The 55,307-nt window shown below is 68.3% G+C and carries 55 protein-coding genes and 3 tRNA genes (1 of these 58 running past the window's edge); 28 read left to right on the top strand and 30 right to left on the bottom strand.

What is annotated here, in order from left to right; translation table 11 throughout:
- The 3 genes from ST3T6A_RS21105 to ST3T6A_RS0108565 form a co-directional block, all read right to left on the bottom strand.
- Positions 1–459: the 5' portion of an SRPBCC family protein gene (locus tag ST3T6A_RS21105; RefSeq protein WP_083937418.1), read on the bottom strand. 33 nt of this gene lie to the left of the window's left edge; 459 of the gene's 492 nt are visible here — the first part of the coding sequence; its start codon is at positions 457–459; its stop codon lies beyond the left edge, outside the window.
- Positions 460–461: 2 nt separating this feature from the next.
- A complete protein-coding gene (locus ST3T6A_RS21100) occupies positions 462–797 on the bottom strand; it encodes an ArsR/SmtB family transcription factor (protein WP_083937416.1) in 336 nt (111 codons plus the stop codon).
- 161 nt (positions 798–958) lie between these two features.
- The gene (locus ST3T6A_RS0108565; protein ID WP_019832503.1) at positions 959–2,413 is read right to left on the bottom strand and encodes an AMP nucleosidase; all 1,455 of its coding nucleotides are present in this window, start codon (positions 2,411–2,413) and stop codon (positions 959–961) included.
- On the opposite strand from ST3T6A_RS0108565, the gene ST3T6A_RS0108560 reads away from it, so the two are divergent.
- Positions 2,391–3,491 carry a hypothetical protein gene (locus ST3T6A_RS0108560; protein WP_235785756.1) on the top strand — a complete coding sequence of 367 codons (1,101 nt, stop codon included), beginning with the start codon at positions 2,391–2,393 and terminating at the stop codon, positions 3,489–3,491. The two genes, ST3T6A_RS0108565 and ST3T6A_RS0108560, sit on opposite strands and share 23 nt — an antisense overlap.
- A gap of 34 nt (positions 3,492–3,525) precedes the next feature.
- Here ST3T6A_RS0108560 and ST3T6A_RS0108555 read toward each other — a convergent pair whose 3' ends face one another.
- Complete coding sequence (locus ST3T6A_RS0108555; protein WP_026359543.1) at positions 3,526–3,972, bottom strand: DUF6456 domain-containing protein; 447 nt, start codon at positions 3,970–3,972, stop codon at positions 3,526–3,528.
- Between the two features lie 337 nt (positions 3,973–4,309).
- On the opposite strand from ST3T6A_RS0108555, the gene ST3T6A_RS0108550 reads away from it, so the two are divergent.
- Entirely contained in the window at positions 4,310–4,876 is a 567-nt protein-coding gene (locus ST3T6A_RS0108550; RefSeq protein WP_019832500.1) for a helix-turn-helix domain-containing protein, read from the top strand.
- A 66-nt stretch (positions 4,877–4,942) separates the two neighbouring features.
- Here ST3T6A_RS0108550 and ST3T6A_RS0108545 read toward each other — a convergent pair.
- The 5 genes from ST3T6A_RS0108545 to ST3T6A_RS0108525 all read right to left on the bottom strand — a co-directional run bounded on the left by ST3T6A_RS0108545 (position 4,943) and on the right by ST3T6A_RS0108525 (position 7,657).
- Positions 4,943–5,019: transfer RNA gene (locus ST3T6A_RS0108545), tRNA-Asp, on the bottom strand.
- A gap of 116 nt (positions 5,020–5,135) precedes the next feature.
- A tRNA-Asp gene (locus ST3T6A_RS0108540) sits at positions 5,136–5,212 on the bottom strand.
- A gap of 34 nt (positions 5,213–5,246) precedes the next feature.
- Entirely contained in the window at positions 5,247–6,527 is a 1,281-nt protein-coding gene (locus ST3T6A_RS19700; RefSeq protein WP_019832499.1) for an AI-2E family transporter, read from the bottom strand.
- A gap of 85 nt (positions 6,528–6,612) precedes the next feature.
- Positions 6,613–7,128 carry a CAP domain-containing protein gene (locus ST3T6A_RS0108530; protein WP_019832498.1) on the bottom strand — a complete coding sequence of 172 codons (516 nt, stop codon included), beginning with the start codon at positions 7,126–7,128 and terminating at the stop codon, positions 6,613–6,615.
- A 444-nt stretch (positions 7,129–7,572) separates the two neighbouring features.
- A tRNA-Leu gene (locus ST3T6A_RS0108525) sits at positions 7,573–7,657 on the bottom strand.
- A gap of 157 nt (positions 7,658–7,814) precedes the next feature.
- Between ST3T6A_RS0108525 and ST3T6A_RS0108520 the strand changes: the two genes are divergently transcribed.
- From ST3T6A_RS0108520 to ST3T6A_RS0108510, 3 genes are all read left to right on the top strand, one after another.
- Positions 7,815–8,186, top strand: coding sequence for a BlaI/MecI/CopY family transcriptional regulator (locus ST3T6A_RS0108520; protein WP_019832497.1), 372 nt, complete (start codon positions 7,815–7,817; stop codon positions 8,184–8,186).
- The gene (locus ST3T6A_RS20810; protein WP_019832496.1) at positions 8,183–9,730 is read left to right on the top strand and encodes a M56 family metallopeptidase; all 1,548 of its coding nucleotides are present in this window, start codon (positions 8,183–8,185) and stop codon (positions 9,728–9,730) included. Before ST3T6A_RS0108520 ends, ST3T6A_RS20810 begins: the two co-directional genes overlap by 4 nt.
- Positions 9,731–9,857: 127 nt before the next feature.
- Complete coding sequence (locus ST3T6A_RS0108510) at positions 9,858–12,185, top strand: glycoside hydrolase family 31 protein (protein WP_019832495.1); 2,328 nt, start codon at positions 9,858–9,860, stop codon at positions 12,183–12,185.
- Between the two features lie 19 nt (positions 12,186–12,204).
- Here the strand turns inward: ST3T6A_RS0108510 and ST3T6A_RS0108505 are convergent, their stop codons facing one another.
- The 3 genes from ST3T6A_RS0108505 to ST3T6A_RS0108495 all read right to left on the bottom strand — a co-directional run bounded on the left by ST3T6A_RS0108505 (position 12,205) and on the right by ST3T6A_RS0108495 (position 16,711).
- Positions 12,205–14,433, bottom strand: a complete 2,229-nt coding sequence (locus ST3T6A_RS0108505; RefSeq protein WP_019832494.1) for a beta-glucosidase — start codon at positions 14,431–14,433, stop codon at positions 12,205–12,207.
- A gap of 229 nt (positions 14,434–14,662) precedes the next feature.
- Positions 14,663–15,187 carry a DUF805 domain-containing protein gene (locus tag ST3T6A_RS0108500; protein WP_019832493.1) on the bottom strand — a complete coding sequence of 175 codons (525 nt, stop codon included), beginning with the start codon at positions 15,185–15,187 and terminating at the stop codon, positions 14,663–14,665.
- 15 nt (positions 15,188–15,202) lie between these two features.
- Positions 15,203–16,711: a YifB family Mg chelatase-like AAA ATPase gene (locus ST3T6A_RS0108495; protein WP_019832492.1), complete on the bottom strand. Its 1,509-nt coding sequence runs from the start codon at positions 16,709–16,711 to the stop codon at positions 15,203–15,205.
- Positions 16,712–16,807: 96 nt separating this feature from the next.
- On the opposite strand from ST3T6A_RS0108495, the gene ST3T6A_RS0108490 reads away from it, so the two are divergent.
- Positions 16,808–17,122 (top strand): hypothetical protein, encoded by a 315-nt coding sequence (locus tag ST3T6A_RS0108490; RefSeq protein WP_193378622.1) that lies wholly within the window; start codon positions 16,808–16,810, stop codon positions 17,120–17,122.
- An 18-nt stretch (positions 17,123–17,140) separates the two neighbouring features.
- Here the strand turns inward: ST3T6A_RS0108490 and ST3T6A_RS0108485 are convergent, their stop codons facing one another.
- Positions 17,141–17,413: a hypothetical protein gene (locus tag ST3T6A_RS0108485; protein ID WP_235785755.1), complete on the bottom strand. Its 273-nt coding sequence runs from the start codon at positions 17,411–17,413 to the stop codon at positions 17,141–17,143.
- Between the two features lie 278 nt (positions 17,414–17,691).
- Here ST3T6A_RS0108485 and rpmH point away from each other — a divergent pair, with 278 nt between their 5' ends.
- The 6 genes from rpmH to ST3T6A_RS0108455 all read left to right on the top strand — a co-directional run bounded on the left by rpmH (position 17,692) and on the right by ST3T6A_RS0108455 (position 21,507).
- Positions 17,692–17,826: a 50S ribosomal protein L34 gene (rpmH, locus tag ST3T6A_RS0108480; RefSeq protein ID WP_019832489.1), complete on the top strand. Its 135-nt coding sequence runs from the start codon at positions 17,692–17,694 to the stop codon at positions 17,824–17,826.
- A gap of 71 nt (positions 17,827–17,897) precedes the next feature.
- Positions 17,898–18,164 carry a ribonuclease P protein component gene (rnpA, locus tag ST3T6A_RS0108475; protein ID WP_019832488.1) on the top strand — a complete coding sequence of 89 codons (267 nt, stop codon included), beginning with the start codon at positions 17,898–17,900 and terminating at the stop codon, positions 18,162–18,164.
- A complete protein-coding gene (gene yidD / locus ST3T6A_RS0108470; protein WP_019832487.1) occupies positions 18,161–18,388 on the top strand; it encodes a membrane protein insertion efficiency factor YidD in 228 nt (75 codons plus the stop codon). Before rnpA ends, yidD begins: the two co-directional genes overlap by 4 nt.
- A gap of 39 nt (positions 18,389–18,427) precedes the next feature.
- Positions 18,428–20,131, top strand: a complete 1,704-nt coding sequence (yidC, locus tag ST3T6A_RS0108465) for a membrane protein insertase YidC (protein WP_019832486.1) — start codon at positions 18,428–18,430, stop codon at positions 20,129–20,131.
- Positions 20,128–20,784, top strand: a complete 657-nt coding sequence (yihA, locus tag ST3T6A_RS0108460) for a ribosome biogenesis GTP-binding protein YihA/YsxC (RefSeq protein ID WP_019832485.1) — start codon at positions 20,128–20,130, stop codon at positions 20,782–20,784. Before yidC ends, yihA begins: the two co-directional genes overlap by 4 nt.
- 51 nt (positions 20,785–20,835) lie before the next feature.
- The gene (locus tag ST3T6A_RS0108455) at positions 20,836–21,507 is read left to right on the top strand and encodes a glutathione S-transferase family protein (protein ID WP_019832484.1); all 672 of its coding nucleotides are present in this window, start codon (positions 20,836–20,838) and stop codon (positions 21,505–21,507) included.
- Here ST3T6A_RS0108455 and ST3T6A_RS0108450 read toward each other — a convergent pair.
- Positions 21,498–21,947, bottom strand: coding sequence for a cupin domain-containing protein (locus ST3T6A_RS0108450; RefSeq protein ID WP_019832483.1), 450 nt, complete (start codon positions 21,945–21,947; stop codon positions 21,498–21,500). The genes ST3T6A_RS0108455 and ST3T6A_RS0108450 overlap by 10 nt on opposite strands.
- A 44-nt stretch (positions 21,948–21,991) precedes the next feature.
- Between ST3T6A_RS0108450 and dapE the strand changes: the two genes are divergently transcribed.
- Positions 21,992–23,122 (top strand): succinyl-diaminopimelate desuccinylase, encoded by a 1,131-nt coding sequence (dapE, locus tag ST3T6A_RS0108445; RefSeq protein WP_019832482.1) that lies wholly within the window; start codon positions 21,992–21,994, stop codon positions 23,120–23,122.
- A gap of 561 nt (positions 23,123–23,683) precedes the next feature.
- Here the strand turns inward: dapE and ST3T6A_RS0108435 are convergent.
- The 3 genes from ST3T6A_RS0108435 to ST3T6A_RS0108425 are packed head-to-tail and all read right to left on the bottom strand — an operon-like array spanning position 23,684 to position 26,095.
- Entirely contained in the window at positions 23,684–24,220 is a 537-nt protein-coding gene (locus tag ST3T6A_RS0108435) for a Smr/MutS family protein (protein ID WP_019832480.1), read from the bottom strand.
- Positions 24,195–25,439, bottom strand: a complete 1,245-nt coding sequence (mltA, locus tag ST3T6A_RS0108430) for a murein transglycosylase A (protein WP_019832479.1) — start codon at positions 25,437–25,439, stop codon at positions 24,195–24,197. Before mltA ends, ST3T6A_RS0108435 begins: the two co-directional genes overlap by 26 nt.
- Positions 25,436–26,095: a Tim44/TimA family putative adaptor protein gene (locus ST3T6A_RS0108425; protein WP_019832478.1), complete on the bottom strand. Its 660-nt coding sequence runs from the start codon at positions 26,093–26,095 to the stop codon at positions 25,436–25,438. The genes mltA and ST3T6A_RS0108425 overlap by 4 nt, the downstream gene beginning before the upstream one ends.
- A 205-nt stretch (positions 26,096–26,300) precedes the next feature.
- Here ST3T6A_RS0108425 and secB point away from each other — a divergent pair, with 205 nt between their 5' ends.
- The 4 genes from secB (at position 26,301) to ST3T6A_RS0108405 (ending at position 30,242) form a co-directional block, all read left to right on the top strand.
- On the top strand, positions 26,301–26,807 hold the full coding sequence (secB, locus tag ST3T6A_RS0108420) for a protein-export chaperone SecB (RefSeq protein WP_019832477.1): 507 nt from the start codon (positions 26,301–26,303) through the stop codon (positions 26,805–26,807).
- Positions 26,808–26,841: 34 nt separating this feature from the next.
- Positions 26,842–28,428 (top strand): murein biosynthesis integral membrane protein MurJ, encoded by a 1,587-nt coding sequence (gene murJ / locus ST3T6A_RS0108415; protein ID WP_019832476.1) that lies wholly within the window; start codon positions 26,842–26,844, stop codon positions 28,426–28,428.
- A 35-nt stretch (positions 28,429–28,463) separates the two neighbouring features.
- Positions 28,464–29,486 carry a tryptophan--tRNA ligase gene (gene trpS, locus ST3T6A_RS0108410; RefSeq protein WP_019832475.1) on the top strand — a complete coding sequence of 341 codons (1,023 nt, stop codon included), beginning with the start codon at positions 28,464–28,466 and terminating at the stop codon, positions 29,484–29,486.
- Between the two features lie 93 nt (positions 29,487–29,579).
- A complete protein-coding gene (locus ST3T6A_RS0108405; protein ID WP_019832474.1) occupies positions 29,580–30,242 on the top strand; it encodes a DUF4136 domain-containing protein in 663 nt (220 codons plus the stop codon).
- Positions 30,243–30,387: 145 nt separating this feature from the next.
- On the opposite strand, the gene dnaA is transcribed toward ST3T6A_RS0108405, so the two are convergent.
- From dnaA to mutM, 3 genes are all read right to left on the bottom strand, one after another.
- On the bottom strand, positions 30,388–31,788 hold the full coding sequence (dnaA, locus tag ST3T6A_RS0108400) for a chromosomal replication initiator protein DnaA (protein ID WP_051103427.1): 1,401 nt from the start codon (positions 31,786–31,788) through the stop codon (positions 30,388–30,390).
- 451 nt (positions 31,789–32,239) lie between these two features.
- Positions 32,240–32,503, bottom strand: a complete 264-nt coding sequence (rpsT, locus tag ST3T6A_RS0108395) for a 30S ribosomal protein S20 (protein WP_019832472.1) — start codon at positions 32,501–32,503, stop codon at positions 32,240–32,242.
- A gap of 126 nt (positions 32,504–32,629) precedes the next feature.
- Complete coding sequence (gene mutM, locus ST3T6A_RS0108390) at positions 32,630–33,442, bottom strand: bifunctional DNA-formamidopyrimidine glycosylase/DNA-(apurinic or apyrimidinic site) lyase (protein WP_019832471.1); 813 nt, start codon at positions 33,440–33,442, stop codon at positions 32,630–32,632.
- 63 nt (positions 33,443–33,505) lie between these two features.
- On the opposite strand from mutM, the gene ST3T6A_RS0108385 reads away from it, so the two are divergent.
- Both ST3T6A_RS0108385 and ubiB read left to right on the top strand, forming a co-directional pair.
- Positions 33,506–34,240, top strand: a complete 735-nt coding sequence (locus tag ST3T6A_RS0108385) for a class I SAM-dependent methyltransferase (protein WP_019832470.1) — start codon at positions 33,506–33,508, stop codon at positions 34,238–34,240.
- Between the two features lie 37 nt (positions 34,241–34,277).
- Positions 34,278–35,807 carry a 2-polyprenylphenol 6-hydroxylase gene (gene ubiB, locus ST3T6A_RS0108380; protein ID WP_019832469.1) on the top strand — a complete coding sequence of 510 codons (1,530 nt, stop codon included), beginning with the start codon at positions 34,278–34,280 and terminating at the stop codon, positions 35,805–35,807.
- 30 nt (positions 35,808–35,837) lie between these two features.
- On the opposite strand, the gene ST3T6A_RS0108375 is transcribed toward ubiB, so the two are convergent.
- Together ST3T6A_RS0108375 and ST3T6A_RS0108370 are read right to left on the bottom strand one after the other, a co-directional pair.
- The gene (locus ST3T6A_RS0108375) at positions 35,838–36,638 is read right to left on the bottom strand and encodes an arginyltransferase (RefSeq protein WP_019832468.1); all 801 of its coding nucleotides are present in this window, start codon (positions 36,636–36,638) and stop codon (positions 35,838–35,840) included.
- 142 nt (positions 36,639–36,780) lie between these two features.
- A complete protein-coding gene (locus tag ST3T6A_RS0108370; RefSeq protein ID WP_026359540.1) occupies positions 36,781–38,034 on the bottom strand; it encodes a threonine ammonia-lyase in 1,254 nt (417 codons plus the stop codon).
- 60 nt (positions 38,035–38,094) lie between these two features.
- On the opposite strand from ST3T6A_RS0108370, the gene ST3T6A_RS0108365 reads away from it, so the two are divergent.
- A complete protein-coding gene (locus ST3T6A_RS0108365) occupies positions 38,095–38,961 on the top strand; it encodes an NAD(P)-dependent oxidoreductase (protein WP_019832466.1) in 867 nt (288 codons plus the stop codon).
- A complete protein-coding gene (locus ST3T6A_RS0108360; RefSeq protein ID WP_019832465.1) occupies positions 38,958–40,652 on the top strand; it encodes an amidohydrolase family protein in 1,695 nt (564 codons plus the stop codon). Before ST3T6A_RS0108365 ends, ST3T6A_RS0108360 begins: the two co-directional genes overlap by 4 nt.
- A 10-nt stretch (positions 40,653–40,662) precedes the next feature.
- On the opposite strand, the gene phaR is transcribed toward ST3T6A_RS0108360, so the two are convergent.
- Positions 40,663–41,220: a polyhydroxyalkanoate synthesis repressor PhaR gene (gene phaR / locus ST3T6A_RS0108355; RefSeq protein WP_019832464.1), complete on the bottom strand. Its 558-nt coding sequence runs from the start codon at positions 41,218–41,220 to the stop codon at positions 40,663–40,665.
- A 103-nt stretch (positions 41,221–41,323) separates the two neighbouring features.
- On the opposite strand from phaR, the gene ST3T6A_RS0108350 reads away from it, so the two are divergent.
- Positions 41,324–42,316 carry an alpha/beta hydrolase gene (locus ST3T6A_RS0108350; RefSeq protein WP_019832463.1) on the top strand — a complete coding sequence of 331 codons (993 nt, stop codon included), beginning with the start codon at positions 41,324–41,326 and terminating at the stop codon, positions 42,314–42,316.
- Between the two features lie 36 nt (positions 42,317–42,352).
- Entirely contained in the window at positions 42,353–43,525 is a 1,173-nt protein-coding gene (locus ST3T6A_RS0108345; RefSeq protein WP_019832462.1) for an acetyl-CoA C-acetyltransferase, read from the top strand.
- Positions 43,526–43,593: 68 nt separating this feature from the next.
- On the opposite strand, the gene ST3T6A_RS0108340 is transcribed toward ST3T6A_RS0108345, so the two are convergent.
- The 6 genes from ST3T6A_RS0108340 to ST3T6A_RS0108315 form a co-directional block, all read right to left on the bottom strand.
- Entirely contained in the window at positions 43,594–43,959 is a 366-nt protein-coding gene (locus tag ST3T6A_RS0108340; protein ID WP_019832461.1) for a hypothetical protein, read from the bottom strand.
- A gap of 112 nt (positions 43,960–44,071) precedes the next feature.
- Entirely contained in the window at positions 44,072–44,452 is a 381-nt protein-coding gene (gene gloA2 / locus ST3T6A_RS0108335; RefSeq protein WP_019832460.1) for an SMU1112c/YaeR family gloxylase I-like metalloprotein, read from the bottom strand.
- A gap of 11 nt (positions 44,453–44,463) precedes the next feature.
- On the bottom strand, positions 44,464–45,228 hold the full coding sequence (locus ST3T6A_RS0108330; RefSeq protein WP_019832459.1) for an ABC transporter ATP-binding protein: 765 nt from the start codon (positions 45,226–45,228) through the stop codon (positions 44,464–44,466).
- Positions 45,228–46,025, bottom strand: a complete 798-nt coding sequence (locus tag ST3T6A_RS0108325; RefSeq protein ID WP_019832458.1) for an MlaE family ABC transporter permease — start codon at positions 46,023–46,025, stop codon at positions 45,228–45,230. Before ST3T6A_RS0108325 ends, ST3T6A_RS0108330 begins: the two co-directional genes overlap by 1 nt.
- The gene (gene alr / locus ST3T6A_RS0108320) at positions 46,022–47,062 is read right to left on the bottom strand and encodes an alanine racemase (protein ID WP_019832457.1); all 1,041 of its coding nucleotides are present in this window, start codon (positions 47,060–47,062) and stop codon (positions 46,022–46,024) included. Before alr ends, ST3T6A_RS0108325 begins: the two co-directional genes overlap by 4 nt.
- A gap of 28 nt (positions 47,063–47,090) precedes the next feature.
- Positions 47,091–48,698, bottom strand: a complete 1,608-nt coding sequence (locus tag ST3T6A_RS0108315; RefSeq protein WP_051103424.1) for an MFS transporter — start codon at positions 48,696–48,698, stop codon at positions 47,091–47,093.
- Between the two features lie 163 nt (positions 48,699–48,861).
- Between ST3T6A_RS0108315 and otsB the strand changes: the two genes are divergently transcribed.
- The 3 genes from otsB to ST3T6A_RS0108300 are packed head-to-tail and all read left to right on the top strand — an operon-like array spanning position 48,862 to position 52,867.
- Positions 48,862–49,665 (top strand): trehalose-phosphatase, encoded by an 804-nt coding sequence (gene otsB, locus ST3T6A_RS19690; protein WP_019832455.1) that lies wholly within the window; start codon positions 48,862–48,864, stop codon positions 49,663–49,665.
- Positions 49,662–51,458, top strand: coding sequence for a glycoside hydrolase family 15 protein (locus tag ST3T6A_RS0108305; RefSeq protein WP_019832454.1), 1,797 nt, complete (start codon positions 49,662–49,664; stop codon positions 51,456–51,458). The genes otsB and ST3T6A_RS0108305 overlap by 4 nt, the downstream gene beginning before the upstream one ends.
- A complete protein-coding gene (locus ST3T6A_RS0108300; protein WP_019832453.1) occupies positions 51,455–52,867 on the top strand; it encodes an alpha,alpha-trehalose-phosphate synthase (UDP-forming) in 1,413 nt (470 codons plus the stop codon). The genes ST3T6A_RS0108305 and ST3T6A_RS0108300 overlap by 4 nt, the downstream gene beginning before the upstream one ends.
- On the opposite strand, the gene ST3T6A_RS0108295 is transcribed toward ST3T6A_RS0108300, so the two are convergent.
- Positions 52,855–53,205: a GFA family protein gene (locus tag ST3T6A_RS0108295; RefSeq protein WP_019832452.1), complete on the bottom strand. Its 351-nt coding sequence runs from the start codon at positions 53,203–53,205 to the stop codon at positions 52,855–52,857. The two genes, ST3T6A_RS0108300 and ST3T6A_RS0108295, sit on opposite strands and share 13 nt — an antisense overlap.
- Positions 53,206–53,341: 136 nt before the next feature.
- On the opposite strand from ST3T6A_RS0108295, the gene ST3T6A_RS0108290 reads away from it, so the two are divergent.
- Both ST3T6A_RS0108290 and ST3T6A_RS0108285 read left to right on the top strand, forming a co-directional pair.
- Positions 53,342–54,886 carry a putative bifunctional diguanylate cyclase/phosphodiesterase gene (locus ST3T6A_RS0108290; protein ID WP_019832451.1) on the top strand — a complete coding sequence of 515 codons (1,545 nt, stop codon included), beginning with the start codon at positions 53,342–53,344 and terminating at the stop codon, positions 54,884–54,886.
- Positions 54,883–55,307: LysM peptidoglycan-binding domain-containing protein (locus ST3T6A_RS0108285; protein WP_019832450.1), on the top strand; the 425-nt coding region annotated here is incomplete at its 3' end. The genes ST3T6A_RS0108290 and ST3T6A_RS0108285, both read left to right, overlap by 4 nt.

The following is a 55,307-nucleotide window of genomic DNA, read 5'->3' as shown; positions in this document are numbered from 1 at the left end:
GTCGAAGGTGCCGGTCCAGCCGCCGGTCATCGAGGATATCGTCTCGGTGAAGGCACGGATCTCCTCCTCGCTGGCGTCGAGCGGCTTCCAGCGGAGCGTCAGCACCGTCTGCGCGCCCTTGTCCTCCAGCGTCACGACGGTGAGGAGCCGCAGCGGCCAGGGCAGCCCGAAGGGCGAGGGCGCAAACTCGGCCTGTTCGTTGGAGAAGCCATGCTCCCACACCAGCCGCTCGATCGGCACGATCTCGCGATAGATGTTGAGCGCCCACATATGGTTGCCGTCCGGCGAATCCATCCGCGCATGGAGCCGGCCGCCCTCGCGGAACTCGAAGATGTGCGGGGTGCTCTTCACGCCCTTGGGGCCGAACCACCGGGCGAACTGCTCCGGCCTGGTCCAGGCATCCCACACGCGCTGGCGGGGCGCATCGAAGGTGCGCGCGATCACGAATTCGGCGGCCATGGTCACTCCTCTCCCGGTGTCGTCCCCTCGGACCGCAGAAAGGCATCGAGCCGGTCGAAGCTGTCGGTCCAGAGATTGCGGAACTGGTCGATCCAGTCGGCCGCCTCGCGCAGCGCGCCGGGCTTGAGCCGGCGCGGGCGCGACTGGGCGGACTGGCCCGTCTCGATCAGCCCCGCCGCCTCCAGCACCTTCAAGTGCCGCGAGATGGCGGGCTGGCTGATGCCGAAGGGTTTCTGAAGCTCGGCGACGCTCGCCTCCCCCAGCGCTAGCCGCGCAAGGATCGCGCGGCGCGTGGGATCGGCGATCGCGGTGAGCTGTCGACTCAGACCATCTTCCATAACCGACTTGTTACATAACAATACGGTTATGGATAGTCCTTATCCTCCCCAGCCTGCTGGGACCGCCGTCAGGCGGTGGAGGGGCAAAGCGCAACGCCATTCCCCTCCACCATGCTTCGCATGGTCCCCCTCCCCGAGCATGCTCGGGGAGGATCAGGTTCTTACCGGAAGGGCGGCTCGTCGAAGCTGCGCAGCTTGCGCGAGTGGAGCTTCGCTCCCTCCGCCCGCAGGATGTCGATCGTCTCCAGCCCGATCCGCAGATGCTGCGAGATCGCCCGCTCGTAGAAGCGGTTGGCCTGCCCCGGCAGCTTGATCTCGCCGTGGATCGGCTTGTCCGACACGCAGAGCAGTGTCCCGTAGGGCACGCGGAAGCGATAGCCCTGCGCGGCGATGGTGGCCGACTCCATGTCGATCGCCACCGCGCGGCTCTGGTTGAAGCGCAGCGCGGAGAGCGTGTAGCGCAGCTCCCAGTTGCGATCGTCGGTGGTCACCACCGTGCCGGTGCGCAGCCGCCGCTTCAGCTCGTCGCCGCTCTCCCCCGAGACGACCTCGGCCGCCGCGAAGAGGGCCTGCTGCACCTCGGCGATCGGCGGGATCGGGATCTCCACCGGCAGCACGTCATCGAGCACATGATCGTCGCGCAGATAGGCGTGGGCCAGCACATAGTCACCGATCGTCTGCGAGGGGCGAAGCCCGCCGCAATGGCCGATCATCAGCCACGCCTCGGGGCGGAGCACGGCCAGATGGTCGCAGATCGTCTTGGCGTTCGACGGGCCGACGCCGATGTTGACCAGCGTCACGCCGCGGCCGTTCGGGCCGATCAGGTGGTAGGCCGGCATCTGCACCTTGCGCCACGGCCCCTCGGCGATGGCCCGCTCCGGGTTGGGCGTGTCGCGCGTCACCAGCACATGGCCGGCGACCGAGAGCGCCTCATAGGGGCTGTCGGGCTTCTTCAGCTCGGAAAGCGCCCAGGCGACGAACTCGTCCACATAGCGGATATAGTTGGTGAACAGGATGTACGGCCGGAAATCCTCGGCCGGCGTGCCGCTGTAATGCTTGAGGCGGGCCAGCGAGAAATCGACGCGCGGCCCCTCGAACAGTGAAAGCGGCCGGGTCGGATCGTTGGCGAGCGCGAACTGGCCGTCGGCGATCTCGTCGCCGATATCGGACAGGCGCACGCTCGGGAACCAGCGCGCCAGCTCCTGCGGCACCGCGCCGTCGAGCGACAGCTCGTCCGAGCCGTCCAGCACATAAGGATAGGGAATCTCCTGGTCCGACAGGCCCACCGAGACGCGCACCTTATAGTCGCGCACCAGCAGGGTGAGCTGATCCTCCAGATAGCGGCGGAACATGCGCGGGCGCGTGATGCTGGTCGCATAGCTGCCCGACTGGTTCAGGCGGCCGAAGGCGCGGGTGATGCGGGGATGCCCCTCCGCCTCGTAATCGACGCGCAGCTCCGGATAAGCGAACATGCCGCGGCCGCGTGCCTCGCTGTCGGGCAGCGTCCGGTCGGACAGATAGGCGGCGATGGCGCGACGCAGATTGGTGACGGAACGCTCATGGCGTTCGATCAGCTCGTCGAGGATCGCGGGAATGTCCTGGATCGTGGTGGTCAAGCGGAAGGTCTCCTTCTCTTTTGTTGTTGGCGGATGCTCTGCACCTCGCAGGCCGGCGGTTAGCCGTCCGTTCCCCGATCTACCCCATAATTGTGGCAAGGGGGAGACGGAACCCCCACCCTTTGTTACACAAGCGATAGCATCGTCTGCCGGAGTAGGGCTCATGTCGAAGCTGTTGACGGCCTTGGTATTGGTCTCCGCCCCCGTGGCGCCCGCAACAAATGCCCCCGACATTGCGGGCCGGAACGAAATCATCGTTCAAGGTCATGAACTGACACGGCCCCAGATCCGAAAGCTCGTCGGGTCGCTCGGCAAGCATGAGACGATCGGCGGGGTGGACTGGCAATATGCCCGATGGGACCAATCGGTCTGCATCTCCGTTGCCGGCTTTCCCAAGGAAAACGGGCAATATATCGCCAACGAAATCGGCCAGATCGCCCATAGCGTTCGTCTGAAGGCCGAAGGACCGGGCTGCCAGCCGAATATCGTCATCATCGCCTCTGACGATCCATCGGGGCTGGTCTCCGAAATGCGCCATCGCCGCCATGATCTGGTTTCCGGCCGGGAAGTGGCGGCCCTCGATCATTTCCAGAAGACCAGCGACACCGTCCGCTGGATCAGCGCCATCGGGTTCACGGGCTCGGACGGGGTGCCATTCAGTGTCGGCTCCCTGCCGACCAAGGAACATGCGGACGCGACGCTCTCCGGCGGTTACAATATGAGCTATGATGGCGGATCGCTCATCAAGGCCAACATCTCCACCTATCTTTCGCGCATGACCGTGGTGGTGGACAGCCGCCGGCTCCAGGGGGTCAGCTACAAACAGCTCGCGGATTACCTCGCTTTTATCACCCTCTCCCAGATCAGGCCGAGCGGATCGACGGCGGGGCTCGATTCCATCCTCTCGCTCTTCCCGCGTGGCGATCATGCACCCGCAGGTCTCACCACCTTCGACAAGGCCTATCTCACGGCGCTTTACCGGACCGACGCAAGGGACAAGGGGCCGATGCAGCGCGGACGGATCGCCAGCCAGGTAGGCCGGGCCCTGCGCGACCCGGGCAACGCCTCCGCGCCCTGAACCGAGCTTCGCCCCTCCCGACTGGCGCTGGCGCTCAGGCCATCCCGTAGAAATCCGCCAGCCGATCCAGCGCCAGCGTCAGCACCACGCGGCCGGCCCGCGCCGGCCAGCCCAGCGCGCGCTCCGCCGTCTCCATTCCCTCGCCCGCGCAGACGATCCGCCAGAGCACATCGCGAAGACCCGGCCCCACGGTGTCGAGCGCCCCTTCCATCCGCCGTTTCGCGGCGATCTGGGCAAGGGTCGGATCGAGCGCATCGGGTGCGCCGCGCGCCGTCGAGGATCGCGGCGCCGCGTCCCAGCGCATCGTCACGCGCGGGGCCATCCGGGCCATGGTCCAGTCGCCGCGCAGCCTCTCCCCTGCCTCGAACTGGCGATCGTCGACGAGCCCGCGCGCCTTCAGCCAGCCCAGCGGCGACTCGGCGAGGTTGACGGTGACGCTCCGCGCCCGGCGCGCGCCCTTGGCCTCCCCATCCTGCGGCAGCGCACGTTCGGCGAGCAGGCGGTTCGCGCCGCCGTCCTGCCGGCGGCACCAGGCGAGGCCGGCATCGCCCAGCACCAGCCTCTCGCCTGCGCGGCGGACCAGCCGCCTGCGCTCCAGTTCCGCGACCAGGCTGTCCGGCGCGACCAGAGGTCCCGCCGCCCATCCCCCCGGCCGCCGCTGGAGCCGCCTCCCCGCGCCGATCGCCTCGATTACCCGTTGGCCCTGCACGCTCAGCGGACGAATCATGGATTTGTTCTCCTTACGTTCCGGCTGGCATCGGATGCCACAAAGGATATGATGTAGGAAAGCGAATAACCGGTTCGGTTATGGAGGCAGAATGATCACTCGCATCCGCGATGTGCGCCGCGCCAAGGGCATGACCCTCGCCGAAGTGGCCGAACGCTGCGAGCCCCCCACCACCGCGCAGACCATCGGCCGACTCGAGACGGGCACGCGCACCGTGTCGGTCGGCTGGCTCAACCGCATCGCCAAGGCGCTGGGCGTCGAGGCGGCCGATCTGGTGCGCCTGCCCGACGTGGCGGACCTGCCGGTGGCCGCGATCCTCGGCGCAGGCGGGGCGGTCGCGCCGCGCCAGTCCTCGGTGGTGACCCCGCCCCGCCCCGAAGCGGGCGCGCTGGCGCTGATCGTCGAGGCCGGACAGGGCGACTATCGCGCGGGCGACATCCTCTGGCTCGACAGGCTGGCGCCGGATGCCTTCGGCCATGCGCTCAACCGCGACGTGCTGCTGCCGCGCCCGGCCGGGCGCTTCCTGTTCGGGCGACTGATCGGCCGCGATCCGGATCGGCTCCACGTCCTGCCGCTGGCGGGCGGCGGACGACAGCAGGTGATCGCCGACCCGCCGTGGATCGGAGTCGCGACGCGGCTGGTGCGCTCGCTCGGCTGAACGATTCAGTTCTTCGCGGGACAAGAAAAAAGGCGGCTCCCGACGGAGGCCGCCTGTTCTCGTGAATGGCGCGAGTGACGGGGCTCGAACCCGCGACCTCCGGCGTGACAGGCCGGCGCTCTAACCGACTGAGCTACACCCGCGCATCAGCGTCCCACGGCTGGGACGTTACACCTTCCAAGGCACCGGGGATACCCGGACCTGTTCCGGGAGGCGGGAGCCTGCCAGGCGGTTGCGGCGCCCAGGCTCCAGTTCCAAATGGCGCGAGTGACGGGGCTCGAACCCGCGACCTCCGGCGTGACAGGCCGGCGCTCTAACCGACTGAGCTACACCCGCGCTTTGGCACCCCATCGCTGGGGTGGAGGGGCCTCTAAGGGACGCTCCCCACCCTGTCAACGGGCGAGTTGCGCCCTTCCCAATCTTTCTTCGCTCGTCCCGCCAGCGTGCCGCGCTCGAACAGGAAACCCGCGATATCCGGCCTGCCCGCCGTATCGAGCACGGTGTGGATGATGATGAGCAGCGGCACCGCCAGCACCGCGCCCACCGTGCCCCACACCCAGCCCCAGAAGCTGAGCGCGACAAGGATCAGCAGCGGGCTGATGGTGAGCTTCCGGCCCACGATCATCGGGGTCACGATATTCGCCTCGATCAGGTGAAGCCCCACGAAGATCAGCGGCGGCATGGCGGCGGCCCAGGGATCGGCGAAGGTCATGAGCCCGCCCAGCCCGAGCAGCGCGGCCGCCGCGATCGGCCCGAGATAGGGGACATAGTTGAGCAGCGCGACCAGCCCGCCCCACATCAGCGGCGTCGGCAGCCCCAGCACATAGACCGCGCCCGCCACGATCAGCCCCAGCGTCACGTTGATGGTGGTGATGGTGGCGATGTAGCGGGATGTCGCGTCCACCACCTCCTGGATCACGCGCGCCAGCGTCATGGCGCTGTCGAAGGTGGCGCGGCTGGTGATGGTGTGGCGGCGCGCCCGCGTCCAGCCGGCGAGGAAGAAATAGATCACCAGCATCGCGAAGAAGATCTGGATGATCGCGAACGGCGCCGAGGTGGTCAGCAGGGAGAGCAGCGAGTTGGGCGTCTCGATCGTCACCGTGCGCGCGTGCGCCGCCTTGTGGAGGGCGATGGTGTTGGCCATCTCGTTGATCGAGCGGTTGAGGCTCGAATAGACGTCGACCAGCGGGCGCACCGTGGTGCGGATGCGGCCCAGCCGCTCGGGCAGCAGCGACACCCAATTGCTCGCCGGCACCACGATCGCCGCGATCGCGACATTGGCGATGCCGAGGAAGAAGACGAGGCAGAAGAAGGCTGCCAGCCCCGACGGCACGCCGCGCCGCTCCAGCCATTCGAGCAGCGGCACCAGCGCGATCGCGATCACCAGCGCGGCGGTGACGGGCAGGAAGAACTCCGCCCCCGCCCGGAGCGCGAAGGGCAGCGCCAGCGCAAGGCCCAGCCCCATCGCGAGCGCGATCGAGGCGAGCAGACGGTCGCGATGATAGCCGCCCTCGGCCGCCGCGGCGGTGGCCTTCGATTCGGCGGCGGAGGGTGCGGGCTCCGGCTCAGGCGCGGACGCCGTGAGGTCGGGCAGCTCGTCCCCGTCCCCATTGTCGTTCGTCACGCCGTCCGCCTTGGACTGCCCCATCATCGCCAGCCTTGCTCCACCATCGACCGCCCGGCCGCCTGTCCGCGCTTAGCACGACCGGCCGGGCTTCGCGATGTCGGCGCGAGACTTAAAAGGGGCGACTCCCCAGCACGTTGCCGGGCCGGGCATAGCGGCAGACGAGGAAATCATATTGGGAGTTGCTGGCGATCGCGCAGCCCACCTCGCGCGTGTCGCGCCAGACCATCTGGGTGTAGTGGCCGACAGCCTCGAACGTCCGGCCGTTCTGATCCCAGCGGCGGACGCGGCGGAAGACACGCTTTTCGTCGGACCAGTATCCGATCATCTGATCCACCCGATAGGCGCGGGCGGTGCCCATGAAGAGGTTTTCCCCCTCCCCATTGTCGGGCTCGCCCATCGAACCATAGTGGATCATGGTGTTGATCCGCGCGAGGTGCACGGCCCAGCGCTCCGCATCGGCGGCGAGCTTCGGGCTCCACAGGATCGGCCCCACGCCGACGGCGGCGCGTTCGCTGTTGTGCGCGGCGAGCACGGTCGCCCGCTCGCCGAGCGTCATTCCCATCGAAAAGGCCGGCGCCGAAGGGAGCACAGCCGCCAACACCGCCAGCACGAAGCCAGAGCGCATCGTCCCGATCCTCGATTCCGTTGAAATCCGCAGCAACGATCAGGACCATCGGCCCAGAGAGGGCCGCCGCCGCCGCACCCCGCGACTCGTTCGCGCGAAGGCAGGGATCGCCTAAGCCCTGCGTTGCAGATTGCAACCCTTCCGCCGCACGACAGGGCCAAGCAGAACACGCCCCGTCGCGCGGTTCGGTCATGTCATCGCCATGATCCCATTCCGCCGCCGTTCCGCAAACGACACATACGCAACGAACCGATACACAAGCCGACTTGGCGGCTTGTTCGAACGGACAGAGGCAGCTCTTCGAAAGCCGCCACCCTTTTCGGCAGGGGATTGTGGCCCCATGATCTTAACAGACCATTTACTGCGACCGTCAGGACGGACCGCGTTCGACCATTGGCGTAGGGCGACAGGAATAAAGAAAGGTGCCGACTCCCGGTCGGCCGATGGTGCGGGCGGTCGGGCTCGAACCGACACTCCTTGCGGAACCGGATTTTGAGTCCGGCGCGTCTACCAATTTCACCACGCCCGCGCAGCCGCTCGGCTGGAAGGACATGGACGCCCTTCGCGCGCTCCTATGCAACAGGTGAGAGGCGAACGCCAGATGGAACGGCACCTGCCCGGCCGGGCTTGACGACTACATTCGTAGTCATATACGACTACACCTGTAATCGATGGAGTCGTGCCCGGTGTCCGAACGGATCAGCGAAGCGGAGCTTGTCGTGATGGAGGCGCTGTGGTCGGCGGACGAACCGCTCACCGCCGCCGAAGTCACGGAACGCATCGATGCGTCGCGCGAGTGGAGCGACCGGACGGTGAAGACCATGCTCGGCCGGCTGCTCGCCAAGGGCGTTCTGGCCCATGAGGAAGACGGCCGCCGCTATCTCTATCGCCCGGCGGTGGCGCGCGAGCGCTATGTGGCGGGCGAATCCCGCCGGCTGGTGGACCGCCTCTTCGGCGGCCGCGCGGCGCCGCTGGTCGCGCACCTTGCCGAGGGCGACGGCCTCACCCCCGACGACATCGCCGAACTGGAGGCCCTCCTCAAGGAGTTGCGGCCGTGACCGAGTGGACCCTTCAGACCCTGATCGCCACCACCCTGCTGGCGCTGCTCGTGCTGGCCCTGCGTAAGCCGGCGGCCGTCGCCTTCGGCCCGCGCGTCGCTTACTGGCTGTGGGCGCTGCCGGCGCTGCGCTTCCTGATGCCGTCGCTGCCGGGCTGGCGGACGCTCTATGTGCCGGTGTGGCATGTCGCTCCCGGCCATTCGGTCGTCGGCCTCGTCGATCCGGCCAGTGCCGTCCGGCTGGCAACCCCGCCGTCCGTGCCGCTGCCGCCATCGGCTCCCCTGCCGCCCCTGCCGCCTGCCGTCGTACCGCATCACATCCCCTTCACCGAGATGCTGATGGTCCTGTGGCTGGGCGGCGCGGCGCTCTGGTTCGGCTGGCAGATGCTGCGCTATCTGGGCTTCCTGCGCCATGCGATGCGCTCGGCGGTGCTGCTGACCCGCGAGTGCGGCGTCGACATCCTCATCACCGAGCAGGTGGACGGCCCCGTCGCCGCCGGCGTGTTCAAGCGCCGCATCTTCCTGCCCGCCGATTTCATGCAGCGCTATGGCCCGGCGGAGCGCCGGCTCGCTTTGCTGCACGAGGGCGCGCATCATGACCGCAACGACATCCTCGCCAATCTGGTCGCGCTCTTCGTGCTGGCGCTCCATTGGTGGAATCCGCTGGCGCACAAGGCCTATCGCCTGTTCCGCGCCGATCAGGAGCTGGCCTGCGACGCCACCGTGCTGGCGGGCGTCAGCGCGGCCGAGCGTCACGCCTATGGCAGCGCCGTCCTCAAGTCGGTGTCCGCCCGGATGCCGGGCGTCGCCTGCGCGCTCAGCCACAAGGCCGAACTGAAGCGCCGCCTCCAGACGATGGCGCGCCGGCCGGTCGGCTCGGCCCGCCTGTGGCTGGGTGGCATGCTGGCGCTGGGCGCGATCGGCACGGGCCTGCTGGTCACCGCCTCGGGCGAGGCGAACACGGCCGAGCCCGTCATCCTCTCGCAGGCGGACATCGCCCAGATCCGTGCCGATGCCGAACAGGCGCGGCAGGAAGCGCGCCGCGCCGCCGAGGAAGGCCGCCGCGAGGCCGCCGAAGCGCGCCGCGAAGCCGCGGAAGGCCGTCGCGAAGCCGCCGAGGCCCACCGCGCCGCCGCCCTTGCCCGCGTGGCGCATCCCGGGCACCCGGTCGAATCCATGATGGCGCGGGATCAGATCGCCTCCACCCGCCACGCGATGGCCGCCACCTGCGGCGCGCAGGGGACGCCCGTCTCCGAAACGGCCGACTGGCAGACGCTCGCGCTGTGCGGACGGGACATCGACAAGATCGTCAGCGACGCGATGGGCGAGCGGGATCGAGCCCTCTCCGCCGCCGAGCGCGCGCGGGCGCACGCCGAGATGCAGCGCGAACAGGCCCTCGCTCTGGCCGACGCGCAGCGGGACCGTGCCCTTGCCCAGGCCGAGGCCCAGCGCGAGCGCGCACTGGCCGCCGCCGAGCAGGTGCGCGAGCGCGCCTTCGCCGCCCGTGATCGCGCTCTCGCAGCCTTCCAGAACGACAGCCACTGAGCGTTCCCGGATGGGTGCGCCGGCCCTGTCCGGTGCAACCCATCCGAAGGTCGCGGCCCTTCTGCCTCGCATTCTCTGATAAATGCGATATTTGGTAGATTGAGCCTCCACGATCTCAAGGACGATCATGACCGAGAAGACGCGCCGCCTTCGCTGGCTGAGTTTGACGACGGCTGTTACCGCTATCACCCTCTCCTCGGCCGCTGCGGCCGCTCCGATGGCGACCGTCGATCGTTATGGCGCCTTCGTCTCGATCGAACCTTATGCCGCCAATATCGTCCGCGTGACGATCGCCACCGACGAGGCGCTCTCCGCCGACAAGCCGGGCTACGGCCTCTCGGCCCATGCCGACGCGACGGGCTGGACGCACTCGACCGACGCGAGCGGCGACGTCTTCGCCTCGTCGAAGCTGAACGTCACCGTCGCCACCGGCCCGCAGCCGACGCCGCCGACCCAGATGCAGCGTTATTTCGCGCCTGCCCTCCCCGGCGCGACCGTCATCATCAAGGGCGCGGACGGCAAGCCGATCGTCACCATGAACGGCTGGGACATGGCGCCCCACACCGTGAACGGCGAAAAGACCTTCCGCGTCGGCGCCAGCTTCTCGACGACGCCGGACGAGCATTTCTACGGCCTCGGCCAGAATCAGGAGGGCATCCTCGATCTGCGCGGCCGCACCATCGATTGCCGCCACAATTACGACGCGCCGGCCGGCGAGACGGTCTGCGTGCCGTACCTCATCTCCAGCCACGGCTACGGCATCCTCTGGGACAACCCGGCCGCAACCACCGTGTCGGCGGGCCTCAACGGCCGCACCCACATCACTTCCGAAGTCGGCGAGCGCGTCTCCTTCTTTGTCGTCACTGGTCCCACCAGCGACGACCTCGCCGCCGGCTACGCCAAGCTGACCGGCCCGACCCCGCTGCCGCCCAAGGCTGCCTTCGGCCTCATCCAGAGCAAGGCGCGCTATGAGAGCCAGGCCGAGCTGATGTCGGTCGCCGAGGGCTATCGCCAGCGCAAGCTGCCGCTCGACGTGATGGTGCTCGACTGGTTCTACTGGACGCGGATGGGCCAGCTCGACATCGATCCCACCGCCTTCCCCGATCCCTCGGCCATGAACGCCAAGCTGCACGCGATGGGGATGCACTCGATCATATCGGTGTGGCCGCGCTTCGAGAAGGAATCACGCTACTTCAACTTCCTCGCCTCGAAGGAATGGCTGCTCCACGACAAGGACGGCAATCCCATCGACGGCCTCGCCATCCGCTCGGACCGCGCGGGGGCACTGCTCGATGCGACCAACCCGGATGCGCGCCAGTGGTTCTGGGGCAAGATCCGCGACAATATCGCGTCCAAGGGCTTCGACTGGTTCTGGCTCGATGAGACCGAGCCCGATCTGGTGCCGGACGGCGCCTTCTATTCGATCGGCTCGGGCGACCGGTATCACAACGTCTTCCCGCTGCTCCACACGGCGAGCGTGGCGGAGGGCTCGGCCAAGGATCGCCCCGGTTTCCGTAACCTGATCCTGTGCCGCGCCGCTTATCTGGGGGCGCAGCGCAACGGCTGCCTGTTCTGGTCGTCGGACGTGGATTCGAGCTGGGAAGCCCTGAAGCGTCAGGTGCCGACGGGCCTCAACTTCACCGCCACGGGCCTCGCTTATTGGAGCAGCGATACCGGCGGCTGGCAGACCCCCGGCGCGCATACGCCGGAGCGCCCGCTGCTGCTCGACCCGGCCGGATCGGATGCCGCCCCCCCGAGCTACCCGGATTATCCGGAGCTGTTCACCCGCTGGTTCGAGTACAACACCTTCACGCCGACGCTGCGCATCCACGGCCAGCGCCCGGCGACGGCGCTCTGGTCCTATGGCAAGGCGGCGGAGCCTGTGCTGGAGCAGTTCCTGCGCCTGCGCTACGCGCTCATCCCCTATCTCTACAGCCTCGGCCATCACACGAGCGAGACGGGCACGCCCTTCATGCGCGCGCTGTTCATGGACTTCCCGAACGACCCGGCCGTCGCCAACATCGGTGACGAATATATGCTGGGGCAGGCCTTCCTCGTGGCGCCCGTCACCGATCAGGGCGTGACAGCTCGCCAAGTCTACCTGCCGACCGGCAGCGACTGGTATGACTGGTGGACCAACAAGCGCATCGCCGGCGGCCAGTGGATCGAGGCGGCGGCGCCGATCGACAAGATCCCGCTCTATGTCCGCGCGGGCTCGATCGTGCCGATGGGCGCGCAGGTGTCGAGCACGATGACCAGGCAGCCGCTGGAGGAAATCCGCGTCTATCCGGGTCGCGACGCCCAGTTCACGCTGTTCGACGACGATGGCGTGACGACGAAGGCGGGCCGCACCACCACGCTCAACTGGGACGACAAGGCCCGCCGCCTCACGGCGACGGGCACTTTGCCGACGGGTCAGGCCCCCGCGTCGCTCGTCCGCATCATCGGCGAGTGACGCGGGAGGGCGGCGCCGTTCAGGCGCCGCCCTTCACGCCCTGCCCTGCGGGGAGCCAGCGCTCGGGCAACGTCACTTCCACGCTCTCCCCCTGATCGGCCGCAGACGTGGCCAGCGTCACGCGATAGCGGCCGGCAGCGACGTGCCAGCCATGACGGCCCTCATCCCAGACGGCGAGCAGGCGCGGATCGACCGTGACAGTCGCCTCCCCCACTTGCCCCGGATTGAGCATGAGCTTGCGGAAGCCGCCGAGCCGCTTGGCTGACTCCCAGCCGCCCGCCACCGGCGACACATAGATCTGGCCGACATCGGCGCCCGCCACCTTGCCTATATTTCGCAGGCGGAAGCTCACCCGAAGGTCCGCGCCGACCAGCTTCGCCGAGACACCGTCGCCCGCGAAGCTCGTATAGCTGAGGCCGTGGCCGAACGGGAACAACGGGGTCGCGCCCTGCTTGTCCAGCCACTTGTAGCCGACCGCCGCGCCTTCGCTGTAGGTGACGTCGAACACCTGTGTTTCGGGCAGGCCCTTGCCCGCGATCGTCGCGCGGGGGAACTGCTCGGCCGAGCGCGGGAAGCTGATCGGCAGATGGCCCGAGGGGTTGACCGCGCCGGTCAGCACCCGCGCGATGGCGGGACCGCCGCGCGTGCCGGGATACCAGGCCTCGACCACGCCCTTCACGCTGCCGATCCACGGCATGGTGACGGCGCCGCCCGTCTCCAGCACGACGATGGTGTTGGGATTGGCCGCTGCCACCGCCGCGACCAGCGCATCCTGATTGTCCGGCAGCGTCAGCGGGAAATCGAGCGACTCCGCCGTCCACTGCGTCACGAAGACGATGGCGACATCCGCCCCCTTCGCCGCCGCCGCGGCCGCCGCCGGATCAGTGCCGGCGTTGTAGGAGATCGCCGCGCCCGGCCGCTCGGCCTTGAGCGCCTCGACCGGCGAGGACTTGTCATAGACGATCGGCCCCGGCCACGCCTTCGGGCCCAGCCCGCGCACGGCATTGCCGCCCGGCGAATAGACCTGCGCCGAGCCGCCGCCCGACAGCACGCCGACATCGGCATGACCGCCGATCATCGCGATCGTCTTCGCCGAGCCGGCGAGCGGCAGGATACCACCCTCATTCTTCAGCAGCACGATGCCGGCCTCGGCGTCGGCCTGCGACACCTTGGCATGGGCGGCGAAATCGATCGGGCCGGGCGCGACCGGATCGTCGATCGCGCCGCTCGCGATCAGCGCGCGGGCAATGCGGCGCACCTTGTCGTCGAGTACCGCCATCGGAACCTTGCCGCTCGCGATCGCGGCCTTGAGCTTGTCGCGCCAGACATAATTGTCGGCCTTGGAGACGCCCGTCTCCTGATCCAGCCCACCCAGCGCATCCTTCACCGTGTCGTGCTGGGCGCCCCAGTCCGACATGACGAAGCCCTTATAGCCCCAGTCGCCCTTCAACACCTTGTTGAGCAGCCAGTCGTTCTGGCAGGCGTGTGCGCCGTTCACGAGGTTGTAGGAACACATCACCGAGCCCGGATCGCCCTTCTCGATGGCGATCTGGAAGGCGAGCAGATCGGACATCCGCGCCGCCGTCGGGTCGATATGGACGTTGACCGTGCTGCGGCCCGTCTCCTGATCGTTGAAAGCGTAATGCTTGATCGTGGTGACGATCCTGTTGGACTGGATGCCCTTGATGAAGGCGCCGACCATCGTGCCGGCGAGCAGCGGATCTTCGCCGCCATATTCGAAGTTGCGGCCGTTGCCCGGCTCGCGATCGAGATCGATGCCACCGGCGAGCTGCTCGTTGAAGCCCGACGCGCGCGCCTCCGCGCCGACCATGCGGCCGCCGGCTTCCGCCATCGCCGGGTCCCAGGTGGACGCACTGAGGATGCCCGACGGCAGCGCGGTGCGCTCCAGCGCCGGGGTCGCCTCGCCCTGCGTCGCAACGCCGCTGCCGGCGTCGCTCTGCCATTGCGGGGTGAAGCCGACGCGCGGCACGCCCGGCACGAAGCCCGCCGACTGGAGCCGCGCCTCGGGGAACTGGAACTTGTTCCAATCCTGCTGCACGCCGAAATAGCCGGTGACGACCAGCAGCTTCTCGTCCTCGGTCATCGCCTTCACCAGCAGGTCGGCGCGCTGATCGGCCGAGAGCGCGGTGTTCTTCCAGGCGGTGGGGCTCACGGCCGGGATGGCGGCGGTGGCCGCGCTCGCCAGCGCGCAGGCGACGGCGGTGGTCAGGAACAACGAAGCGCGCATGGGCATCCTCTCAGGTGGGCCGGACGGTCGGCGATGATGGCGGGGCAGGCCGGAACGGTCCGCCCCGGAGCATCGGCCAGGCGATATCCGGAAGGCGCCCGTGCGCCCCGATCGCTGAACTGGCCATGCCCCTCCTCGCGCCGCCTGTCTGTGTCGCGGCGCGGCCCTATCGTCGGACGACAACGCTGTCCGGGTCAAGCCTCTAATGGTAGCGCTCGCACGTCCCCGCTTAGCGGAACGTCTCGTTGAGGTCCGACATGTCAGCCAGCGGATCGGGGCCGAAGCGGTTAGGACCGGGCGTGCCGCGCAGGCAGTACCACACCAGCAGCACGATCGCGCCGACGAAGCCCAGAAACACCGCCAGTCCCGCCACGATGAAAGCGTGCGCGCCCGCCATCAGGATCGCGCCCAGCGCATAGGGCGCCAGCGGCATCAGGATCCACCAGCCGCTGCGGTCGATGTCGTGCAGCCGGCGGACGCTGACCGCGATGTTGGGCACCAGCACGGCCAGACTGAACAGGCCGGTGAGCCAGCCCCCGTGGGTCGTCGCGCCATAGCTGAAGCCGGTCGCGTCCGGCCCGGCGAGGCTCGTGTGCGTAACGCTGTTGGAACCGCCGAGCCCCAGCACCCCGTCGAGGACGCTGAGCACGATCGAGACGATGATGAGGAACACCACCCACATCCAGAACTCCCGGCGCGTCGAACGGCCGGTGAACTGCGCGTAGCGCTTGAGCGGCAGGATCATCCATTCCATCGTCTTTCCTCCCTGTCAGTTGACCGGCGCCCTCCGCCGATAGCTCAGCGCCTCCGCGACGTGGAGGCGTTGAACGGTCTCCGCGCCCGCCAGATCCGCGATGGTCCGCGCCACGCGCAGGACGCGATGATAACCGCGCGCGGAGAGGCGCATCGCCTCTGCCGCCTGCGCGAGGAGCGCGCGTCCCGCCTCGTCGGGCGTGGCGACGCGGTCGAGCAGGTCGCCGTCCGCCTCGGCGTTGGTGCGGGCGGCATGCCCCCGGTAGCGCGCCGTCTGCACGCCCCGCGCCCCGGCCACACGCCCGGCGACCTCGGCCGAGCCTTCGGCGGGCGGCGGCAGGACGAGATCGGCGGCAGACACCGCCTGCACCTCGACATGAAGATCGATGCGATCGAGCAGCGGCCCCGACACCTTCGCCTGATAATCGGCCGCACAGCGGGGTGCGCGAGCGCAGGCGAGCGAGGCGTCGCCGAGATGTCCGCACCGGCACGGATTCATCGCCGCCACGAGCTGCACCCGCGCCGGAAAGGTGACATGCGCGTTCGCCCGCGCGACCGACACCCTGCCCGTCTCGATCGGCTGGCGCAGCGAGTCGAGCACCGGGCGCTGGAACTCCGCCAGCTCGTCGAGGAAGAGCACGCCGAGATGGGCGAGGCTCACCTCCCCCGGCTTCGCACGCAGGCCGCCTCCGGTCAGCGCCGCCATCGAGGCGGAGTGATGCGGGCTGCGGAACGGCCGGGCACGGAGCAGCCGGCCGCCGGGAAGCTCTCCCGCGACGCTCGCCACCATCGACACCTCCAGCGCCTCAGCAGGGGCCAGATCGGGGAGGATGCCCGGCAAACAGGACGCCAGCAGCGACTTGCCCGCCCCCGGCGGCCCGACCATCAGCATGTTGTGTCCACCCGCCGCCGCGATCTCCAGCGCGCGCTTGGCGGTTTCCTGCCCCTTCACCTGCTTGAGGTCCGGCCCCATCACCGGCGGCTCGACCTGCCCGGCGCCCGGCGGCGCGATCTGGCCGCTGCCCTTCAGATGGTTGATGAGCGCCAGCAGATCGGGCGCGGCGACCACCTCGATGCGCCCCGCCCACGCCGCCTCCGGCCCCTGTGCGGCGGGGCAGATCAGGCCCTTCTCCTGCTCGGACGCGTGGAGCGCCGCCAGCAGCACGCCCGGCGCGGGCGCAACCCGCCCGTCCAGCCCCAGCTCGCCCACCGCGACGAAGCCGCTCAGCGTCTCATGGTCCACCACGCCCATCGCGGCGAGCAGGCCGAGCGCGATCGGCAGGTCGAAATGCGAGCCCTCCTTGGGCAGGTCGGCCGGCGACAGATTGACGGTGATCCGCTTGGGCGGCAGCGCCAGCCCGATCGCGGCGAGCGCGGCGCGCACCCGCTCGCGGCTTTCGCCCACCGCCTTGTCGGGCAGGCCGACCATGACGAACGCCGGCAACCCCGCCGCGAGCTGCACCTGCACCTCGACGGCCCTCGCCTCCAGCCCCAGAAACGCCACGGTCGAGACAATCGCGACCACGCCACCCCCCGATATGCCCCGATCCGCACCCTAACCGCGCCGAAGCGCCTGTCCAGCGATTGCGATTGTCACACGCCTGCCCCACATTCATCCGTGATGACATGGCGCGCACGATGGCAGGCTTGGCGACGCACCCACGCGATGCAGCATGTGCTGTTCGCGCTGGGCTGGGTGTTGATTCTGGCGGCACCGATCGTGGGCCTGCTGCCGGGGCCGGGCGGCATCTTCGTGCTGGCGGCGGGATTCGCGCTGCTGCTGGAGACCTCGCCCTGGGCGCGCCGCTTCTATGTCCGCGCCAAGCGCCGCTGGCCCAGGCTCGGCGAATGGGTGGACTGGGGAATGCGCCGGGCAAGCGCACGACGCCGGCGGGAACGGGAAAAGCTGTCGCCCTCCCAGAATCTTGCCGCCTGACAGAGATTCCGGCCGCTTCTAGAAATCCCCGGTCAGGGCCGCCTTCAGAACCCCCAGCGCGAAGCCTGCCCCCAACAGCACCGCCGGCGCCGCGGCCACGCGCAGGAGGGTCTCGCGCTTCCGGTGCGCATAAAGCGCCGTCGCGATCACTCCCGCGATCGAGAGGCTCACAAAAGCGAGGAAGAAGGCCACGACGCTCCAAGACAGGCTGTGGCTGGCGTAACGCGCGGGCCAATCCCGGAAGGCGAAATAGATGATCGCCACGGAGACAGCCGCACTGACCGCGTTCATGCCGGCCAGTGACATCACGGGCATTCGCCTGAACATGACACATTCTCCGCGCCCTGAAACCGGCGGCATCATATCGGATCGCCGGGAGCGCCGCCATGCCCGCCGGTGGCCCGAAACCATCTCCGGCATCCTGTCCCGGAGCGGCCGGTCAAACCATATCGCGGCCAACTGCCGGTTTGGATTGACTCTTCGGCCCCCTTTCCCTATCGGACCCGGCAACCGTGGCCGCCACCTTCCGGCGGCCCTTTTTCGTTCGCAGACGTTCAAGGGATTGACCGATGAAGCGCACTTTCCAGCCCAGCAACCTCGTGCGCAAGCGTCGCCATGGTTTCCGCAACCGCTCGGCCACCGCGTCGGGCCGCAAGGTTCTGGCCGCTCGCCGCGCGCGTGGCCGCAAGTCGCTCTCGGCCTGAGCGACCTCGTCCTCACGAAACTCCGGCGCCGCGCGGATTTCCTCGCGGCGAACGGAGGCTTGCGCCGGGCCATGCCCGGCTTCGTGCTGTTGGTGAGGAAGCGCGAGGATGATGATCCGACCATGCGCGTCGGCATCACCATCACCAAGAAGGTCGGCAATGCGGTGGTCCGCAACCGCATGAAGCGCCGTTTCCGCGCGCTCGCCGCCGAACTGCTCCCCTCTCACGGATTCGCGGGCGCCGATCATATCCTGATCGGCCGCAATGGCGGGATCGAGCGCGATTTCGCCCTGCTGCGCGACGAGCTCGGCGCGGCCCTCCGAAAGCTCGCCCGATGACGACCGGAGGCCTCGCCACGCGCGGCCTCGTCGCCGTCGCGCGCGCTTGGCAGGCGGGCCCTTCCGCGATGATGGGGCCGACCTGTCGTTTCATTCCTTCCTGTTCGGCCTATGCGATCGAGGCCTGGACGCGCTATGGCGCTGCGCGCGGCTCCTGGCTGGCGGCGCGGCGCATCTGCCGCTGCCACCCGCTAGGCGGCCATGGATATGACCCGGTGCCCTGACGGGGCCCCGCATCTGCTTTTCCTCTTGGGGGTGTTTCGGTGAACGAACAGCGCAACCTGATCCTCGCGCTCGTATTGTCCGCACTCGTGCTTCTGGGCTGGGCGCTGATCTCTGACCGCGTCTTCCCGACCGCCAACAAGCCGAGCACCCAGATCGTGCATGGCAAGACGGTCCCGCTGCCGAGCGCCACGCCCGTGCCGAACGGCCCCGCCGCCGTGCGCGATCGCAATGTCGTGCTCGCCGAATCGCCCCGCGTGAAGATCGAGACGCCGCTGCTCGCCGGCTCGATCGACCTCAAGGGCGCGCGCCTCGACGACCTCGTGCTCACCACCCAGCGCGAGACGATCGCCAAAGATTCGCCGCCCGTCCGCATTTTCTCGCCGGAAGGTTCGTCGGACGCCTATTTCGCCGGCTTCGGCTGGACGGGTCAGGGCGTGGCGCTGCCCAACGCCAACACCCTCTGGACGGCGACCGGCGACATGCTCGCGCCGAACAAGCCGGTGACGCTGACGTGGAACAACGGCCAGGGCCAGGCCTTCGCCATCAAGCTCTCGGTCGACGACGGCTATCTCTTCACGGTCCAGCAGAGCGTCACCAACGGCGCGCAGACCGCGATCATCACCCGCCCCTACAGCTTCGTGAACCGCACCGGCCAGTCCAAGGACCCGACCAGCCACGCGCAGCATGTCGGCCCGATCGGCGTGTTCAACAACGCCGCCGACTATTCGGTCGACTGGAAGGATCTCGACGAGGCCGGCGCCGCCGGCAAGAGCTTCCAGACCACCGGCGGCTGGCTGGGCTTCGGCGACAAATATTGGCTGACCGCGGTCGCGCCCGACCAGTCGCAGCCGGTCGACGCCGAGTTCCGCGGCCTGAACGGCCAGTATCAGGCCGAGTTCAGCGTCGCCCCCAAGACGGTGTCGCCCACCCAGTCGGCCACCGTGCAGTCCTATCTGTTCGCGGGCGGCAAGGATGCCGCGCTGCTCGACCGCTATGTCGGCAAGCCCGGCATCGCCAAGCTCGACCGCGCGATCGACTGGGGCTGGTTCATCTGGTTCGAGAAGCCGATCTTCAAGATCCTCGACTGGCTGTTCAAGCAGGTCGGCAATTTCGGCGTGGCGATCATCCTGCTGACGATCCTCGTCCGCGCGGTGATGTTCCCGATCGCCCACAAGCAGTTCAAGTCGGCCCACCAGATGAAGCTGGTGCAGCCGAAGATGAAGGCCCTCCAGGAGCGCCACAAGGACGACAAGCCGCGTCTCCAGGAGGAGATGATGAAGCTGTACCGGGAGGAGAAGATCAATCCCCTCGCCGGCTGCCTTCCGGTCTTCCTCCAGATTCCGATCTTCTACGCGCTCTACAAGGTGCTGACGCTGACGCTGGAGATGCGCCACCAGCCCTTCATGCTGTGGATCAAGGATCTCTCGGCGCCCGATCCGCTGACGCCCGTCAACCTGTTCGGCTTCCTGCCGTTCGAGCCGACCGGCTTCATGCATCTGTCGGTGCTGGCGATCCTGCTCGGCATCACCATGTGGCTCCAGTTCAAGCTCAACCCGCAGATGTCGATGGACCCGAGCCAGAAGCAGATTTTCGCGCTGATGCCGTGGTTCATGATGTTCATCATGTCGCCCTTCGCGGCGGGCCTCCAAATCTACTACATCGCGTCCAACCTCATCACGGTCGCGCAGATGCAGTGGCTCAACCGGCGCAATCCGGCGCCGGCACCGGCGGAGGCCAAGTGAACGACACGCTCACCCCGGAAGAGGCGGCGGAGCGGATCGAGGCGGCGCGCAAGCTGTTCGCCGGCCACGTCGCCTTCCTCAAGTCCGCGCCGGACCTGAAGTTCCTGCCCGATCCGAACGCCCCGGAAGTGGCGTTCGCCGGGCGGTCGAACGTCGGCAAGTCGACGCTGATCAACGCGCTCGTCAACCGCAGCGCGCTGGCCCGCACGTCGAACACGCCGGGGCGGACGCAGGAGCTGAACCTGTTCGACGTGGGCGAACCGCTGGCCTTCCGGCTGGTGGACATGCCGGGATACGGCTTCGCCAAGGCGCCGAAGGACATGGTGAAGCGCTGGAAATTCCTCGTGAACGACTATCTGCGCGGCCGCGCCGTCCTGTCGCGCGTGCTGGTGCTGGTGGACAGCCGCCACGGCCTCAAGGACGTGGATCGCGAGCTGATGACGATGCTCGACAAGGCGGCGGTGAGCTACCAGCTCGTCCTCACCAAGGCGGACAAGATCAAGCCGACCGAACTCGCCAGGGTGATGGCCGAGACGGAGGCCGAAGCCCGCAAGCATGTCGCCGCGCATCCCGTGATCCTGCCGACGTCCAGCGAGACGGGCGCGGGCATCCCGGAGCTGCGCGCCGCCGTTCTGGACGCGATCTCAGCCTGAGGTTCCCGCACCGGGTTGACGCTGGGCCGAAGCCCCGCGACAACCCGGCCCATGCTCAAGCTCATCATCGGCAACAAGGCCTATTCCTCCTGGTCGCTGCGCGGCTGGCTCGCGGTCCGGCAATCGGGGCTCCCCTTCGAGGAGATCGTCGTCCCGCTGTACGACGAGAGCTGGGACAAGATCCGCGAGGGCGACGAGTTCGCTCCCTCCTCCGGCAAGGTGCCGATCCTGTGGGACGGCGACACGGTCGTGTGGGATTCGCTCGCCATCGTCGACTGGCTGGCCGATCGCGTCGGCCGCGAGAAGTTCTGGCCGGAGGATGACGCCGCCCGCGCCATGGCCCGCTCCATGGCCGCCGAGATGCATGCGAGCTTCGCGGCGCTGCGCCGCGAATGCAGCATGAACATCCGCCGCCGCTTCCCGGACTATAAGCCCTCCGAAGCGGTGGAGGCCGATCTGGCGCGCATCTACCAGCTCTGGGCGCAGGCCCGCGCGCGCTTCGGCAGCAGCGGGGAGTTCCTGTTCGGCCAGTTCAGCGCGGCGGACATCATGTTCGCGCCCGTCTGCACGCGGATCGTCACCTACGCCCTGCCGGTGCCGCGCTTCGCGCTGCCCTATATGCAGGCGATCTTCTCGCACCCCTTCATGCAGGACTGGATCGCCGGCGCGCAGGCCGAGGACTGGGTGATCGAGAAGTTCGAGACGCTGCCGGATCAGGCGTAAGGCGTCCCGTCCCTGTGCAGATAGCGGTCGGCGGCCGCGTCGTAGAGCAGGTCGGCATCGGGATAGTGGCAGAGGCTCGTCTCGGCGACCCCGATCACCACGAAGGTGCAGCCCTGCTCACCCGCGACGATGTGGTGACCGTTGCCGTCCATCTTGGGGAAGGCCGCGCAATCGCCGGGCGAGAGTGGCGTCCCGCCCGCATCGTCGACCAGCATCGCGCTGCCGGCGACCATCACGAGGAACTCATCCTCGCCCTCGTGCCAGTGCCGCTGGCTGGACCAGGCGCCCGGCGGCAGGATGACATGATTGGCCTCGAAGTCGGTCAGCCCCACCGGGCGTGAGAGCGGACGAACCTGCCGCTTCTGCGCCGCGAGGTTGTAGGGCTCGGGATAGCCGCTGCCGGTCTTCGGTTCGATCGTATTGAGGTCAATCCGGGGCATAGGGCACCTGTTCAAGTCGCGCCCATAAGGTTAACCGCTGTCGCATGACCGGTCCAATCGATCCCGTGGCGCTCACCGCCGATCTCATCCGCTGCGCCAGCGTCACCCCCGCCGATGCCGGCGCGCAGGACGTGCTGACGCAGGCGCTGGAGGCGCAGGGCTTCACCGTCCACCGCTTCACCTCGGGCGAGGCGCCGCACGGACCGGTCGAGAACCTAGTTGCGATTCGGGGCCATGGCACGCCGCACTTCGCCTTCGCCGGCCATAGCGACGTGGTGCCGGCGGGCAGCGGCTGGACCTCGGGCGCGTTCGAGCCCGCGATCCGGGGCGACCTGCTCTACGGGCGTGGCGCGGTCGACATGAAGGGCGCGATCGGCGCCTTCATCGCGGCGGCCGAGCGGGTGCAGGATCACAAGGGCACGATCAGCCTCCTCATCACCGGCGACGAGGAAGGCCCCGCCATCCACGGCACCCGCGCGATCATCGCATGGATGGCCGAGCGCGGCATCCGCCCGGACATGATCCTCGTCGGCGAGCCCACCTCCGACGCGCGGCTGGGCGACACGATCAAGATCGGCCGGCGCGGATCGATCAACGCGTGGATCGAGGTGCCGGGCACGCAGGGCCATGTCGCCTACCCACACCTCGCCGACAATCCGGTGACGCGTCTGGTGCGCATCCTGGAGCGGCTCCAGAGCTGGCGGCTCGATCATGGCAATGCCTGGTTCCAGCCCTCCAATCTCGAAGTGACCGACGTCGAGGTCGGCAATACCGCCACCAACGTCATCCCCGGCAGCGCGCGGGCGCGGCTCAACATCCGCTTCAACGACGAGCAGAAGGGCCATGCGCTGGAGGCCGAGATCCGCCGCATCGTCGCCGAGGAGGCCCCGCGCGCGACGGTGGAAGCGATGATCTCGGGCGAGGCGTTCCTGACGGAGCCGGGCGCCTTGTCGACGCTGGTGTCGGACGCGATCCATGAGGTGGTGGAAATCACAGCACAACTCTCGACCACGGGCGGCACGTCGGACGCCCGCTTCCTCTCCCAGATCGCGCCGACGGTGGAGTTCGGGTTGCCGAACGCGACGATGCACAAGCTGGACGAGGCCGCGGCGGTGGATGACCTGCGGCAGCTCGCGGATATCTACGAGGCGGTGCTGCGGAAGGTGGTGGGGTAAGGGCGGAACGGGTGAAAGCCCGCGCCCATCGTACGCCTCCCCGCCTACTCCCTGATCGTCACCCCGGCCTCGAGCCGGGGTCCAGAGCCGGATGAGAAGACGCTTATGGCTCTGGATGCCGGATCAAGTCCGGCATGACGGGGATTGGTGGAGAACGGTCGGGCAGGTTTCGGCGCGACGACCGCGAGAAGCGGATCTTACCTCGCGTAAATCTGCATGAGGCAATAACCCACGCCACAGATGGTCCCGAGTGCGCCCAAGATACGAATAGCCCTCGCACTTCGTAGGTGCGAGTAGCTCTGGTAGGTGCGCTGTTCTTCGAAAAATCTGTCTTCACCGTGTGCTATGCGATCTTCCACACGTTGAACTCGCCGGCTCGGGAACAGGAGCATCGCGACGCAAGGGAGTGTGAGGATGATGCCGTAGAGCAACATTTTATTCTTCCTCGTCTCACCAACGCATCGGTCACTTATGCGGAAGCAAGGCTTGGCTGTCCACGACTGCAATTGGGCAAAACCCGACAAAGAAGCTTCCTTCCGTAAAGAGAAGGAAGATACTCCCCTACCCCCGCGTTCGCCGCAGCACCACATAGAGCGCCCCCGCCCCGCCATGGCGCGGGTGCGCGCTGCGCACCGCCGCGATGTGGCTCGCGTGGCGCGAGTGGTGCAGCCAGTCCCCGATCGACGCCCGGATCGCGCCCCGCACCGGGCGGCCGTCGATCCGTTCGGTCGAGTCGCGCGGCGGGCGGCCCGTCACCAGCAGCACCAGCCGCGCATGGCGCTGGATCGCGCGGCCCAGTTCCGCCTCCAGCACCTCATGCGCCGCCGTCAATGTATAGCCGTGGAGATCGATTGTTAGGTCCGGCCCCACCACGCCGCGCCGCAGCCGCCGGTCCCAGCCGGCATCGAGCGTGTCGCCGGGCGTGGTCGCCTTCGCGATCGGCTTGGGCGTGGGCGCGCGGACCGGAATCGGCTTCTCGACCGACACCGCCGGCAGCGCCGCCTTCCTGAGCAGGCGACGCCCCTTCAGAGGCCGGACGGTCTCGGCGACACGCTGCCAGAGCGCGCGCGCTTCAGGGTCGAGCGGCTTGTCCGGCATCGCCGTTCAGCCGTGCGACCGTGCCGACCGGCAGCAGCAGATAGGCGGTCCCCCGCGCCGACATGCCGCCCGCGATTCGCGCCGCGTCGTCGCCCGCGCCCCAGAAGGTGTCGAAGCGGTTGGCGCCCTTGATCGCGCCACCGGTGTCCTGCGCCACCCAGAGGCCTGCCGCATCGGTGCGGTCCGCCGAGAGCCAGACCGGCGCGCCGAGCGGCGTGAAGGCCGGGTCCGCCGCCACAGTGGCGCGCGGCGTCACCGGAGCGCCCATGGCGCCGAGCGGGCCGGGGCCGGTCAGCGGCTTGAAGAAGATGAAGCTGCGGTTCTGCCGCATCACGCCGTCCGCCTGATCGGGGTGCGCGCGCAGCCAGCCGACGATGCCCTGCATCGATCCCTGGTCGGGCGTGATGAGCCCCTGCGCGATCATCGCCTTGCCGATGCCGGTGTAGGAAAGGCCGTTCTGCCCGGCATAGCCGATCCGCATCACGCTGCCGTCGGGCAGGCGCAGGCGGCCCGAGCCCTGGATCTGGAGGAAGAAGAACTCGATCTTGTCCGCCGCATAGGCGAGCACCGGCGCATGGCTCTGCATTGCGCCGGTCTCGATCTGGGTACGGTCGAAGTAAGGGACGAACTTGCCGTTCACCGCATGGCCGCGGATCTTGCGGCCCTTGAGGTCGGCCGCCCACAGGCCGAGGTCCGCCTCGGCCAGATCGTCCGGCATACCGTAGATCGGCACGCCATAGCCCGGCGCGGGCTGGAGCGAGGCGGCGATCTCGGGCTCGAAATAGCCGGTGGCATAGAGCCGCCCCTCGCCCACCTGCGCCGTCTCGAAATAACGCTGGAAGAAGCCCACGGCCTGCGCATCGGGCCAGGTGGGCGCCGCCGTGCAGGCTCCCTGCCAGTCGGTGGCGCGGGTGAGGCCGCTCTTGTCCGTCCGCTTGAGCAGCGCCGGGCAGGACAGACGGAACGCCGCCAGCGCCCCTCGCGCCCGCACCGGATCGATCGGCAGCGAGGTGATCGACGGCCCCGGCCGCACGCCGGCGGTCAGCGCCGTGCCGGTGGTGACGGTGGGGACCGGCCCCTTGCCGCCCGTGGAAGGCGGCGGCGCCGGATGGACGGGCGGCGGCGACACCGGCCGCACCGGCGCCTCGCCGTGCGGCGCGACGCAGGCCGATACGCTGAGCGCGAGCGCGGCGACGGCCGCGAGCCGAAGACGGCTCATGCCGCCTCGTCGGTCTCGATCAGGGTCCAGTTGGGATCGTCGATCCGCACGTTGCGGCTGAACGTCCAGAGGTCGTGGGTCTGCACGGCGTCGGTCAGCGAGCCGGCGACGACATTGCCCTCGGCGTCGCGGGTGACGGCGGCGATGTCGGCATCGAATCGGACGGCGACCACCGCCATCTGCCCGGCCATGCCGGCGCTGTGGATCTGCGCGCGCTCGATCGCGACGAGGCGGTTCTCCACCGTCTCGCCCGCCTCGCGGCGCGCCTCGATGGATTCGCGGAAGGCGTCGTACACCTCGTCGTCGACGAGGCGGCGAAGCTCCTCCTCGTCGCCGCGCCAGAACGCCTCCAGCACCATGCGATAGGCCGAGCGAGCGCCCTCGAGGAAACCCGCCACATCGAAATGCGGATCGGCCGAGACGAGCGAGCGGACGCCGTCCAGCGCATGCGGATCGATCATCGCGGAAGCCGCTCCCACGGCTTCGGCCTTGCGCTCCACCACGGGTTCGGCGGCCGGGCGGACGACCAGCGACGAAGGCTGAACGTCCGCGGGCTTGACGATCGACTGCTCATGGCCGGTGCGGCGGCCGAGCACGGCATAGAGCCGCAGGCCGACAAACAGGGCGACGCAAGCCAGGATGATGATCTCGGGCACCGAACCTCCACAGCCGGGCACACCGCGCCCGCAGGTCATAACTCGCCCCCTACATAGGGGAGCCGGGCTCCGGTTTCAAATCTCGCACGGTCGGCCCGTCTCGCGGGCGGGTGGCATTGCCCTTGCCGGGCACGGCTGCTACGCGCCCCTCATGCCTTCGCGCGCTGCGCGGGCAGCCAGATCAAGCCAACAAGGATGACGCCAGATGGCCGAGAACGAGGCCCCCGATTTCCTGACCGTGCCGCAGCCCGACGGCGAGGAGGGCGCGCCGCAGGTCGGCATGATGGCGCAGTATGTGAAGGATTTCTCCTTCGAGAATCCGAACGCTCCGGCCGTCTACAACTGGCCGAACCAGCCGCAGATCGACGTGCAGTTCAACATCGGCACCCAGCAGGTGGCCGACGAGCTGCATGAGTCCGCGCTGCGCATCGAGATCACGGCGACCGCTCCGGAAGGCGTCGCCTTCAAGCTGGAGCTGCTCTATGGCGGCCTCTTCGCGCTGCGCAACGTGCCGGCCGAGGCGCTCCAGCCCTTCCTGCTCGGCGAAGCGCCGCGCCTGCTCTTCCCGTTCGCCCGCCGCGTGGTGGCCGATGCGGTGCGCGACGGCGGCTTCCCGCCGCTGATGCTCGATCCGATCGACTTCAACGCGCTCTATTTCTCGCAGCTCGCCCAGCAGGGCGGGATCATGGGCGAGCCGGCCGGTCAGGCCTGATCACCGACATCGCAAGCCGGGGACGCGGCACCGGATGAGTCTCGTCAAGAACACCGCCACGATCGGCGGATTGACCCTCGCCAGCCGTGTCCTCGGCTTCGTCCGCGACCAGTTGATGGCGCATTTCGTCGGCGCGGGTTTCGCCAACGACGCCTTCCTGGTCGCGTGGCGCCTGCCCAACCTGTTCCGCGCCCTCTTCGCCGAGGGCGCCTTCTCCGCCGCCTTCGTGCCGATGTTCAACCGCGTGGTCGGACAGGCGGAGACGGAAGGGCGCGAGGGCCTGCCCGAAGGCCTGCGCTTCGCCGAGAATGTCCTCTCGGTGCTGCTGCCCTTCCTGGCGGTGTTCACCACGCTCATCATGGCCTTCCCGCGGCCGATCGTGTGGCTCATCACCTTCGGCTTCAAGGAAGGCGGCGGACCGGCCAAGTTCGATCTGGCCGTCCACCTGACCCAGCTCACCTTTCCCTATCTGGCGCTGATCTCGCTGGTGTCGCTGCTCGGCGGCATCATGAACTCGCTCAACCGCTTCTGGGTGAACGCGGCGGCGCCGGTGCTGCTCAACATCTGCATGATCGTCGCGCTGCTCTTCTTCCGGGGCAACAACGCGATCGACATCGCGCACACGCAGGCGCTGGCCGTCACCATCTCGGGCGTCGCGCAGTTGCTGTGGCTGATCCTCGCCGCGCGCTCGGCGGGGGTGAGGCTGAGGTTGAAGCGCCCGACCCTCAACCCCGAGGTGAAGAAGCTGCTCTCGGTGATCTGGCCCGCCGCGATCGGCGCTGGGGCGGTGCAGTTCAACCTGCTCGTCATCACCATGCTGGCGGCGGGCTTCCTCGGCCAGGGGGCCGTCTCCTACATCTATTATGCGGACCGGCTGAACCAGTTGCCGCTCGCGCTGGTCGGCATCGGCGTCGGCACCGCGATCCTCCCCGTCATCTCGCGCCAGATCGGTCAGGGCGACGAGAAAGCCGCGATCGTCACCCAGAACCGCGCGATTGAACTGTCGCTGCTCCTCACCCTCCCCGCGACCGCCGGGCTGATGATCGGCTCGACCACGCTGATCCGCGCGCTGTTCCAGACCGGCGCCTTCACCGCGCACGACACGCAGGCGTCGGCGGCGGTGCTGACCGCCTTCTCGTGCGGCCTGCCTGCCTACATCCTCATCAAGGTGTTCACGCCCGGCTTCTACGCCCGCGCCGACACCAGGACGCCCGTGCGCATCGCGATGACCGAGATGGCGTGCAACATGGCGCTCAACCTCTTCTTCGTGTTCGGCACCAACCTGTCCTATGTCGGCCTCGCCATTTCGGGCGCGAGCTGCGCGTGGATCAATGTCGGGCTGCTCTACTGGGTGCTGCACCGGCGCGGGCATTTCTCGATCGACGCGCAGCTCAAGCGCCGCGCCATCCGGCTCGCGCTGGCGGCGCTGGCGATGGCGGCGTTGCTGCTGTGGCTCGACCCGCTGTGCGCGGCGCGGGCGGGCGGTTCGCTCGGCGCGCGGATCGTGGCGCTGCTGCTGCTGATCGTACCGGCAGGAGTCTGCTATTTCGGCTGCGCCTTCCTGTTCGGCGCGTTCGACTGGCGCGAGACGAAAGCGCTGCTCCGCCGCCGCCGCGCTTGACCTGAGCGTCTGCGCGGGCGACACGCGTCGCCACTATGGCAAAACGCGTCGTCTCGGGCATCCAGCCCACCGGAAACCTTCATCTCGGCAATTATCTGGGTGCGATCCGCAACTGGGTCCGCATGCAGGACGAAGTGGCCCGCGACGGCGGCGAGTGCTTCTTCTTCCTCGCCGATCTCCACGCCATCACCGTGCACAACGACCCCAAGGAGCTGGCGCGCAACGTCCGCTCGATGGCGGCGGCGCTGATCGCGGCGGGGATCGACCCGACCAGGTCCGTGCTGTTCAACCAGGCCGCCGTTTCGGCCCATGCCGAGCTCGCCTGGATCCTCTCCGGCACCGCGCGGATCGGCTGGCTGAACCGCATGACCCAGTTCAAGGACAAGGCCGGCAAGAATCGCGAGGGCGTCTCGGTCGGGCTGTTCACCTATCCGGTGCTGATGGCCGCCGACGTGCTGATCTACGGCGCGACCCATGTGCCGGTCGGCGACGACCAGAAGCAGCATCTCGAGCTCGCGCGCGACATCGCGATCAAGTTCAACACCGATTTCGAGACCGAGCTGTTCATCCAGCCCGAGCCGATGATCCCGCCGACCGCGGCGCGCATCATGTCGCTGCGCGATGGCGGTGCGAAGATGTCCAAGTCCGATCCGTCGGACATGAGCCGCATCAACCTGACCGACGATGCCGACACGATCGCGTCGAAGATTCGCAAGGCCAAGACCGACCCGGAACCCATCCCCGCCGACCCGGCCGATCTCGACGCCCGCCCCGAGGCGAAGAACCTCATTGGCATCTACGCCGCGCTCAGCGACGAGTCGGTGGCGGACGTGCTGGCGCGCTTCTCGGGCCAGGGCTTCGGCGCGTTCAAGCCGGCGCTGGCCGAGCTGCTCGTCGAGACTCTTCGGCCCATTTCGGGACGTCTCGCCGAGCTGGAGAAAGATCCGGCGGAGCTGGACCGCATCCTCGCCCACGGCGCAGCCAAGGCGCGCGCGGCGGCCGAGCCGATCGTCGCGGGAGCCTATTCGGCACTTGGGCTCACGCGCGAAACCCGGTGACAGATCAATACGTTCAACGCATATTCAGCACGCTTGGCGGAGGAGTGGCCGTCACGCCCCGGTAATGCGGTTTTCTCCGCCAAGAGGTCGACCATGAACATCAAACGCGCGCTGCTCGGTTTCGCCGCTCCCCTTGCCCTGCTCACCATGAGCGGCTGCGCGAGCAACTTCACTGCCAACGTCTCGCGCTTCCAGCGCCTGCCGGCGCCGCAGGGGCAGACCTTCCGCGTCGAGCCCACCGAGGCACGGAATCGCGGCGGGCTGGAATTCGCCACCTATGCCGACAAGGTCGCGGCGCATCTGACTCAGCTCGGCTATCGCCCGGCCGTATCGGATTCGCCGGCCGATCTGATCGTGCAGGTCGGTTACGGCGTCGACCATGGCCAGCAGAAGGTCACCACCACCCCCAGCTTCAACTGCGGCTGGGGCGGTTATGGCGGCTGGGGTGGCTGGGGCCGTGGTTGGGGCGGCTGGGGCTGGGGTGGCCGCGGCTGGGGCTATGGCTGGGGCGATCCCTTCTGGGGTAGCTGCCCGGACGTCGAGAGCTACACCATCTATTCGAGCTTCCTCGGCATGACGATCACGGGCGCCGACGGCAAGCGCCTGTTCGAGGGTCGCGCCCGCGCCCACTCGGCGACGGACGACCTGACGCAGATCGTGCCCAACCTGATCGACGCGATGTTCACCGGCTTCCCCGGCAATTCGGGGCAGGACATCCGCATCACGATCCCGAACAAGCCCAAGCAGAAGGGCTGAGTTCGCGACGGAACAAGGGCGTCGGAGGGCTCCTCCGGCGCCCTTTTCTTTATGCGCGGGCCACCGGCCCAACAAAAAACCCTCTCCCCGAAGGGAGAGGGTTCAGAGCTGGGAGAGGTTGCCCTCCCCCACCGGGAAACTTAGCTCAGGCCTCCAGTTGGCGAAGCAGCAGGCGCACGTCGGCGTCGAGTTCGGCATCCGCCTTGCGGAGCTTCTCGATCTGGCGGACGGCATGGATGACCGTGGTGTGATCGCGCCCGCCGAAGCGACGGCCGATCTCGGGCAGCGAACGCGGGGTGAGCTGCTTGGCGAGATACATCGCGATCTGGCGCGGACGGGCGACCTCGCGCGCGCGGCGCGCGGATGTCATCTCCGACTGGCGAATGCGGTAATGGTCCGACACCTTGCGCTGGATCTCGTCGATCGTGATGCGGCGCTGGTGGGCGCGCAGCACGTCCGTCAACGTCTCCTCGACGAAGGCGATGTCGATGGGACGGTTCGACAGCATCGCATACGCCACGACGCGGTTCAGCGCGCCTTCCAGTTCGCGGACGTTGGACGCGATCCGCTTGGCGAGGAAGAGCTGCACCTCCTGCGGCACGTTGACGTGCGGCATCGTCTCCAGCTTGCGCGCGATGATGTTGAGGCGCAACTCGAAGTCGGCCGGATTGACGTCCGCCACAAGGCCCCAGGAGAGGCGCGAGAGAATACGGCTCTCGATGCCTTCCAAGTCCTGGGGGCTGCGGTCGGCGGTGATCACCAGCCGTTTACCGGCCGAGATGATCTCGTTCATCGTGTGGAAGAATTCCTCCTGGGTGGAATCCTTGCCCGCGATGAACTGGACGTCGTCGATCATCAGGAGGTCGGCGGAACGCAGACGCTGCTTGAACCCGTGGGTGTTCTTGGCACGCAACGCACTGACGAACTCGAACATGAACTTTTCAGCCGACATGTAGACGATCTTCGATCGCGGATGCCGGCGGCGATATTCATGGCCCATGGCGTGCATCAGGTGGGTCTTGCCCAGCCCGGTGCTGCCGTGGAGGAACAGCGGATTGAAGGTGAGCGCCCCGCCCTCGGCGACCGTGCGGGCGGCGTTGTAGGCCACCTCGTTGGGCTTGCCGATCACGAAGCTGTCGAAGGTGTAGCGCGCCTCGAGCTGGATGCCCTCGATGCCGCCGGCTTCCGCCTCGTCGGCCTCGGCCGGGGCACCCTCGACGATCGCCGCCTCGGCGGGCTCCGCCGGGTCGATCGCGAACAGCACCGGCTTGGGCGCCTCGCTGCCGGCCAGCACCACCACGCGGCGAACCTGGGGCAGATGCGCGCGCCAGGCATGGAGCAGGCGCTCGGAATAATGGGTGTCGACCCAGTTCGCCATGAACTCGGACGGGAGCGCGACGCGGACGGTGCCGTCCTCGTCATCGAAGCCCGCGAGGCGAGCCGGCTTCAGCCAGTTGTCGAACGTGCGCGCTCCGCAATCGCGGCGCAGGCCGGCACGGATCGATTCCCAGGCCAGCTCGATCGGATCGTCGTGCTGGCCAGTCATCATCCCGATCGTGCCGATAGCCTGATTCACGCAACCTCCCCCGTCCCCCGCTGGTACAAGCGGTTCGCCGCAGACAAAGCTATACCGTCACCGGAGGCGCCCCCGCCCGCCGGCCTCGAATGGCTCGATTACAAAATTGTCCCCCTTCACGCCGACCGAACTGATTCGACGCTGCCGGGAAGATCGTTTTAGGGAGGCGGCGCCCTCCCAATCAAGGCCCACAAACGTCACGAGGGTGAAATATACCGCCTTGACACGCAAACCCGCCCATTTCGGGGAAACGGCGTAGTTAATGCCGCATAATCAATATGTTACATTTTCGCGTCGAGAGGCATGCCTCGCGAATCGTGCATTGAGGCCGACTTCTGCTTGTCACATGAACGTCATGCAAAAAGCCCGCCGATCGGATGATCGACGGGCCTTTAAAGACGAAGGTGTAATATTACAGCGATCAGCCGAGCGCGGCGACCGCCTTCGTCAGGCGCGAAAACTTCCGCGCGACGGTGTTCTTGTGGAGAACGCCCTTGGACACGCCACGCTGCATCTCGGGCTGGGCGAGCTTCAGCGCGGCCGCGGCCACATCCTTGTCGCCCGCGACGATCGCCGCTTCGACCTTCTTGATGAAGGTGCGGATGCGGCTGACGCGCGCGCCGTTGATCTCGTTACGGCGCTCGTTACGACGGATGCGCTTTTTGGCCTGCGGCGTGTTCGCCATGTGTGTCCTCGAACCTGCTCAAATGGATTGGCGGCGCGGGCACAGCCGAGCCGGGAAGGCGTGCCCTCTACGCAAGAAGCGTCGTTTCGTCAACGCCTTTGGGCAAATGCCCGTCCTGAGCCCTTCCTAGCGCTGACAGCGGGGGCAATGGAAGGTCGAGCGGCCGCTGTCGACCCGCCGGACGACCGTCCCGCCGCAGGGGCAGGATTCCCCTTCCCGCCCGTAGACGCGGAACTGGTGCGAGAAATAGCCAAGCTCGCCGTCCGGCCGGGCATAGTCGCGCAGCGTCGATCCCCCTGCCTCGATCGCGGCGGCGAGCACCTCCCGAATCGCGTCGACCAGACGCTCCAGTCGGGGCTTCGTGATCCGCCCGGCCTCTCGCGTGGGCGCGATGCCGGACATATGGAGCGCCTCGCACACATAGATATTGCCGAGTCCCGCCACGATCCGCTGATCGAGCAGCATTGCCTTGATCGGCGCCACGCGGCCCTCCAGCGCCCGCGCCAACGCGGCGGCGTGGAAGTCCGGGCCGAGCGGCTCCGGCCCCATCGCGGCGAAGGCGGGCCATTGCTCCAGAGCATCGGTGGGCACCAGATCGACCGAGCCGAACCGGCGCGGGTCAGCGAGCGACAGGCGCCGCGCCTCGTCCGTCTCCAGCACGAGATGGTCGTGCGTGCCCAGCGCCTCAGGGTCGATCCGCCATTTTCCTGACATCCCGAGATGGAACACCATCGTGTCACCCCGGTCCGTATCGATCAGGCCATATTTGGCGCGCCGCCCCAGCCCCGTGACCCGCGCGCCGGTCAGGCGCTGGCGCAGATCGGGCGGAAAGGCCCGGCGCAAATCCGCACGGCGCGGCTCGACGAGGGTGAGGCGGCGGCCGTCCAGCACGGTCGCGAGGCCTCGCACGGTGGTTTCGACTTCGGGAAGCTCAGGCATATTGTGACAGGAGAGCTAGGATCGAATTGCTTGGGCGGCAAGGCTTGGGCTAAGCGCGAGCCCATGAGCAGCGACACCGTATCGTTCGGCTACACGGAGGTAGCCCCCGAAGAGAAGACGCGCATGGTCGGCGACGTCTTCCAGCGCGTGGCCAAGCGCTACGACATCATGAACGATGCGATGTCGGGCGGCCTCCACCGCCTGTGGAAGGATCATTTCGTCGGTCAGGTGAAGCCGCGCCAGGGTGAAGCCATCCTCGACATGGCGGGCGGCACCGGCGACATCGCCTTCCGCATGGCGCGCCGCGGCGCCGATGTGACGGTGTCGGACATCAATCCGCACATGCTCGCGGTCGGCATGGAGCGCGGGCAGAAGAAGGGCATCGAAGGCCTGATCTGGAGCGAGCAGAACGCCGAGACGCTAACCTTCGGTGACAAGGAGTTCGACGCCTACACCATCGCGTTTGGCATCCGTAACGTGACGGACATCCCCAAGGCGCTCCGCGAGGCGTATCGCGTGCTGAAGCGCGGCGGGCGCTTCTACTGCCTGGAGTTCTCGACCACGACCTGGCCGGGCTTCAAGGAAGTCTATGACGCCTATTCGCACAAGATCGTGCCCAAGGTCGGCAAGCTGATCGCGCATGACGAGGACAGCTATCGCTATCTGATCGAATCGATCCGCCGCTTCCCCGACATGCCGACCTTCAAGCGCATGATCGGCGAGGCCGGCTTCGTGAACACCAAGGTCGAGCCGATCCTCGGCGGCCTCGTCGCGATCCACAGCGGCTGGAAGATCTGATCTTGCGCCATGCCCTCCATGACGGCCGCGTGACGCGATGACCGGCACCGCCACGCATCTCTGGCGCCTCTTCCGCTGGGGGCGCACGCTCGCCCGCCATGGCGCGCTGACCGGCATCGAGCGCGATCCGCTGACGCCCACGCCGCTGCGCCGTCTCGTCCGCATCGCCCGCTTCGGCGCGCGCGTGCCCGAGCAGCCGCGCTATGCCGACGCGCTGGAGGCGATCGGCCCGGCCGCGATCAAGTTCGGGCAGGCGCTCGCCACGCGGCCCGATCTGGTCGGCGAGGCGGCGGCGCTCGATCTCTATCGCTTGCAGGACGCGCTGCCGCCGGTCCCCTTCCCGCTCATCAAGGCGTCGATCGAGCAGTCGCTGGGCCGGCCGATCGCGGAGCTGTTCCAGAGCATCGAGGAGGTGCCGGTCGGCGCCGCCTCCATCGCGCAGGTCCACCGCGCGGTGACGACTGACGGACGGCAGGTCGCGGTCAAGGTGCTGCGCCCCGGCGTCGAGGACGAGTTCGCCCGCGCGACCGAGACCTATGAGTGGGCCGCCGCGCAGGCCGAGGCGATGGCCGGCGAGCTGGCGCGCCTGCGCCCCCGCCTCGTCGTCGCCACCTTCAAGCAGTGGACGGCGCGCGAGCTGGACCTGCGCCGCGAGGCTGCCTCCGCGTCCGAACTGGGCCGCGCGATGGAGGCCGAACCCGGCTTCCACGTCCCCACGATCGACTGGCAGCGCACCGCGCGCCGGGTGCTGACGCTCGAATGGCTGGACGGCATCAAGCTCTCCGACCGCACCGCCCTGATCGAGGCGGGGCATGACCCCAAGGCGCTGGCCGGCACGCTGGTCCGCGTCTTCCTGCGGCAGGCGATCGCGGAGGGCTTCTTCCACGCCGATCTCCATCAGGGCAATCTGTTCGCGCTGGAAGACGGGCGGCTGGCGGCCATCGACTTCGGCATCATGGGCCGGATCAACCGTCAGGCGCGACTGTGGCTGGCGGAAATCCTCCACGGCCTCATCACCGGCAACTATGCCCGCGTCGCCGAGATCCATTTCGAGGCCGGCTACGTCCCCGCCCACCACAACCTCGCCGAGTTCGCGACGGCGCTCCGGGCCGTGGGCGAGCCGATCCGCGGCCTCCCGGTCAAGGACATCTCGATCGGGCAGATGCTCGACGGCCTGTTCGCGATCACCCGCGACTTCGACATGCCGACCCAGCCGCACCTCCTGCTTCTCCAGAAAACGATGGTGATGGTGGAGGGCGTGGCGACCAGCCTCGATCCCGACATCAACATGTGGGAGGTCGCCGCCCCCTTCGTGCGCGAATGGCTGCGCGGCGAGCTGGGGCCGGAAGCCGCCATCGCCGACCGCCTGCTCGACTTCGGCCGCCTGCTCCGCCGGATGCCGGACCTGCTGGACCGCGTCGAGCGCGCCTTCCCGAAGCCGGGAGCCGCCCCGCCGCCTCCGCCGCTGCCGGACGTGCCGCTCGTGACGGGGGGCTCCGGCTGGCGCTATGCCGCCGTGGCGATCCTGTCGGCGGCAGCCGGCGCGTTCGCGATGTGGTGGATGTAGGCCGGGACATCCCGGCCTTATCCAATCGGATCAGCCGATCGGCACTTCCTTCGACGGCAGCGGCTCGCGGCCGGCCGGCACGGGGCTCGGCTCCGGCGGGTCGAAGCGCTGCCAGCCGGCGGCGGTGAGCCGCTCCACGGGGCGGAAGCGCGTCTTGTACTGCATCCGCGCCGAGCCATCGACCCAATAGCCCAGATAGACATAAGGCAGCTTCGCCGCCGCCGCGCGGCGGATATGGTCGAGGATGATGTAGGTGCCGAGGCCATGGCGCTCGGCATGATCGGGCTCGAAGAAGCTGTAGATCATCGACAGCCCGTCGCCCTGCTGGTCGGTCAGGCAGGCGCCGATCAGCCGGCCGGGGCGGCCATCCTCGCCGCTGGGCTCGCGATATTCGATGACGAAGCTCTTGACCGGCGTCTGCTCCACCATGTCGGCGAAGTCGAACTCATCCATGTCCGCCATGCCGCCGCCGGGGTGGCGCGCGCCCAGATAGCGGCGCAGCAGATCGAACTGCTCTTCCGTCGTCCACGGCTTGCAGGCGGTGACGACGAGGTCCGCATGGCGGCGCATCAGCCGGCGCTGGGTGGCGTTGGGCGCGAAATCGTCCGCCACGACGCGGATCGAGACGCAGGCCGAGCAGCCCTGGCAGCTCGGGCGATAGGCGACCGACTGCGAGCGCCGGAAGCCGATCCGGCCCAGCGCGTCGTTCAGCTCGCTCGCGTGCGGACCGGAAAGCTCGGTGAACACCTTCCGCTCGGTCCGGCCCGGCAGATAGGGGCACGGGCTCGGCGTCGTCACGAAGAATCGCGGGAAACGGAAGGGTGCACTCACCGTCCTGGCCGTCCTCTCGTCCCAGACAAAGTTCCTGAACCTTATATGAGGCAAGTGCCGCCTGCGCGGAAGAGTCACGAGCCGTTAAAAGAAAGTTAACGGCCCGTTTCGCGACGATTCACGCCAAAGCGGGTCATTTTGGTCAGGCAAGCTCGACGCGGCTGACCTCATAGCCGTGGTCCGTCAGCGCCTTGACCAGCCGATCGAGATGCCGGGAATCGCGAGTCTCGCACTCGATATCGGTGATGAGTCCCTTGGCCGGCAGCGTGGTGAAGACGCGCTGGTGGTAGATCTCGATGATGTTCACCTGCTGCTCGTCGAACACCCGCGCGACGTTGAACAGCGCGCCCGGGCGATCCTGAAGCCGGATGCGCAGGCGCGCGAGCCGGCCCGATCGGGCCAGATCGCGCAGCAGCACATTGGCGAGCAGGCGCGTGTCGATATTGCCGCCGGTCAGCACCAGGCCGACATTGCGCCCCGCGAAGCGCTGCGGATGCGCCATCAGCGCCGCGAGCCCGGCCGCGCCAGCGCCCTCCACCACCGTCTTCTCGATCTGGAGCAGCAGCGACACCGCCTCCTCCAGCCCGCGCTCGGAGACGAGCACCACGTCGCGGATCAGCGCGCGCACGATCTCGCGGGTGATGTTGCCCGGCCGCTTGACCGCGATGCCTTCCGCCAGCGTGTCGCCTTCGCAGGGCAGATCGACATGGTTCAGCTCGGCATACATCGACGGATAAAGCTCCGCCTGCACGCCGACCACGTCGATGTCCGCACGAATCGCGCGCGCCGCCGTGGCGCAGCCCGAGATGAGCCCGCCGCCGCCGATCGGGATCGCCAGCGTGTCGATCTGGGGGACATCCTCCAGCATCTCGACCGCGACCGTCCCCTGCCCCGCGATGATCGCCGGGTCGTCGAACGGGTGGACGAAGGTGAGCCCGCGCTGGGCGGCGATCTCATAGGCCGTCGCCTGCGCGTCGTCGAAGCGCTCGCCGGTCTGGATCACCTCGGCGCCATGGCCCTCGGTCTGCTGCACCTTCACGGTGGGCGTGGGCTTGGGCATCACGATCGTGACGGGGATGCCGAGCCGCGCGCCATGATAGGCGAGGCCCTGCGCATGGTTGCCGGCCGAGGCCGCGATCACGCCGCGCGCCTTCTCCTCGTCGGTGAGCTGGAGCAGCTTGTTGAGCGCGCCGCGCTCCTTGTAGGCGGCGGTGAACTGGAGATTCTCGAACTTGAGCCAGACATTGGCGCCCGTCAGCGCGGAGAGCGTCTTCGAATAGAGCGTCGGCGTGCGAACGATGCTGGGAGCAATGCGCTCGTGCGCGATCCGAATGTCCGTCATGGTGACGACGGGGTGATCCTCGGGGCGACGTGCGGTTGCTTCAAGCGTTGCCATAATAGAGCCCGCCTAGACCATCTGGCGGCGGCAAGAAAGGTGCGTTATGCCCGCGGCCCTATGGCGAAACTGGCATATCTCGGGCTGGGCGTGATGGGCGCCCCGATGGCTCGTCACCTCGCGGCCGAAGGCCACGACCTCACCGTCTACAATCGCAGCGCGGCCAAGGCCGAAGCCTGGGTCGCGGCCCATGGCGGCCGGATGGCGGCCAGCGCGGCGGAAGCAGCGGAGGGCGCGGACGCGGTCTTCTCCTGCGTCGGCACCGACGACGATCTGGCCGAGGTGACGCTCGGGCCGAAGGGCGCCTTCCGCGCGATGAAGGCGGGCGCGCTATTCGTCGATCACACCACCGTCTCCGCCCGCATCGCCCGCCAGCTCGGCGTCGAGGGCAAGGATCACGGGCTGCTGGTGCTCGACGCGCCCGTCTCGGGCGGGCAGGCGGGGGCCGAGAACGGCACGCTCGCGATCATGTGCGGCGGCTCCCGGGCGGCGTTCGAGGCCGCCCAGCCGCTAATGCAGGCCTATGCCTCGCGGATGGTCCATATCGGCAAATCCGGTGCGGGGCAGACCGCCAAGATGGTGAACCAGATCGCCATCGCCGGCGTGGTGCAGGGCCTCTCCGAAGCGCTCCGCTTCGCGCAGGCGGCCGATCTCGATCTCGACCGCACCTTCGAGGCCGTCTCGGGCGGAGCCGCGTCGAGCTGGCAGATGGTCAACCGCTGGGGGACGATGGCGAAGGACGAGTTCGACTTCGGCTTCGCGGTGGACTGGATGCGCAAGGATCTCGGCCTCGCGCTGGAGGAGGCTCGGGCCAACGGCGCGACGCTGCCGGTGGCGGCCCTGGTCGACCAGTTCTATGCCGAGGTGCAGACGATGGGCGGCGGCCGGCAGGATACCTCCTCGCTGGTCCGACGGCTGCCCCGGTGAGGGCCACGCTCGCCGCGCTGGCGGCCCTCGCAGCGCTGGCGAGCCCCGCCGCGGCAAAGAAGCAGCCGCAGGCCTATGCCCCCGCCCCGCCCACCGTCGGCGGGCTGCTCGACAATGTGAACGGCTACACCGTCGGCAAGGACGGGCAGATCGAGCATTTCACCGGCCTGCTGATCGGCAAGGACGGCAAGGTCTCGAAGCTGCTCCAGCCGAACGACAAGCGGCCCGAATGGCTGGACTTCAAGCTCGACGGCAAGGGGCGCACCTTGCTCCCCGGCCTGATCGATGCGCATGGCCATGTGATGGAGCTGGGCTTCCAGCTCACCCATGTCGATCTCTCAGGCACCACCAGCCTCGCCGACGCGCAGACCAAGGTGGCGAACTATGCCGCCAGCCATCCGCAGCCGGCATGGGTGCAGGGCTTCGGCTGGAATCAGGAAAAATGGGGCCTCGGCCGCTTCCCGACCGCCGCCGACATCGATCTGGCGGTGAAGGATCGCCCCGTCGTCCTCACCCGCGTCGACGGCCATGCGCTGCTCGCCAATACGGCGGCGATGGCGGCGGCGGGGATCACGGCCTCCACCAAGGACCCCGCCGGCGGCCGGATCGAGCGCGACGCGAAGGGCAAGCCGACCGGCGTCTTCGTCGATGCCGCGAAAGACCTCATCCTCCGCGCCGTCCCCGGCCCCGCGCCACTGGAGCGCGACGAGGCCTTCCGCAAGGCGCAGGAAGCGCTGCTCAGCTTCGGCATCACCGCCACCTGCGACATGGGTACCAGCGCGGACGACTGGAACGTCCTGCGCCGTGCGGGCGACGCCGGGCAACTCCGCGTGCGGATCGTGAGCTATGGGTTGGGCGTCGACACCGCGCTGTCGGTGGCAGGCACCGGGCCGACGCCGTGGCTCTATGACGGGCATCTCAGGATGATCGGCGTCAAGCTCTTCGCGGACGGCGCGCTCGGCTCGCGGGGCGCATGGCTCAAGCAGCCTTATGCCGACAAGCCCGACACGCGCGGCCTCCAGTTCCTCGACGACACCAAGCTCAAGAACCTGATGAGCCGCGCTGCGATGGACGGCTTCCAGATCGCCGTCCACGCCATCGGCGACGCGGCCAACGCGCAGGTGCTCGGCGCCTACGAGGAACTGGCCGAGACCTACAAGGGCGATCGCCGCTGGCGGATCGAGCATGCCCAGATCGTCGATCCGGCCGATCTGCCGCGCTTCGCGAGGAACGGCATCGTCGCCTCGATGCAGCCGACGCACGAGACGAGCGACTGGAAGATGGCCGAGGCCCGGCTAGGCCCCGAGCGCCTCAAGGGCAGCTATGCCTGGGCGACGATGGAGGCCGAGCATGTGCCGCTCGCCTTCGGGTCGGACTATCCGGTCGAGAGCCCCAACCCCTTCCCCGGCCTCGCCGCCGCCGTCAGCCGTGAGGATGCCGAGGGCCTGCCGCCGGGCGGCTGGCAACCGGCCGAGAAGATCACCATGCCGCAGGCGCTCGCGGCCTTCACCACGGGCGCGGCCTATGCGGCGAAGGCGGAGGACCGGCTCGGCTCGCTGGAGCCCGGCCATATGGCCGACTTCGTGCTGGTCGATCGCGACCCGCTGACGACCACCGATCCGCAGGCCATTCGCACCACGCAGGTCCAGGAAACCTGGATCGGCGGTCAGCGCGTGTGGGTGAAGAAGTAAGGGGAGCCCCTTACTTCCCCATCTTGTCGATCTTGTCCTGAAGGCTGGCGAGCTGGGCCTTGAGCGCCGTCAGTTCGTCGTCCTTGGCGGGCGCTTCCTCGCCGGCCGGCGCGGCGGGCTTGGCGCCCGGCTTGAAGGCGTCGGCGGCGGCCTCGAACATCGCCATGTTGCGCTTGGCGATCTCGGCGAAGGGGCCGCCCGAGAAGGCGCCTTCCATGGCCGAGCGGAACTGCTGCTGGTTGCGGCGGAACGCCTCCATCGAGGCTTCGAGATATTGCGGCACCATCGACTGCATCGAATCGCCATAGAGCGCGATGAGCTGGCGGAGGAAATTCACCGGCAGCAAGGTCTGTCCGCGCGTTTCCTCGTCCATGATGATCTGGGTGAGGACCGAGTGCGTGATATCCTCGTCGCTGCGGGCATCGAGAACCTTGAAGTCGCGCCCTTCGCGCGTCATCGCGGCGAGATGGTCCAGCGTGATGTAGCTCGACGTCTCGGTGTTATAGAGCCGGCGGTTCGCGTATTTCTTGATGATGACCGTATCGGACCCGGAAGCTGACTTCGCCATGACTCGTCCTTCTCCCCCCGGCACGCCGCCGAGCCAAGATACGCTAACATCAAATCATTCCGCATCGCAACACAGGCCGAGGCCCCTGCCCCTCTTTCTCGCCATGCTGCGCAGCGAAACCGGGCACGACCCCGACAAGATGGCCGCTGCGCTCCATGGCCTGCGCGCCTATCAGGCCGCGCCGCGCGCGCCGCGCCCCGCGCCCATGCCCGCCATCGCACGGGCGGGACGCGCGACGCTGCTCGATTATGGCGGCGAGGGGCGGCCGGTGGTCTTCGTGCCCTCGCTGATCAACCCGCCGCATGTGCTGGACCTGCTGCCCGACGTCTCGATGCTGCGCTGGCTTTCGACGCAGGGGCTCAGGCCGCTGCTGGTCGACTGGGGCGAGCCCTCGCCCGGCGAGGCGGGGCTCGGCATCGCCGGCCATGTCGAGACGCTCCTGCTGCCCCTGCTGGAGACGGCCGGCCGCGATGCGGCGATGGCGGGTTATTGCCTCGGCGGCACGATGGCGCTCGCCGCCGCGACGATCCGCCCGCCCGCCGCGCTGGCGCTGATCGCAACGCCGTGGCGTTTCTCGGGCTTCCCGGACGAAGCGAGGGCCGGCATGGCCGACATCTGGGAACAGGCCCGCCCCACCGCGCAGGCGATGGGGCTTCTCCCCGTCGAGGCACTGCAGGCGGCCTTCTGGCGGCTCGATCCGCGCCGCACGGTCGAGAAGTTCGTCGCCTTCGGACAAAGCGAGCGCTCGCCCGACGCGATCCGCCGCTTCGTCGCGCTGGAGGACTGGGCCAATGACGGCGCTCCCCTCACCCCCGCCGCCGGGCAGGAGCTGGCCGAGGCCATGTTCGGCCGCGACGATCCGGGCGAAGGACGCTGGACGGTCGGCGGACGGACGGTCGATCCGGCGGCGCTCGCCTGCCCGCTGCTCGACATCATCTCCACGACCGACCGCATCGTCCCCGCGGCCAGCGCCACGGGAGCGGGGACGCGCGTCACATTGGCGCAAGGACATGTCGGCATGGTCGTCGGCGGGCGAGCGCGCGCCACGCTGTGGCAAACGCTGGCCGAATGGCTGACACGTCCCCATATGGCCTGATAAGGTTCCATGCAGTCCCAGCAGGAGTTTTGATTCATGACTGACGTCGTCATCACCGCGGCGAAGCGCACCCCCGTGGGCAGCTTCCTCGGCGCGTTCGGCTCGACGCCGGCGCACGAGCTTGGCCGCGTCGCCATCGAGGCGGCACTGGCGCAGGCCGGCGTCTCCGGTGAGGAGGTTTCCGAAGTCATCCTCGGCCAGGTGCTGACGGCGGCGCAGGGCCAGAACCCGGCGCGCCAGGCCTCGATCGCGGCGGGCATCCCCAAGGAAGTGCCGGCGTGGGGCGTCAACCAGGTGTGCGGCTCGGGCCTGCGCGCAGTGGCGCTGGCGGCGCAGGCGATCTCCAACGGCGACGCCTCGATCATGGTCGCGGGCGGACAGGAGAGCATGTCGCTCGCGCCGCACGCGCAGAACATGCGCGGCGGCACCAAGATGGGCAACCTCACCATGGTCGACACGATGATCGTCGACGGCCTGTGGGACGCCTTCAACAATTACCACATGGGCATCACCGCCGAGAACCTCGCCGAGAAGTACCAGATCAGCCGCGCCGATCAGGACAAGTTCTCGGTCGCCAGCCAGAACAAGGCCGAGCACGCCCGCGCCTCGGGCCGCTTCAAGGACGAGATCGTCCCCGTCACGGTCAAGGGCCGCAAGGGCGACACGATCGTCGAGAATGACGAATATATCCGCGACGGCGCGACCATCGAGGCGATGGAGAAGCTGAAGCCCGCCTTCAAGAAGGACGGCACGGTGACCGCCGCGAACGCCTCCGGCCTCAATGACGGCGCGGCCGCGCTGGTGCTGATGTCGGCCGAGGAAGCGGCGAAGCGCGGCTCCAAGGTGCTGGCCAGGGTGAAGAGCTGGGCGTCGACCGGCGTCGATCCGGCGATCATGGGCATCGGCCCCGTCACCGCGACGAAGAAGGCGCTGGAGAAGGCCGGCTGGACCATCGACGATCTCGACCTGATCGAAGCCAACGAGGCTTTCGCCTCGCAGGCGATGTCGGTCTGTCAGGAGCTGGGGCTTCCGGCCGAGAAGGTGAACGTCAACGGCGGCGCGATCGCCATCGGCCACCCGATCGGCGCGTCCGGCGCGCGCATTCTCACCACGCTGATCTACGAGATGGAGAAGCGCGACGCCAAGAAGGGCCTCGCCACGCTCTGCATCGGCGGCGGCATGGGCATCGCGCTCTGCGTGGAGCGCTGAGCGCTTGAATCAGGGTCAGCACGCGGGTCTGAAAGGGCTCCGCGCGCTGGCTCTCCAGCGGAAGCCGCCTAGCCGCGGCTTTCCTCTTTCATGGACGGCCTCCCCATCGCCTGAAGGGCATCGGCATCGGACCAGAACAGACGCCGGTCCTCATGATCCGGGGAACGGGTCTCCGCGACGGCGGAGTCGCTGGCCTCGCGGGCGGACATCCGGGAATCCGGCGCGCATTCCCAGATGCGGGACATGAGATCGACCACCTGACGGGCGATCATGTTGTCCGTCGGATCGCCGTTGAACGATCGGATCGTCCAGCCGCGCGGCACGATCTCGATCGGGCCGACGACGCGCTCGCAATGCTCGGCCGGGCATCCCATGATCTCGACACAGGCGGCAATCACGCGTTTCCGCAGGGCGCCCGCTGGCTCCGCAGCCATTCTCCCGTCCTTTGATACTGTCACTCCGGCGCGTTCGTTGGTTCCGAAATGCAGCCTGCGGATTGCAGCATTGAAATTGCGGGAGAAATCGTCGCGCCCGCCGGAGCGGCGCTTAGCGCTCGTAAAGCTCCAGCGGCAGGCCGTCCGGGTCCGCGAAGAAGGTGAAGCGGCGGCCGGTATATTCGTCCACGCGAACGGCCTCGCAGGCGACGCCATGCGCCGTCAGATGGGCCACCGCCGCATCCAGATCGGCGACCGACAGAGCGAGATGCCGCAAGCCGCACGCTTCCGGCCGCGAGACGCGGGCCGGCGGATCGGGAAAGGAGAACAGCTCGATCTGCGCATCGCCGAGCTTCAGGTCGAGCTTCCAGCTATCCCGCTCGGCGCGATAGGCCTCGGCGATCACCGGCAGGCCCAGCACGCCTGTGTAGAAAGCCTTGGACCGCGCATAGTCCGACGCGATGATCGCGACATGGTGGATGTGATCGAACATCGCCGGCGTCCTCAGCGGATCGGGCCGTCCGCCCGCCCCTGGACGAACTGGTCCACATAGGGATTGCCGCTGTCATAGAGGCGATCGCGCGGGCCGTGCCAGATGATGCGGCCGTTATAGAGCATCGCCACCCGGTCCGCGATCTTGCGGGCCGAACTCATGTCGTGGGTGATGGTGAGCGCGGTCACGCCCAGATCCTTCACGAGGCTCGTGATGAGATCGTTGATCATGTCCGCGCGGATCGGATCGAGGCCTGTGGTCGGCTCGTCGAAGAAGATGATCTCCGGACGCGGCGCGATCGCGCGGGCCAGCGCCACGCGCTTCTGCATGCCGCCGGACAGCTCGTTGGGGCGGAGGTTCAGGATGTCCTTGCCCAGCCCGACCCGCTCGAGATTCTCCTCGGCGATGCGGCGCATCCGGGCGGGCTCGCGCATCCGGCCCTGCGTGAGGCCGAAAGTGACGTTGCGCCACACGGGCATCGAGTCGAACAGCGCGCCGCCCTGGAAGAGCATCCCGAACTTGGAACGGATCTTCGCGATCTCGCTCGCGCGCGCGCCGACGATCTCCTGCCCGTCGACCTCGATCGATCCGCTGTCCGGGATGAGCAGCGCCAGAATGCACTTCAGCGTCACCGACTTGCCCGTGCCCGAGCCGCCGATGATCGCCACCGATTCACCGGGCTCGACCGAGAGGTTCACCCCGTCGAGCACGGTCTTCTCGCCAAAGCGCTTCACCACGTCGGTGAGCTTGATCTTGGGGAGCATGCCCGTCGCCATCAGCCGAACGCCACGATGGTGATGACCAGATCCGAAAACAGGATCAGCACGAAGGACGAGACCACCGCGTCGGTGGTCGCCTTGCCCACGCCGGCTGCGCCGCCGCGCGTGTGCAGGCCGTTATAGCAGCCCATGAGAGCGATGATGAAGCCGAACACGGCGGCCTTCACGACCGCCATCCGGATATCGTCCCACTCCAGGAACTGGCGCGTGGTGGCGAGATAGGAGGCCGGATTGAAGCCCAGCTTGTAGATCGACAGCAGATAGCCGCCCATGATCCCGATCGAGTTGGCGATCAGCACCATCACCGGCAGCGCCAGCACCGCCGCCACCAGACGCGGCGCGATCAGATAGCGATAGCCGTCGGTGCGCAGCGTCGCGAGCGCGTCGAGCTGCTCGGTGACGCGCATAGTCCCCAGTTCCGCCGCCATCGCCGAGGCGACGCGGCCCGCCACCATCAGGCCGACGAGCACCGGCCCCAGCTCGCGCACCATGCCGAACACGACAATCGCGGGCACGGTGGAGGACGCGTTGAAGCGCGAGCCGCCGGTGTAGATCTGCTGCGCCAGCGCCGAGCCCGTGAAGATCGCGGTCAGCCCGACGACGGGGAGCGAGAACCAACCGATCTCCATGATCTGCGCGAACAGGCGCGCCGGATAGTAAGGCGGCGTCACCGCGCGCACGATCGTGGTGAGCGCGAACTTCGTCACCCGGCCGACCATCGCGAGCAGCCCCACGATGAGGCGCCCGACCGCGGCGAAGGCAAGAAGGGGGAAAGCGGGGATGGCTTTTATCATGTCCACCGGCGCTGATAGCGGCGGCCGAGGCCTGTCAGCAACTCATATTGCGACAGACCCGAGCGGCGGGCTGCCTCGGGAAGATCGGGATCGAGCGCGAGCCAGTCCCCCTCGCCCACGTCATGGCCGGTCGCATCGACCGCCAGAAGGTCCATGGAAACGCGGCCGACGACGGGCAGCCAGGCATCGCCCGCGCGCACCCGCCCGACATTGGAGAAGCCGCGCAGATAGCCGTCGGCATAGCCGATGTTGAGGATCGCGATGCGGCTGTCGCGGGGCGCCGTCCAGGTCGCGCCATAGCCCACCGTCTCGCCGGCAGGCACGGTGCGGTGCTGGATCAGCTCGGCCTCGACCAGCGCGACGGGGCGGACATGCCCCTGAGCCTCGGCGCGCGGCACGCCGCCATAAAGGCCGAGGCCGGGGCGCGTGAGATCGAAGCCATAGTCCGGCCCCATGCAGACGCCCGCCGAATTGGCGAGGCTCAGCCGCTGCGCTGGCACCCCGGCCGCCACCTCGGCGAAGCGGGCGCGCTGGGCTTCGTTGAGCGGATGATCCGGTTCGTCGGCGCAGGCGAGATGGCTCATCACGGTCTCGATGGCGAGGCCGTCGAGCAGGCCGATCTGATCGGGGCGCAGGCCGAGGCGGTTCATGCCCGTGTCGATCATCACATCGCACACGCCCCCGCCCGCCGCCTTCCACCGCGCGACCTGCTCGGGCGAGTTCAGCACCGGCCGGGCGAAACCGGCGCGCGCAGGCGCCATATCGGCCTCGCGCACGCCGTGGAGGACGGAGAGGGTCGTGCCTTCGGGCATCCGGCCGAGCTTCACCGCCTCGGCCCAGCTCGACACGAAGAAATCGCGGCAACCCTCGCGTGCCAGCCGGGCGACCACTTCGCGCGCGCCAAGGCCGTAGCCGTCGGCTTTCACCGCGGCGCCGCAGGCGGCCGCCCCGCCTTGGGCGCGCAACCAGCGCCAGTTGGCGGCGAGCGCATCGCCGTCGACGGTCAGGCGCAGGGCGGGAAGAGCAGAGTCAGACACGCGGGCGGCGATAGCGGGGGCGGAGCGGCTAGTCGAGATCGGCGCCCACCGTCTCGGGCACCCAGAAGATCGTCACGATCAGCGCCATCGCCACCACCGCGAAGGTGTACCACAGACCGGCGAAGGGATTGCCCGACCGTGCGACGATATACTGGCTGATGAACGGCAGGAATCCACCGAAATAGCCAGTGCCGACATGATAGGGGATCGACATCGAGCTATAGCGGATGCGCGCGGGGAACAGCTCCGCCAGCAAGGCCGCCACCGGCCCGTAGGTCATGCCCGAAAGCATGCCGAGCGCCGCCACCACCAGCACGATCACCACCGCGCCGCCGATCGTGGGCTTCACCTTCTCGACCGACCAGCCGGCGGCCATCAGCGCCTTGTCGATGCCCGCCGGAGACCGATCCGCCACCGGCCTGCCGCCGACCACCAGCGCGATGCCGGGGGTGCGCATCTTGGTGTAGATCACGCCCTTGCTCGCCAGATGATCGAGGATCTGGCCGCATTCGTCGCGCTGCTGCCCCGAGGCGAAGGGGTTGTAGGCGCAATGCGGGCCCGAGACGATCACCGGCGCGCGCCGCGCCGCCTCCGCCATGCCGGGGTTCGCCGCCGAGGCGAGCGCATGGAACAGCGGGAAGAGCAGGATGAGCGTCAGCCCATAGCCCAGCACGATCGACGGCTTGCGCCCGATCCGGTCGCTCAGCGTGCCGAACAGGATGAACCATCCCAGACTGATGACCGCACCGATGCCGATCAGGATGCGCGTCCACATGTCGTCGAGGCGCTGCGCGTTCTGGAGGAAATAGAGCGCGCCGAACTGCGCCGTGTACCAGATCACCGTCAGGCCGGCGGCGATGCCCAGCATGGTGACGATGATGAGCTTGAAATTGGCGAGGCTGGAGAAGCTCTCCTTCAGCGGGTTGCCGGACACGCGTCCGGCGGCCTTCATCGCCTGGAACACCGGGCTCTCATGCAGGCGCAGGCGCATCCACAGCGACACCACGAGCAGCAGCAGCGAGAAGAGGAAGGGAATGCGCCAGCCCCAGCTATCCCACACCTCCCTGGTCACGCTCGCCTGCGAGGAAAGCACGACGATCAGGCTCAGCAGGAAGCCGCCGATCACGCTCGCCTGGATGAAGCTCGTGTAGAAGCCGCGTTTGTGGCGGGGTGCGTGCTCGGCGACATAGACGGTCGCGCCGCCATATTCGCCGCCCAGCGCCAGCCCCTGCGCGATGCGCAGCGCGATCAGGATCGCCGGCGCGGCGATGCCGATCTGCGCATAAGTGGGCACCAGGCCCACGCCGGCGGTGGCGAGACCCATCACCGCGACCGTGACGAGGAAGGTGTATTTGCGGCCCAGCCGGTCGCCCAGATAGCCGAACAGCGCAGCGCCCAGCGGACGCACGCCGAAGCCCACCCCGAAGGAGGCCAGCGCCAGCAGGAACTGCGCCGTCTCGTTCCCCGCCGGGAAGAACAGCCGGCCGATGATCGGCGCCAGCGTGCCGTAGATGAAGAAATCATACCATTCGAAGATGGTGCCGACCGAGGAAGCCGCGATCACCAGCCGCGCGCGCGCCGCTCCGATGGCGGCGCCCTCCTCGATTTCGACCGTATCCGTCGCCACCCCTGTCATCCTCTTCATCCTGTTGTCTGCAACCCTACGGTCTTTGTGTCCGATCGGGAAGCGGATCGGCGCGCGTCCGCCGCGACCGGAACCGGAAAAAAACTGTCCGGCGGCGGAACGATCCTGCCGTGCTGCGTTTGCTCATCAGCGACGCTCACCTTGCCGGAACCCGATGCCTGAATCCGTCTCCTCACTGCTCCCCGTCCCCGTCAATCTGGCCGAAGGACGGATCAGCCTTTTTCTCGATTTCGATGGTACTTTGGTGAACATCGCGGATCGGCACGATGCAGTGGTCGTCCCCGCCTCGCTGCGCGTGCTGATCGCGGCGCTGGCGCGGCGGCTGGAGGGCCGGCTCGCGGTGGTGAGCGGCCGCCCGGCCAACGAGATCATCGCCTATCTCCATGCCGGGGAGAGCGTGCCGCCCTTCGCCATCGCCGGCAGCCACGGCCTCGAACTGCGCTGGACAGACGGCCGGTGCGAGGCCCCCGCCCCGCCCGGAGCGGTCGCCGCCGCGGTGGACGCCTTCCGCCGCCTCGCGGACGCGCATCCCGGCATCGTCGTGGAGGACAAGCCGTTCGGCGTGGCGCTCCACTACCGGCAGGCGCCCGGCATCGGCCCAGACGCCATCGCGCTGGCCGAGCGGGTGGCACATGAACAGGGCTTCTCCGTCCAGCATGGCAAGATGGTGTGCGAATTGCGCGTCGCAGGCGCCAACAAGGGCGACGCCGTGCGCCGTTTCCTCGCCGAGCCGCCGATGGAGGGCAGCCGCCCCCTCTTCCTCGGCGACGACCTGACCGACGAGGCCGGCTTCGTCGCGGCGGAGGCACTCGGCGGCGCAGGCATACTGGTCGGCGGCGGCGGGGAGCGGCAGACCGCGGCCCGCTACCGTCTCACCGATGTCGCGGCCGTGCACGACTGGCTCGGCCGCATCGCCGGCACATCTTCGGCTCATCCAGCACCGGAAGGTTCCCTATGACCACCAATCTCGATCTCTGGCCGATCGGCAATTGCCAGGTTTCCGGGCTGGTGGATCGCGCCGGGCGGCTGGTGTGGGCCTGCCTGCCGCGCGTGGACGGGGAGCCCGTCTTCTCTTCGCTGCTCTCCGGCGTGGAGGCCGGCGACGCGGAGGCCAAGGGCGTCTGGGCGATCGACCTCGAAGGCTGCGTGAAGAGCGATCAGGCCTATCTGCGCAACACCCCCATCCTCGTCACCCGCCATGAGGACGAGCAGGGCAATGCGGTGGAGATCATCGATTTCTGCCCGCGCTTCACCAGCAACGAGCGCGTCTACCGCCCGGTGGCGTTCGTGCGTGTCGTCCGCCCCGTGGCGGGCAGCCCGCGCATCCGGGTGCGACTGCGCCCAACGCGCGGATGGGGCAACGGCGATGTCGATCACACCGCCGGCTCGCACCACATCCGCTACATCCTCGATCGCGAGGCGGTGCGCCTCTCCACCAACGCGCCGATCGGCTATATCGTCGAGGAACGCGTCTTCCGCGTCGAGCATCCGCTCTATTTCTTCCTCGGCCCCGACGAGAGCTTCTCGACCGGCCTCGCCCCCGCCATCGAGCGGATGCTGCACGACACGACCGTGGAATGGCAGGCCTGGGTGCGCGGGCTTGCGACACCCTTCGAGTGGCAGGACGTGGTGATCCGCTCTGCGATCACGCTCAAGCTTTGCCAGCATGAGGAGACGGGCGCGATCGTCGCGGCGCTGACCACGTCGATCCCCGAGCATGAGGATTCCGGGCGGAACTGGGACTATCGCTACTGCTGGATTCGCGACGCCTATTACACGGTGCAGGCGCTCAACCGGCTCGGCGCGCTGGACGTGCTGGAAAGCTACCTCACCTATCTGCGCAACATCGTCGAAGGCTCGCGCGGCGGGCATATCCAGCCGCTCTACGGCGTGCTGGGCGAGGCGAAGCTGGAGGAGCGGATCGAGGAGGGCCTCGCCGGCTACCGGGGCCAGGGGCCGGTGCGCGTCGGCAATCAGGCCTATGAGCAGGTCCAGCACGACGCCTATGGCCAGATCGTCCTGTGCAACGTGCAGGCCTTCTTCGACAGCCGGCTGTTCCGCATGGCGGGCGTGGAGGACTTCACCGCGCTGGAGGCGATCGGCGATCTCGCGTGGGAGGTGCACGACAAGCCCGACGCCGGCCTCTGGGAGTTGCGCACCCGGCAGTCGGTCCACACCTATTCGGCCGCGATGTGCTGGGCTGCCTGCGACCGGCTGGCCAATGCCGCCCACCGCCTGGGCCTGCCCGACCGCGCCAATTTCTGGCAGGATCGCGCGGACAAGATCCATGCCACCGTGGTCGACATGGCATGGCGCACCGAGACGCAGCGCCTCTCCGCCACCTTCGACGGCGATCGTCTCGACGCCAGCCTGATCCAACTTCTCGACCTGCGCTTCCTCTCGCCGCAGGACCGCCGCTACCGCGCGACGCTCTATGCGCTGGAGACGGGGCTCCGGCGCGGCACCGACATGCTGCGCTACGACAGCGAGGATGATTTCGGCCTGCCCAAATCGGCCTTCAACGTCTGCACCTTCTGGCTGATCGAGGCGCTCTACCAGACCGGCCGCACCGAGGATGCCCGCCGCCTGTTCGAGGAGATGCTCGCGCGCCGCACCACCGCCGGCCTGCTCTCCGAAGACATCGATCCCGCCACTGGCGAACTCTGGGGAAACTATCCGCAGACCTATTCGCTGGTGGGCATGATCAACTGCGCCGTTCTTCTGTCGAAACCCTGGGCCGCCATCCGATGAATCGTCTGATCGTTATTTCCAACCGAGTCTCCGCGCCCAAGGGCCAGTCCGGCGCGCAAGGGGGGCTCGCCGTGGCCTTCCAGGCGGCACTGCGCGAATATCGGGGCATCTGGTTTGGCTGGTCGGGCGAGCAGACCGACGAGTTCACCGGCCAGATCAACTTCCAGCGCAGCGAAGGTGTCACCACCGCGACCATCGATCTCGAAGAGCAGGATATCGACGAATATTACAACGGCTATGCCAACCGGACGCTGTGGCCGCTGTTCCACTACCGCATCGATCTCGCCGAGTTCGAGCGGGGCTTCGCGGACGGATACCAGCGCGTCAACGAACGCTTCGCCGACACCATCCGCCCGTTGATCGAGCCGGCCGACGTGGTGTGGGTGCAGGATTATCACATGATCCCGCTCGGGGCCGAGCTGCGCAAGCGCGGCTGCCGGAACCGGATGGGCTTCTTCCTCCACATCCCCTGGCCGCCGCGGCGGCTGCTCTCCTCGCTGCCCCGTGCCATCGAGCTGGTGGCGACGATGTTCGCCTATGACGTGGTGGGCTTCCACACCGAGGAATGGCTGGAGGCCTTTCGCGACTTCGCCGTCCACGAGATGGGCGCGACGCTCGCGGAAGACGGCACGATCCATCTGGGCGAGCGGCAGGTGCGCGCCATCGCCTGCCCGATCGGCATCGACACGCGCGAGTTCGTCGAGGCCGCCGCCAGCCCCGCCGCGCGGCTCACCTATCGCCGGATGCGCGACAGCGCGGACGGGCGGGACATGATCGTCGGCGTCGACCGGCTCGATTATTCCAAGGGGCTGGAAGAGCGCTTCAACGGCTATGAGCGTTTCCTCATCGACCATCCCGAGCAGCGCAAGGAGGTCTTCCTCCTCCAGATCGCCCCGCCGTCGCGCGGCGACGTCGAGACCTATCAGCGCATCCGCCTCCAGCTCGAAGGGCTCTCGGGCCGGATCAACGGCGCCTATGCCGATATCGACTGGGTGCCGATCCGCTACGTCAACCAGGGCTTCCCGCGCCATGTGCTGGCCGGCATCTATCGCGCGGCGCGGATCGGCCTCGTCACGCCCTTGCGCGACGGCATGAACCTCGTCGCCAAGGAATATGTGGCCGCGCAGGACCCGGAAGACCCCGGCGTGCTGATCCTCTCCCGCTTCGCGGGCGCCGCGCTCCAGATGTCGGAGGCGGTGCTGGTCAATCCCTACAGCGCCGAGGAGATGTCCGACGCGATCGTCACCGCGCTCGGAATGCCCAAGGAGGAGCGCATCCGGCGATGGCGGGCGCTGATGGACGTGGTGGAGCGCGAGGACGTGCTCTGGTGGCGCCGCCGCTTCACCGACGTGCTGCTGGGCGAGGATGTCGCCGCCGAGGCCGAGAGCGGCCCGGTTCAGGCGGGGTAAACGCCATCGAACGGCACGATCCTCGCTGTCAGCCCATGGCCCTCGTCGAGGCAGTGCCAGTTGATGCTGATGCCTTCCGGGTGCGAACGCGGGCGGTAATAGCTCTTGATGCCGCATTGCTTGCAGAAGATATGCCGCGCCTTGCCGGTGCCGAAGCGATAGGTCGTCGTCTCGCCCATGCCCTCGACCAGACGGAAGCGCGTATCCGGCACGATCAGGTGGAGATGGCCCGACATCCGGCAGATCGAGCAATCGCAATCGAGCAGTTCGACCTCCGGCCCGTCGAGCCGCACCTCGAACCGCACCATCCCGCAATGGCAGCCGCCTTCCACGATCATTCCCAACCTCCGCCTTTCCTCGCGCGGATGCCCTTAGACGGGAAATGCCCTGGCATCTCCTCCAAACGTCATACCTCTCTTAACCCCTTGTTTCTGATGCCGATGCTATGGAACTTCTTCAACATTGCGAGGATCTGTGGCGCGAGTAGCGGGATCGGCCGGCGGAAGGTGGCATGGCATCGCAACGGGGCAGGCCCTGCCCTGCGGCGCGGGGCTGCTGCTGTCCGCCCTGTCCGCCCGGCTGGCGAGCGATGGAGGCCGAGGCCCGTGGCTGGCCGGCGTCGCGGCGGTGCTGGCGGCGGGGTGCTTCGTCCGCGTGCTCCTGATCGATCGGCGCACCTTGGCGCGTGCACGGCAGGCGGCTCCGCTTGTCTGTGATCGCGCGCCCATCGAGCCGCCGCCTCCCATGAGCGGCCTGCCCACAGGCGAGGCGCTCTCCGCGCGGATCGAGCAGGAGATCGAGGAGGGCGGCCTGCTCGGCGTGGTGACGCTCGCGGATTTCAAGAAGCTCAGCGTCTTCGAGCCCGAGTTGGCGCAACGGACCTTCGCCGTCATCGTCGAACGGGCACGGCGGATGCTGGGCGAGGACCGGCTGATCGCGCATGTCGACCGCTCGCGGCTGGCGATCTGGTACGACGCGGGATGGACCACGGAGGCCGCCCTCGCCCAGCTCGACGCGCTTGGCTATGCGCTGGGCGACGCCATCCGCGACGGTGATCGCGAAATCCTCCCCGAAATCCGCATCGGCACTGCCCGCGCGCCGCAGGACGGCATCAGGCCGGACATCCTGCTGGCGCGTGCCATCGGGGGTATCGGCCAGTCCGGCGAGGGCGAGGATACCGATCCCGTCGAGGCCGCCCGCCAGCATTACGAGCTGGAGCAGGATCTCCGCCGCGCCATCGACCGCAAGGAGCTGGAGCTGCATTTCCAGCCGCTGATCGATGCGAAGGCCGGCCGCGTCTTCGGTGCAGAGGCGCTGCTGCGCTGGAACCACCGCGAGCAGGGCTACATCCCCCCCTCGCAGTTCGTGCCGATCATGGAGGCGTCGGAACTGGCGGACGAGGTCGGCCTCTGGGTGCTCAACCGGGCGTGCCGGGAAGCGCGCGACTGGCAGCGGGATGGGCTGCCGGGCCTGCGCGTGGCGGTGAACATCTCCGGCCGGCAACTGGGCCGCATCGACCTCGCCCGGCTGATCGAACGGACGCTGACCCGTCATTCGCTCTCCCCCGGCACGCTGGAGATCGAGCTGACCGAGACGGTGGCGGCGATCGACGTCGAGCATAGCGCGCGGCTGTTCCAGCATCTGCGCGAGCTGGGCGTGGCCATCGCCATCGACGATTTCGGCACCGGCTATTCGAGCTTCAGCACGCTGCGCAGCATCGCCTTCGACAAGATGAAGATCGATCGAGAGTTCGTCACCGACGTGGACCAGCGAACCGACAGCCAGGCGATCTGCCGCGCCATTCTGGCGCTGGGCAAGGGCCTCGGCATCCGCGTGGTGGCCGAGGGCGTGGAACGGCGCAGCGAATATCTGTGGCTGCGCCGCCATGGCTGCATCCATTTTCAGGGCTATTATTTCGCGCCGCCGCTCGATGCCGCGGCGTTCCGGGATTTCGTCCGCGACGAAGAGCTTCTATCCGAACGGCTGGCGGCCGGTCCGCCCGAAAGGCTCCGTGCATGATCCTCCGCCGCCTGCCTCCGAGCATCGCTCTGCTGCCTGCGCTGGCGCTGGCCGCCTGCACGGCCGGCGGGCCGGGCGGCGCGCCGCATCCGCAGACGCCGGCGGCCAGAGCGGCGGCGAAGATCGCCGCGGAGACGGAGGCCGTCGTCGCCCTGCTCAATCAGGGCAAGGAAGTGGCCGCGCGCAAGAAGCTCCAGGCGATCCTGAAGCACCGCCCCGACGATCCCGACGCGCATGTCCTGCTGGAATCGCTCGATCGCGATCCGGTGGAGCTGCTCGGCCCCAATTACCAGACGCGCGCGGTCCAGCCCGGCGAAACGATGATCGGGCTGGCCGAGCGCTTCCTCGGCAACCGGCTGAAATTCTACCAGCTCGCCCGCTACAACAACATCAAGGTGCCCGCGAAGCTGGCGCCCGGCAC

The sequence above is a fragment of the Sphingomonas sp. PR090111-T3T-6A genome (assembly GCF_000383095.1).
In the GTDB taxonomy this organism is placed as follows: domain Bacteria; phylum Pseudomonadota; class Alphaproteobacteria; order Sphingomonadales; family Sphingomonadaceae; genus Solisphingomonas.
The sequence above is the reverse complement of the archived record's forward strand: the minus strand, read 5'-3'. Positions and strand labels throughout refer to the sequence as shown.

Coding starts and splice junctions, on each gene's coding strand:
- ST3T6A_RS21100 (WP_083937416.1), bottom strand. CDS start 797: ATGGAAGATGGTCTGAGTCGACAGCTCACCGCGATCGCCGATCCCACG.
- ST3T6A_RS0108560 (WP_235785756.1), top strand. CDS start 2,391: ATGTCCTGGATCGTGGTGGTCAAGCGGAAGGTCTCCTTCTCTTTTGTT.
- ST3T6A_RS0108550 (WP_019832500.1), top strand. CDS start 4,310: ATGATCACTCGCATCCGCGATGTGCGCCGCGCCAAGGGCATGACCCTC.
- ST3T6A_RS19700 (WP_019832499.1), bottom strand. CDS start 6,527: ATGATGGGGCAGTCCAAGGCGGACGGCGTGACGAACGACAATGGGGAC.
- ST3T6A_RS0108530 (WP_019832498.1), bottom strand. CDS start 7,128: ATGCGCTCTGGCTTCGTGCTGGCGGTGTTGGCGGCTGTGCTCCCTTCG.
- ST3T6A_RS0108510 (WP_019832495.1), top strand. CDS start 9,858: ATGACCGAGAAGACGCGCCGCCTTCGCTGGCTGAGTTTGACGACGGCT.
- ST3T6A_RS0108505 (WP_019832494.1), bottom strand. CDS start 14,433: ATGCGCGCTTCGTTGTTCCTGACCACCGCCGTCGCCTGCGCGCTGGCG.
- ST3T6A_RS0108500 (WP_019832493.1), bottom strand. CDS start 15,187: ATGGAATGGATGATCCTGCCGCTCAAGCGCTACGCGCAGTTCACCGGC.
- ST3T6A_RS0108490 (WP_193378622.1), top strand. CDS start 16,808: ATGACATGGCGCGCACGATGGCAGGCTTGGCGACGCACCCACGCGATG.
- ST3T6A_RS0108485 (WP_235785755.1), bottom strand. CDS start 17,413: ATGAACGCGGTCAGTGCGGCTGTCTCCGTGGCGATCATCTATTTCGCC.
- rpmH (WP_019832489.1), top strand. CDS start 17,692: ATGAAGCGCACTTTCCAGCCCAGCAACCTCGTGCGCAAGCGTCGCCAT.
- rnpA (WP_019832488.1), top strand. CDS start 17,898: ATGCCCGGCTTCGTGCTGTTGGTGAGGAAGCGCGAGGATGATGATCCG.
- yidD (WP_019832487.1), top strand. CDS start 18,161: ATGACGACCGGAGGCCTCGCCACGCGCGGCCTCGTCGCCGTCGCGCGC.
- ST3T6A_RS0108455 (WP_019832484.1), top strand. CDS start 20,836: ATGCTCAAGCTCATCATCGGCAACAAGGCCTATTCCTCCTGGTCGCTG.
- ST3T6A_RS0108450 (WP_019832483.1), bottom strand. CDS start 21,947: ATGCCCCGGATTGACCTCAATACGATCGAACCGAAGACCGGCAGCGGC.
- dapE (WP_019832482.1), top strand. CDS start 21,992: ATGACCGGTCCAATCGATCCCGTGGCGCTCACCGCCGATCTCATCCGC.
- ST3T6A_RS0108435 (WP_019832480.1), bottom strand. CDS start 24,220: ATGCCGGACAAGCCGCTCGACCCTGAAGCGCGCGCGCTCTGGCAGCGT.
- mltA (WP_019832479.1), bottom strand. CDS start 25,439: ATGAGCCGTCTTCGGCTCGCGGCCGTCGCCGCGCTCGCGCTCAGCGTA.
- secB (WP_019832477.1), top strand. CDS start 26,301: ATGGCCGAGAACGAGGCCCCCGATTTCCTGACCGTGCCGCAGCCCGAC.
- murJ (WP_019832476.1), top strand. CDS start 26,842: ATGAGTCTCGTCAAGAACACCGCCACGATCGGCGGATTGACCCTCGCC.
- trpS (WP_019832475.1), top strand. CDS start 28,464: ATGGCAAAACGCGTCGTCTCGGGCATCCAGCCCACCGGAAACCTTCAT.
- ST3T6A_RS0108405 (WP_019832474.1), top strand. CDS start 29,580: ATGAACATCAAACGCGCGCTGCTCGGTTTCGCCGCTCCCCTTGCCCTG.
- dnaA (WP_051103427.1), bottom strand. CDS start 31,788: ATGACTGGCCAGCACGACGATCCGATCGAGCTGGCCTGGGAATCGATC.
- rpsT (WP_019832472.1), bottom strand. CDS start 32,503: ATGGCGAACACGCCGCAGGCCAAAAAGCGCATCCGTCGTAACGAGCGC.
- mutM (WP_019832471.1), bottom strand. CDS start 33,442: ATGCCTGAGCTTCCCGAAGTCGAAACCACCGTGCGAGGCCTCGCGACC.
- ST3T6A_RS0108385 (WP_019832470.1), top strand. CDS start 33,506: ATGAGCAGCGACACCGTATCGTTCGGCTACACGGAGGTAGCCCCCGAA.
- ubiB (WP_019832469.1), top strand. CDS start 34,278: ATGACCGGCACCGCCACGCATCTCTGGCGCCTCTTCCGCTGGGGGCGC.
- ST3T6A_RS0108370 (WP_026359540.1), bottom strand. CDS start 38,034: ATGGCAACGCTTGAAGCAACCGCACGTCGCCCCGAGGATCACCCCGTC.
- ST3T6A_RS0108365 (WP_019832466.1), top strand. CDS start 38,095: ATGGCGAAACTGGCATATCTCGGGCTGGGCGTGATGGGCGCCCCGATG.
- phaR (WP_019832464.1), bottom strand. CDS start 41,220: ATGGCGAAGTCAGCTTCCGGGTCCGATACGGTCATCATCAAGAAATAC.
- ST3T6A_RS0108350 (WP_019832463.1), top strand. CDS start 41,324: ATGCTGCGCAGCGAAACCGGGCACGACCCCGACAAGATGGCCGCTGCG.
- ST3T6A_RS0108345 (WP_019832462.1), top strand. CDS start 42,353: ATGACTGACGTCGTCATCACCGCGGCGAAGCGCACCCCCGTGGGCAGC.
- ST3T6A_RS0108340 (WP_019832461.1), bottom strand. CDS start 43,959: ATGGCTGCGGAGCCAGCGGGCGCCCTGCGGAAACGCGTGATTGCCGCC.
- gloA2 (WP_019832460.1), bottom strand. CDS start 44,452: ATGTTCGATCACATCCACCATGTCGCGATCATCGCGTCGGACTATGCG.
- ST3T6A_RS0108330 (WP_019832459.1), bottom strand. CDS start 45,228: ATGGCGACGGGCATGCTCCCCAAGATCAAGCTCACCGACGTGGTGAAG.
- ST3T6A_RS0108325 (WP_019832458.1), bottom strand. CDS start 46,025: ATGATAAAAGCCATCCCCGCTTTCCCCCTTCTTGCCTTCGCCGCGGTC.
- ST3T6A_RS0108315 (WP_051103424.1), bottom strand. CDS start 48,698: ATGACAGGGGTGGCGACGGATACGGTCGAAATCGAGGAGGGCGCCGCC.
- otsB (WP_019832455.1), top strand. CDS start 48,862: ATGCCTGAATCCGTCTCCTCACTGCTCCCCGTCCCCGTCAATCTGGCC.
- ST3T6A_RS0108305 (WP_019832454.1), top strand. CDS start 49,662: ATGACCACCAATCTCGATCTCTGGCCGATCGGCAATTGCCAGGTTTCC.
- ST3T6A_RS0108300 (WP_019832453.1), top strand. CDS start 51,455: ATGAATCGTCTGATCGTTATTTCCAACCGAGTCTCCGCGCCCAAGGGC.
- ST3T6A_RS0108295 (WP_019832452.1), bottom strand. CDS start 53,205: ATGATCGTGGAAGGCGGCTGCCATTGCGGGATGGTGCGGTTCGAGGTG.